The organism is Brucella cytisi (assembly GCF_038433355.1).
In the GTDB taxonomy this organism is placed as follows: Bacteria; Pseudomonadota; Alphaproteobacteria; order Rhizobiales; family Rhizobiaceae; genus Brucella; species Brucella cytisi.
Map to the genome: position 1 here is coordinate 1 of NZ_JBCAUP010000029.1, position 57,671 is coordinate 57,671.

Sequence of the window (57,671 nt, forward strand, 5' to 3'; positions counted from 1 at the left end):
ACAGTTGCTGGCCGACGCACGCAAATCAGCCGCAAAATGGCAAGAATTCCTCGAATGCTTTGTCGATGACGAAGAGATCGTCGCCCGCGTCAAGACATATTCTCCACGGTAACAATCGGGCCGTTACGCTGCTACGGCATCTCAAGCCGGACTTTCGCACGATCGCGGCCTTTCGACGGGTCAACCGTTCGGCCTTCAGGAAGGTGTTTCGCCAGTTCGTCATCCTGTGCCGCCAGCTCGACCTGTTCGGGCGGGAGTTGCTGGCAGTGGACGGCACGCGCATCAAGGCGGTCAATAACAAGGACCGCAACTTCACGCGTGGCGCGCTGTCGAAGTTCATCCGCGAAGCCGACGAGAAGTTGGCCGACTACATGAAGCGCCTTGACGATGGCGATGTCGAAGAGGAACACGTTGATGGCGAGAGCGGTCGCTCTGGGGGCAAACTTGCCGAGAAGATCGCGGCAATCAGGGACAAGCGCGCCCGGCACAAAGCCATGCTGGAGGAATTGGACCGCACCGGCGAAGACCAGATCTCGCTGACCGACCCTGATGCCCGCGCCATGGCCCGCATGACGAAGGTGGGAGTGGGCTACAACGTCCAGCTTGCCGTAGACACCAGACACAAGCTGATCGCCGAGCAGGAAGTGTGCAACTAGGTGCTCGACCTTGGCCTTCTGGCTCCTACGGTCGAAGCAGCCATGGACACGCTTGGCGTGGAACAGATCGAGGCGGTCGCCGATCGGGGCTACTTCAAGATCGAGGACATCGAAGCTTGCGAGGCTGCTGGCATCACTGCTTACGTGCCCAAGCCGCTCCGCGGTCCCGCCGTGGCCCAAGGCTTCTTCCCCAAAGAGGAATTCCGCTACGATCAGAACAAGGACATTTTCCTTTGCCCCGGAGATCAGGTGCTCTCGCCGCGTTATTACGGCAAGTCACGCGATAATGTGAAGATCGACTAAGTCAACCGCGTCGCCTGCAAGGCGTGCCATCTGCGCGAACGCTGCACCAAAAGCTTCCGCCGTGTCTCACGACTGGAGAACGAGGCCGTGCTCGACCGCATGGCATCGCGTCTTGCCGCCCGCCCTGACATTCTGGATCGGCGGCGCGAAAGCGTCGAGCATCCGTTCGGCACCATCAAACAATGGATGAACCAGGGCGCGTTCCTGATGCGGCGGCTGGAAAATGTCCGCGGCGAGTTCAGCCTGACTGCACTCGCCTACAACATCAAAAGGGCCATCACTCTGGTTGGAGTACAGGGCTTAATCGCCGCAGCAAGGGCATGACCAGTAAAATCGGCTCCAGGCGCGCAAAAACAGCCTGAAAGAGACCAGGAGAACCGATATGCCATACAAAACGCTGAAATGTCGAAATGTACGGGAAATCCACGTCGAATGACAGCAAACGTCCGAAAAGACTCAAACCCGTCGAGTTTTAGGACAGTCTCCCGGACTTCTACGACGACGCGGTAAGGTCGAAAACCGCCGGCTGCAACTTTCCAACTTTCATCAGGTATTGCAGCGTGTATGACAGTGATAGGGCATCATCAAGCGCGTCATGCCCTTGCAACGGTGGGTGCACGACACGATAATAGTCAGCAAGCTTGTTGCTCGGCGTCTTCGCCAAATCCTCTATCGGCATTCCCGACGCTAACAAAAGCTTTACGGCATTGTCAAAACGATGGGCGGGAATTGAAGGCTCGATGCCTGCGACGTAGCAACTGATCGCGACCATGTTCAGCTCATCCTTCCCCCATGACCAGCACCGGGCACCTTCGGAAAAGCTGTCGAACCCCGAAAGTGCTTCTTGCAAAGACACGCCCTCGATGTCGATGTTCTCTTCTGTAACGCCGGTCAGCTTCGTGAAGAATGGATCGAGCGCATAACTGCTGCCGAATCGATCGATCGGCCGGACATACGCTTTGTACGTGTCTAAGAGCGGAAATTCGCCTTCGAGACCAAGTCTCACGGCCCCGATCTGAGCTATAACCGGGTCGGGGTCATGAGCTGCGCACCAGAACCTGCGCTGTGAACCTTCGAGGCACAGAAATTCGCAGTCAAATACGATCGCAGTTTTCATAGTTATCCTCCGCTATCGCAAAAATCACAGAACCTGCGACGTGTTCAGCTATCGTACCAAGTTCGATTTGTAATGCTTCAATCGGCCCGGTGAGCGGCGGGAACGAGAGCGGAAACCCAACCGTGGACGAAATCAATGCGCCGAGGTTGTGCCGCAGTTTCGGACCAACACAGAACGAAGGATCGTTGAGAAAGGTCAGTAATGCTGCCCCAAAGGCAACATAGTGGCCAAAAAGGCCAAGTATCGTGTCATTCGACAAAAAGGTGTCGAATGACACGATACTTGGCCCTTGAGGAGATCAAGACGCCCGCGCGGTGTGCAAGCTTGACTAATTGTTCGAATAGAGGGAAAAAGAACTATCGACACCAAATCGATTTTTCTTAGCGACCCCGGAAGTTACAGCTTCCGGGGTCGTTTCCATTTGCGGTGCTGGTCACTTTCAACACCTTCTGCGTCAGTATCTATCGGGCCATAATTCTTGAGGAGTGGTGCCGAGTTTGTCCGCGATGGCATATTCGACACGCTCTGATCGACCGTGCCCCTGGCAAACCCTTGTGATTGCAACACTAGTAATGCCGAGTTCCTCGGCTATTTTGGTGAACGTTATACGTTTTGCACGCAGGCGACGTTTGATCGCATCGTGACGTTCAATGTCTACACGCATGCGCAACTCCTGAAGTTATTTCATCGCAGTGCCGTACTATATTACTTGGAACGGCATCAATACGCTCTAGACGTTTGAAATACACACAATAATATACGAGAAAGGGAGGAACCAGCAGCCTCTTTCAGTTTAACGGCCATTGTTGCGCGCCATGCAGGAGGCGCAAAATCTCGATGCGCTGCGCTCTCGTCCGGACCCGATAAACGATAATGAACGACGTCCTGTTGACGACCAGTTCGCGCGTGCCACGCTTGCGGCCAGCGCGCCCCATCTCCGGATATTCCATCAACATATCGGTCTGCCGTTCGATTTCGTCGAGCTGGTCGAGCGCCGCATGAGGATTTTCCTCTGCTATATAGGCGATTGCATCAGTACGATTGGCGCGGGCTCGCGCAAGCCAGACCAGCTTCACTCAGTTTCACCCTTGATGCGGGCCAACAGATCGGCGCGCTGGCGCGCCATGTCCTGTTTGACAACATCATGGGGAACCCATTCGGTATTCGGGTCATCAGCCTCGCGCAGTGCTTCCTCGACCTGCTCACGAAACCATTTGTCGTGGGCGGCCGCCTCATGGGCACGGCGCAGCGCTTCAGCACGATCCGGCCGTGAGTGCGTCTTGACCGTCTCCGGCGAATAGTCGGCCGCATCGACGTCAAAACGGGAGATTCCAACCTCCTTGAGATAAGAAACCAAGGTTTCCATACGCTTGAACAGTCGCACCTGGCGGCTGCGCTGTGCAGCGAGCGCCCGCTCGGCCATGCCGTATTTGATCATCACGGCCCACCCGCCGTCCTGACCAACGACATGCGCACCGCGCACGGCGCCAGCTTCCACGAGGCGGGAAAGCGTAGTGTGATCGATGGTTTCGGCGGCCATGAGTGCACGACTCCTTTTACGCAGTAATTAATAATTGAAATGATAGGCAATCATTAATTAATTGCAAGGGGCGGGACAATCACAAAGTCCAACGTCGTTCCATAACGCCTGTTCCCTGATTCACCGGGGGTTGATGTCATCCTCAGAGCGTTGAGATGGCCGATTTTAGGTGAAAGCAGCCGTCGACCCGACCAGTACGATTGTGATTGGAATCCTTGGGAAAGGTCAGCAATCCTGACCCAAAGGCAAGATAGTGGCCAAAAAGGCCAAATATCGTGTCATTCGACATCGTTGTCATATGACACGATATTTGGCCTTTGGGTTCAGTATAACCCATTGAGAATCCTAAGGTCAAATTCTGCCAGTTCCAGTTTGATTGCCTTTTTTGCCACGATATTTTACCCGTCATATTCTTAAGTGTCGCAAGTCTTGGGCAGACCGTCTGAAAACTCCCATCAGGTGGTTCCGATGCTGATGACGAAGCGGGAGATGATCGACGGTCGTGATTATCAAAGCCGCTGGGTTGGCCAGGGGCGCTACGAGAGGGCGTTCAGGCTGTTTGAATAGGCGCAACGAGTTGGAAGATCACGATGAAATGCTGATCCTGGCATACGAGGCGCTGCAAGAGCGCGCCGATTTTGATGTCCAGCTACCGGATTTCTCCGACTTCCAGGCCGAATGGACGGCAGTGCATATCGAGGGTCGTGGCCTGCACGTTCTGTCCTTCTGGCAGGGCCCGGCGGCTGAGGCGATGGTCCTGCTCACCGAAGGTCGGCCACCCGAGCGGCGGCTGGCCAGTATCGACCATCGTCCGCACGCGCGCCGCCCCATCCTCGAGGCGCGCGAAGGATCATTTCTCCATCCGGGCGTTCCCTTCCCACGGATGGGTCGCCGGGTCGCGGAGTTCGGAATCTTCGCCGGCTGGTGGCCGTGCGAACCGGGCGCGAGGCGCCTTCGCCTGACCAGGTGCGGCAAGGTCGGCGAGATCGAGGCGGCGTCCGGTGGATTCGTCCTTGTTGATTGGGATTCCCCGGCTCCTGTCGAGCATTTCGATGCCGTCGAGATCGAGGGAGTAGGATGGACCCCGACAATCCTACCGGAGCTTCTCTACACCAGCGAGCACCTGTTCGACAGCTACCGGCGGTTTCGGCTCGGCGGCATGGATTGGAGCGAACACAATCCCGACCTCTGGTCCTACGACCTCTTTTCGATCCACGGCGCCGAATGGTTCGATGCCGTGGTCGCGTTCCTGCGCCATGCCGATCCAGATCGGGATTTCGATCTGCTCACAGGCTTCGGCGCGCAAATCTACGCCAACGGCCATGCCTATTACGATCGGATGGAACGTGAACTGAAAGCCGGCACGATAAAGCGGGAAGTGCTGGGCATTGTGCTTTCGATGGAAAAGCCGGAATTCATGGAGCCCGACCTGCGCCTCCGGCATCAGCGCCTTGTGGCAAGGTGCTGACGCTGATTCAGCTTTCCGGCGGCGCGGCGTGGTGCCGCCTGTTGGCGCGCAAGCCTGACTTTTGCAGCCGAATTTTGCGACAGATTTTTCCCTGAAATTTCAGCGCCAGCGATTTTGTCGCAAAACTTAGGCAGACTGTCTGAAAACTCCCCTCCGGAGCTGCACTGAGGTTCTGGGGCTGTCTCCAAGGTTACGATGAGGGGAAATCAACCTCGTAGATATCTCGAGCCGCGATGATGTGCGCACTGAAGTGCACAGGTCGCACATCGGCCAACTCCCATGCAAGCCACCCTTCCTCAAAATAGGAAGCACAGGCGGCTTCCATATCCGCGAGCGTGAAAGGGCGCACAGCCTTTACCTTAACAATCGCTATTGGAACGCCATCCTCATCGTGGTCGCCGTCGCGATGAAGAAAACGGCCGTTCTCAACGATCAGCAAATCGTCGAAACGGGTCAATTCCGGTTTCCATCGGCGGACTTCAAGTGTTTTCTCTCCTGAAGCAATACGCCTTCCACTTGGGCGAACGACTGACAGAGCTTTGATGTTCTTTCTCCTTTTCGCGAAGCTTCCTCAGATCACCTGGGAATTCCTCTTGGGATTCCGGAGGTTAGGCGGCCGTGGTAGATTTGGCTATGGCACACCTTTCTGGAACAGACCGCTCGCAATTACTGCTTCTGCCGGAAGCGGTTGACGATTATGTGGGGTCGAACAACCCTGTTCGCTTTATCGAGGCTTTCGTTGACGGCCTGGATCTTGCCGCAGCCGGCTTTGTGCGGGCTATGGCGAAAGAGACGGGGCGGCCGGGTTTCGATCCCGCCGATCTGCTCAAGTTGTACGTTTACGGCTATCTGAACCGGGTGCGGTCGAGCCGGCGGCTGGAAGCCGAGACGGTATTGCCAAGTTGTTTGTGATTGGTTGCAGGGGCGCGCGGCGGTTGCTTTTTCAAGCAGTCATTTGTGCGGTGTAGTCGGACCACAGGCAGAAGGCATCTGCCCTGGCGTGTCGCCAGGAGCGGGCTGAGAGGTTGTACCGGCGGGGACGAAAGACGGTATTTATCTGATCGTGGGCTGACAAGAAGCGCTGTGCTTGGTGGGGCGATTTGAACCGCCCCATGATCTTCTCTCTCTTCCTGGTTTGGCGGTGTGCGTTTTCAATTCTGTTGTTCAGGCCCTTGTGGGCCCGATGATCAGCAGCCGGGGCGAGATTTTGTATCGGCTTGATATAGCTGCGCAGCTTGTCCGTTACGACGACACGCGGTTCACCGTATTGCCTGACAAGTCCGGAGAAAAAGCGCTTGGCAGCCTTGGTGTTGCGGCGAGCTTGAACCACAATGTCGAGCACGTCACCATCGGCGTCAATGGCCCGCCATAACCAGAATTTCTTTCCGCTGATCGTGATGACGGCCTCATCCATATGCCACTTATCGTTTGGCTTGGGCCGGTCCCTGCGAATGCAAGCAGCAAAATGTTGGCCAAAGCGCATGATCCAGAGACGAACCGATTCCCTGCTCACGATAACACCGCGTTCAGCAAGAAGGTCCTCCACATCGGCCGTGCTCAGTGCAAACCGATGATAGGCCCAGACGGCGTAGGCCACAACTTCACGCGGAAAACGAAACCCCTTCAAACGAGGGAAAGTGCTCGGTAAATTCATGTCGCCTCGATAGAGGAAACGCTGCGGTCAAACAACTTGGCAATACCGGTTCTGCGCATGCGCGCCGACGAACAGATTGTCTTCACCGCGGGCAATGCACCGCTTCGATGCGGGCGCGCCGTCTGGTTCCGCCGCGAGGACATGATGGCCTGTGTCGGCGAGAACAGGTTTCGTCCCTCCTACAGTCTGTCGGGAGTGAACCATTCAACGCGGCCCGAGAACCGCGAGTAACCGGATGATTTTGTATGTGGGTCGCGTCATCATAAAGAGCATGATGTGGGGAATATCACGATCGTTTCTTTTTCTTTCCCGAAGAAGGACCTGAGCCTGCTGTGATCGAGGGCATTGGGGTTACGCTGCCTGTCGTTGGCCAGACTGGATCGGCGTGAGCGGATGCGCATCGAAATTCATCGATCTTCCATTTGAGCAAATCCCGGACACATACTTCGTACATCGACTTCTTTTTCTTGTCTCCCCAGAGCCAAGGCTTCGCGTGCGCATCTGCTTTTCCTTCCCCATGCTTCTCACCGAATAACGGATGCAACGCAGAGGGAGATCCTGAAGGCCGTTGCCATCTGGTGTCCCAAGCCAGAAGCGCATCTGAGCGTGTCCTGGGATCGAGCAGGTAGTGATAATGCCAACCGACCCCGGGATGATTTTCGCGCTTCACGTAATCATTCCATCCGGGGATTTTCGTGAGAAAGGCCAGGACGAGTTCTGGGACCCGTTCAACGACGGGAAAGTTCCGAACGGGCTGGAGATACCCGCGATGGATCTTGCGCGCCGGGACACGCTGCTCCACCCGGCCAAGTGTCCAGGATCCTGCGAATTGGGTCGGATCGAATTTCCCGTCCGGCCGCCAGTTTTCTTCCGTCAGAGCTCGTTCGAGTTCATTGACAAGACGGGTGGCGTGCTCACGGACAGGACCAATCGTCGGCGCTTCCATCGGTAGATCCAGCCATTCACCTTCGTCCAGCACAGCTGCGTCTTCTCGCTGCTCGCGATTGTACGACGGCACCAGGTGCAGCATCTCGAAAGCAATTATCCTGGACCGCACCTGTTCCCCTCGCGAAAGTCTACGTTGCAACCGCGATTTCCATTTTTCGCTCGATTGACGCAATATCAAAATCTGTAAACTTTTATAGCGCAGTCCCGAAGCTGCGATAATTGCAAGCGAGCGCCATGAGCAACCCCTACACAGCTGCCGAAGAATTCGCCCGCGACTTTCGCGCCACTGAATATACCCTGAAACGATCCGGCTTCTTGCGGAAAAATCGTGAAGCTGCCGAAGCAGACTGGGATCTATTCGCCCAATCTCTCGGAAAACCCTTCTTCGACCACGTCATCGATAAGGAAATTGCCACGACACTCGTCCGAAACCCGCCACGTCGACTTTTATCGGACATGTCCTGGTCGCCAGAACAGCCGGCCCGACTAACCAACGTTGCGCAAGTCATCATCAACGGCGTATGCCGGGTCCGAAACAGCTACATCCACGGAGAGAAGTTTACCGGTGGCCCGGAAGGTCAATGGGATCGTGATCTCATTTTGATCAAGGAGGCGCATGCGGTTCTAATCGAGGCGATGCAATTTCCTGGAAGCCCGCTGCGAGACGAGGACAAATAGCCTGGCAGACCGAATAATTCGGCTCCAGCGGCGTGCGAGGTACTGGAGCAGGAGGGAGGCGGACCTTTTCACCACTGCGGGAAGATCGGACCGGTATGAGTGGTGACCTAGAGGCTTCGTTCGCGTTAGCGAATAGAGCTACACGCCGCAGGCGGACCGCCCATGGGTTTCAACGGAACTTCACGAAAATGAATCGGTCAGACGAAATCGATTCATATCTCTCGTTGGACGGAATCCGACGGGCGGGCGAGTATGCTGCCATGCTCACTCAACCCTACCAGCTCTACGTCGAGCGCACAGACAAAGCCCGCAACATGGCTCGTTACTATGCGATGGCGATCGAGCCTGGTCTATTCGGCGAGATCTGCCTGACGCGCCGTTGGGGCCGGATCGGAGTGCACGGCCAGATGAAGGTCCAGCATTTTGCCAGCGAGCGAGATGCAGTTGCGGCTTTCCTCGATCTTCTCCGACAAAATCGAAACCTAGGATACCGTGTCGCCCCTTCGGCAGTCCTTTACTGAGGGTCGGCGAACTCCGTCAGACACTGGCTGAGCAATGAGAAAACAAGAGCACTGGACGTTTCGCATATCGCCATGGTCACCCTTGGGCCAAGTGCATCGTTGGAGCCGCTTGTAAAGTGTCAGAAACTTACATATATTTCTGACAGGAGAAACGCCAATGCAACGACTGACATCTCAAATCCTCAGCTATGCCGAGCAGTTGCCGGAAGGCACAGCACTGTCCGCGAAAAGCCTCCTGCATCTCGGAAACCGGGCCGCAGTAGACCAGGCCTTGTCGCGCCTGAGTGAGCGTGGAGAACTGATCAGGACTGGGCGTGGGATCTACATGAAAGCCATCAAAACCCGGTTCGGGACCAGACCGCCGACTGTCGAGCAAGCGGTAGAGGCCGTCGCACATCAACGTGGCGAAGTCATTGTTTCGAATGGAGCGGCCGCCGCCAATGCCTTGGGGCTCACGACGCAGGTTCCGGTTCGCTCCATCTACCTGACCTCCGGGCGCAGCCGGACAATGAACGTCGGAAGCCAAAAGGTCGAGCTTAAGCATGTCCCTCGCTGGCAGTTGTCCCTCGCCAGCCGGCCGGCCGGCGTCGCTGTACGCGCGCTCGCCTGGCTGGGGCCGGAGCGAGCGGACGAGGCCCTCGTGAACATCAGGCGGAAACTGCCCCCCGAGGCGTTCAACGAGCTTGTTGCTGCAGCATCGCAGTTTCCGACCTGGCTCGCTCGAAGCGTCGGAAAGGCAGCGCATGGCTGATCAATTCCTGCAGCTCTCGGCCGAGGACAAGCGAGAGGTTCTCGCCATTGCGTCAGATCGATCGAAACGTCCGGTCCACTTGCTCGAAAAGGACGTCTGGGTGGTCTGGGCGCTTCGAACGCTATACGCCACGTCGCTCGGCGAGAGCCTTGTCTTCAAGGGCGGGACTTCGCTTTCGAAGGCCTACAGCGCCATTCGACGATTCTCCGAAGACGTCGACCTCACATACGACATCCGCGCGCTCGCCCCTGATCTTGTCGGGGACAACGAAGAAGCGCTCCCGAAATCCCGGAGCGAGGAGAAGCGCTGGTCGAGCGAGGTGCGCCGGCGACTACCGATCTGGGTAGCTGACACGGTTGCGCCTGTCATCGCCGGTGAACTCCAGAAGCAGTCCCTTTCCGCGGAGATCCGTATTGAGGCCGACAAGCTCTACATCGACTACCAGGCGGTCGGTTCAGGATCTGGCTATGTCGCGCCCAGCGTCATGCTGGAGTTTGGAGCCAGGGCGACGGGCGAGCCTGCCAGCGTTCGAGACATCGCATGTGATGCAGCCAGTCTCATTGATGGAGTCGACTTTCCGACGGCCAAACCGAGGGTAATGCACGCCGAGCGGACGTTCTGGGAGAAGGCAACTGCTATCCATGTCTTTTGCCTGCAGGAGCGGCTCCGGGGCGATCGCTTTTCGCGCCATTGGCACGACATCGTGCGCCTCGACGACATTGGCCTGGCGGACAGCGCGATAGCCGACCGCGGACTGGCAAGCGCCGTCGCAACGCATAAGTCGATTTTCTTCGCCGAGAAAGCCGCCGATCGATCGCCAATTGACTACGAGGCGGCCGTAAACGGCAACCTGATGCTGACGCCTGCCGGCGAGGGACGGAAAGCCCTCGAGGAAGACTACTCCAGCATGATAGCAGACGGTCTCCTCTTTGAGAACGCCGAGACGTTCGACGAGTTGCTTGAACGGTGTGCCGCCATTTGCGGAAAGGCAAACGCTGCAGCCTGACAGCCGTTTGGAGAACCTCGGATGGCGAAACACGACCTGTCGAGAGAAGAGCTCTTCGCACTGGTATGGGAGCGCCCGACCAGCGAAATAGCCAACGAGCTCGGCATATCCGACGTCGCAGTCGGAAAGCTTTGCGAGAAACTGCAGGTTCCCAAGCCCCCGCGGGGATATTGGGCGCGTGTGGAGGCCGGCCAGATGCCGCGGCGCCCGGCCCTGAAAGCATTTCGACAGGAATTGGAAGCGAAGCGGAAAAGCGCGTTACAAGCCCGCACCGCCGGACATTTCACTGAGCTTCAATCAAAATTCCTGAATGAGGCACTAGAGGAACTTCGCAGACGCGGCATCGAACATCAGGTCGATACCTCCCGCCTGAAACATATCTCGAACCTTGATCAGGATGTCGCCGCCCAGACGCTGCTTTTGATCCAGGGGCAAGCACAGAAGTGGGCTGAGAGCGGTCGGGTTGCCGTCAAATGGGGCACGTCGGTCAGGGCAAGCATCGGCAAGCTCGTCGAGCGACTGATGCCTCTTGCCCGTCCGCAATTGCTGGCTTTCGAGACAGAAGGCAAGCGCCATTCTTTTTCGGCTGCAGGTCCGATCGTATTCGTCAGGTGGACAGCAGAACTTCAGACCAGAATTGCAACGCTTGCGCGGATCGCACGGGATCAAAATCTTAGCCACCTCGTGCAACCGCTGTCGGCCGCGGACCATGCGTGGTCGAGCACGCATTTCTATCAGCCGGAATCAGATTTCATTCTGAATAGCTACCTATGCATTTCGTCAGACCCTGTCTGGATAGAATGGTTTCGGCGGTCGTGGCGCGAGGAAAACCCACCGGAACGACATGCGACAAGCAAGATCAAATTGCGTGACGTTATGCCGATCGACTTCCTGGATGGAGGGGAGGACAAGGTTTTGCCGCCTGGCATTTCCGAAGCGAAGGTGAAACCCTATCTGTCGCGTTTGCACGCGCTCGATGAGGCCGAGCGGATCTACGAGATGATCACCAACGCAGCTTATGCCCTAGACAGGTCGGTTCCAAACGAGATCTTGGCCATGGCCGATCGGATCTGGTTTGGAGCTGATCGCCCGTTTCAGGCCGCCCGTGAAGCATTTGCCCACATTGAAACGGATCTGGAGCGCTGGGAGCAACAAATCGAGGCCGAGCGATCACATCTGGCGCAAGCCGTTCTCGGCATCAGGCCTGGCGACATCGTCGCGTCACAGCAGAACGGGGCGCTCACGCGTATTTCAGCAGAGTCAATTTCACTCTACTCTACTGAAAAACGCGTCACGTTCGTGGTTTCTGGCAGGCGCTTCCGCAAAGATGGAACACTCGGCAAGATAAGCGAGACCATAAGTTTTACCCTGGAACGCGCTGTCGGAGATGGCAATTAGTCTCCTCAACAGAGGTCAGACATTCGCGCGGCTATTGCCATTCTCCCGGCTCTTGAACAACGAAACTGCGACCCCGTAGAGGATCTGAGGCTTTGGCGCGAAAATCTTCCACCTAAGCATCCCGCCGCAACCGAGTATCGCGCTGGACTGAGACGCACAGTACCAACCAAAGTTGATTGCGCCGTCACGGGCTGCGGCAGGGTCGAGTGGTCAGGGCATCTCACTGTCCGACGCATGCTACCCCCACAGAGCAATCAGGAAAGAGCCCCAACCGAGGCGCGGATCCCACCGTGTCCAACGAGGATGCCGCTTTCGATGCACCGGCTTTATATTTCGTCGTTCTGTTAACCGGGTGCGATATTCGGCCTTAGTGAAACAGGAGCATGCCTATGCAGTTGACGCGCAACGAGCTTTACAACCGGGTGTGTGAAGCACCATTGAGCCGGCTTGCTCCGGAGTTCGGCCTGACGGGGACAGCCTTGGCCGCGATTTGCAGGCAGCATGAGATACCCTACCCGGGATCAGGATACTGGACACGTAAATCACTCGGAATTGCTGCCGAGTTGCCCGCCCTGCCCGACGGTATCGATGCGATCATCGAAATTACTCCGGTTACGCCGAAACCCCGGGAAAAGAAGGCGCCTGCAACGGAGATGGATACACGCCTGAAGGCAAGTCCCGTTGCAAAGACCCGCCGCCTCGAACATCACCCGTTGCTTGTTGGTGCAGAAGAGCATCTGAGGAAATCGCGCACAGCAAAAGATGGGGAGTTTCTCCGCCCCTACAAGCGAATTCTGCCCGACGTAATTTCATCGGAAGCATCGCTTTCTCGCGCGCTATCGATCGCAAATCACCTTTACCTCGCACTCGACCGCATCGGCTATCGTGTGCATATCGCACCAGCTGGAGAAGACCACCACCGCATTCATATCAAGGAGCAGGAGATCGAGTGCAAGGACCGCAAATACGGCCGTTACCATTCAGGTAGCATCTGGGGACCTGACCGGCCGACGATTGTCTACATCGACACCGTCCCGGTTGGCCTCGCTGTGACCGAAATGACCGAACGGGTAACGATGCGATACCTGAACGGCGAATACTATCGGGAAGACAGCAAGCTCGTTCGGTCGATGAAAGCATGGCAACTGACACACTCATGGACAACCGAACAGGACATGCCCTCCGGGCGCTTCCGCATAGTGGCCTACTCTCCAAAGAGAGGCGTCGACTGGACCCTGAGTTGGCAGGACACTGAATCTGAACCGCTGACCGGCGGCATTGCGCAAATTGCCGAGACCTTAAGTGCATCCAGCAACAAACTGCGAGTGCTAATGAAAGCTGAGGACGAAGCCGAGGCGAAGCGAAAAAAAGAGCGGGAGGAGGAGTGGGAACGTTACGAGCGGCGCGAAGACGAACGCAAGATTGCCCAAGCGATCAAGGAGAGCCAGCAGCAACTCGCAGAAATCATCGAGAGCTGGGGCAAGGCAATGCTCGTTGAACGCTTTTTCAATGATGTCGAGGATCGATTGGTGGAGGCGGCTGAAGAGCAGCGACAATTTCTGGAAGAGCGGGTCAAACTTGCTCGCCGAATGATGGGTAGCATAGATCCTCTGCAGTTCCTCAAAAACTGGCGCGCACCCGGCGACAGGTACCAATCGAAATATGGCGAATTTCCTCGACCGCCTGCGGGCGGTCGCTCAGATGAACAATGAAGAATACCGGAGAAATCAGCACAGCGCCGCGGCAAGCGGGATTTCGGGAGTTCTCGACACGGGTCATGCGGGAACAGGTCAGCCGCAGGAGCTTCAGCATAGCGGTCGCAAGAGAAGCGGGACCGACTTACCCCGCATGGCACGTTCCGTATGCCGGGCTGTGTGAGTGTGCGACCGCACGCACTTGCTGACTTCCAAGTGAGTGGATCAGGTCTCCTGACGAGATCGCACCACAGAGATAAAGTCGGCAACATCCATCAGCCACGCCTGCTGTGTCAGCCGGTAGGTATTGTGCAACCGCTTCGGCACGACGAGCTGCAGCTTCTTGGCCTGCATCTCGTCAGTCTGGTTTTCTGATATCCCGGGCTCAAGGGTAAGAAGGTGTTTTTCCGGGATCCGGAGAGCCTCCGACAGAACCTGGCGCCAGCGATCTTTCAGCGTCGACTTGGCACCGAGCATCGTCAGCCTTGCTTCCGGATACAGCGGATCACGATACTCATTCTGCCCCGGGAACAGAAAATCGGGCTTGTTCCGGTTCTCTGTCTCCGCGCCCCGAACGTATCGAATCTGCTGGGCGGCAAAAACTGCCTCAAGATGATTTTCGAGAGCCTGTCCCGCCCGCGCCTTTCGTCGGTTCTGTACGCTCAACGAAAACGCCAGAAATCCTTCAACGTCTGCGTCGCCAAGCGCACCAAAACCGCTTCCAATACGTGCGGCGACGATACGCCGTTCCAGCCTTTTAAAAAGCTGTTCCTCGCGATCCATCCATGAGATCAGCGCGAGGTCCGGATTATCTGCAGCCGAAACCTCCGGCATCGATGTTCGCGCAAGCTCCGAAAACACGCGTGTTTTCGGGAAGTCGAGACCGAAGCGTTCGATGAGGCTATCGAGCCGATCGGCTTCAGGCTCCTCCGGCTCGATCCCCAGCTCATCGAGAATATAGCGCGCTGCAAAATCGAGTTCGGCATTATGTGCGCCATCGATCTCCTGGAATGTAAAGGCGAATTCGGGCTGCTCCTCCAGCGCAAATAACCAGATGAGCTGGTTCTGGATTGTAGCAGAGGGCGTTACAACGACAAGAATCGAGCCATCTTGCTGCAAAGCCAGAAACAGCATGTCGCCAGGCTGCATAAGCTCGGTGACGGCGTTTGAGGAATAGTAGAGATGATACTCCGGTGCGCGCGGCTTTCCTTTGCGGACATTAGACCAGCTCATGAAGCCTTCTTCCGCCAGGGCTTCCTGCTCGCCGGATATCCAGATGAAGCGTGTCGCGATACCTCTGCGATCATCGTCACCCAGAAGCCGGCGAAGTGGTCTCGTGCCCTGAAACTCGTGCTGATTCGATTTGTGCGTGATGGTTTCAACCAGCGTCAAACGCTTGGCGACGACTCCGGTGAAGAGATCGGACAAAAGCCCGCGGCGCATTCTACCCTCCCCTGATTTCTAGGCGCGGCTGGTCCGATCTCAGCCACTCAGCACATGACTGAATGACATCCTCGAGAGGCAGTCGCGTTTTGCCCTTCAGGGCACATTCCCACACGACCGCCTGACGCCAACCGGCCTCCGTCAGAGCTGCATCAGTCCGCTCATCGACGGCCCGGTTTCGCCCAATTTTTGCCTGCCAGAACTCCGGGCGGGATGAAGGCCATTTGAACAGATGACAATCGTGGCCATGCCAGAAGCAGCCATGCGCGAAGATGACCGCCTTGTAGCGGGGAAAGACAATATCCGGCTTTCCGGGAAGGGAGCGATCATGCAGCCGAAAGCGAAACCCCATCGCATGGAGCCCTTTGCGCAGCAGAAGTTCCGGCTTCGTGTTGGTACCACGGATACCCGACATCATCCGGCTGCGAACCTCAGCCGTGACGATGTCAGCCATGCGCGCTAACTGGCTCCCGATCGGGGCGCGTCACAGTCACAGGCGATGCCAATGAGCGACCAGCGCCTCTCAGCAATGCGGACTCGATAAATGGCTTCATCGCGTCCGCAAGGAACTCTACCACCGGAACGACGACGGCATTGCCAAATTGCCGGTAGGCCTGAGTATCTGAAACCGGTATTTTCCAGCGGCGATCGCCCCGGTCAAAGCCCATTAGACGAGCGCATTCCAATGGTGTCAGTCGCCGCGGCCGCTTGCCAGGTTGTGCGACGAGAATTTCCGAACCGTCCTTGTAGTAGCGAGCAGAAAGCGTTCGCGTCACATCATCAGGACCAAACAGGCTGTATCCGAACCCGTTGCCTTTCGAATTATGCTTTTCCTTATAGGCCTGCAGATACTCCCACAGGCGTGGGGTCAGGGTGTATTTCGGATCGACCTCGTCATGTGGATCCAGAATACTGCCAAGCTTCGGTCCATTTGTCGGAAGCTTGAGTGACTTCAGATCGAAGTCGGTCGGCTCACGGAAACCAACAATGAAAATACGTTCGCGGCGCTGCGGTACCCAGTGCTCGGAGCTGATCACTCGAGTTTGCACGTGATAGCCAAGTTCATTCGTCAGAACATTGATAATCGTCGCGAATGTCCGGCCCTTGTCATGACTTTCAAGGTTCTTGACGTTTTCGAGCACAAAAGCTGCAGGTCGATGATGCGCGATGATCTGGGCGGTATCAAAGAACAGCGTGCCCTGCGTATCGCATAGAAAACCATGGGGCCGACCAAGTGCATTCTTCTTCGAAACACCTGCGATCGAGAATGGCTGGCACGGAAAGCCGGCAAGCAGGATGTCATGCTCCGGAATCAGGTCGGGGTTTTCGGCATATTCGCGAACATCCCCCGCAAGGCGATGATTGTCGCGAAAGTTCAAACCATAGGTCTTTTGGGCATTCTCGTCCCACTCCGAGGTGAAGACGCAGTGTCCGCCAATGCCCTGGAAGCCGATGCGAAGTCCACCAATACCGGCAAACAGATCGATGAACCGGAATGAGATTGGCCCCTTGCCGGCGCATCTACGATCGGCAAGGTCTTTCAGCACCCTGAGCGCTAGATCAGTCGGGCGCCCCTCGCCGCTGACATATCGGGCGGCAGTACGATCGGAAACTGAGATCAAGGATGCGGCCTCAGCTGAGGTGAGACCGGCGCGCTGACACAAATGATTGAATTCGTTCTCGTCGGGGAGCGCTTGCTGCACGAATCACCTGCCATTTATCTGGGTCATTTTCTGCCAAACTGGCAAAAATATTCCCAGACAGCAAGCCATGTTCGCAAAATGTTCCGCCGCTTTTGGTCGTTGCGGTGAAGCGTACACAGTTAAATCAGTTGCGAACTTACGATCATGCCCGGCCCTTAGAGAACTCCCTCGGAGCTAGCATGTGAAGGCGATCCTCCTCATGCGGCCAGTAAACCGTAAAGGTTGCGTCAGGATATTCCGCGGACTGGCATCGCAACTCGACTATCTGTCCGCGAGCGATTAGCACCCCTCGTGCTGCCGCTTGGGCACGCAACAGTTCTTCGAGTGCCCGTGGCATCTCGATCATCGCGAGCTCGGCGAGCGGATAACGACGATCGATGAACGGATATTGCCCATCGGGCAATTCGGCTTCCATACCAGAACTCCTGCCAAAGGTTTCCAAGCCCCTCGCCTACCAGTCTCCTTCTTTGGGAGCAACACAAGTTGGAAAACAGGTTTACTGACCCAGCGTGCTTTTGATACCGCATGCTACTACCCCGTTCCCGATCTCTCGAAAGGACGTCGATCCGGGTCCGAAAACCAAGGAGCAGAAAGGTTTGGGGGTGAAGCACGCCAGTTTCTTTACGGGCGTTGTTTTTTTACTTCTGCAATGTAGAGATGTGTCGGGGGCATATATACGGGGGGAGTCGGTGCATAAACCAGTCGCGACAAGAAGTGATGGACGCTTCCGGTGAATGGCCATGTCCGCGAGCTGTCCTCCCCCGCCGCCAGTATTTCACCGCTGTTTCGCCTGGCGCTGATCAAAGGCGAGGAAGCATCGGTCCTGCTTCATCTTCGTCGACACGCACCTGTCAACGGAAGGGACGCTAACGGCAGAACGCCACTAATGATAGCCGCAACGAATGGGCGATCGGGTATCTGCGAACTGCTCGTTCTGGAGGGCGCTGATGTGTCCCTCAGGGACACTGAGGGGTGCACTGCCGTCGACCTGGCCACAAGATTCGGTCATCATGTTATCGCTGCCAGTCTCGAGGCTAGAATAGCCGTGTCGCCGTCTCCGGTCCCAGACGAAACTGCAGCCGCTGATCCGGGTGAGGAGAGCATCGAAGGCTGGGAGGCCGAAGCAGAGTTTCATGCTCCTGCTGACAATCGTGTCGCTGATCATGATGCGATTGCACTACAGGTTGCTATCGCATCACACCGTGTGACGCGGGAACGCGACGAGTGGGAAACCGCCGATATTTCTCTCCCCGCAAGTACGACGGAAAAAGCCACCGTCGCGATCCCGCAGTCCGTTTACGCAGTGATTGCCAATGGTCTGGCTGCGGGATGGCTTACTGATGAGGCGGTAAATACTGCATGGGCGCGGGCCAAGCCGCAGCATATCCGTCAACTGCGGCAGTTGCTCGCCGCGGCCAACGTCAGGATTTTCCCTGCCCGTCCCGGGGACCCGTTCCAGTGCATCAGCAACGCGGAACCGGCAAGTCGGGATCTCCATCTCTGCCAAGAGGTTTTCGACAGTTTCCGCGATGCGTGCACCAGCCAGCTGGACACAGCTGAGAAATACAGGATGGAGATTGCCGGGTTCGGACCATTCAGCCCCGATCGAGAGGTTAGAATTTTCGGTAAGGTTGCTGAAGCCCGAGCGCGCCTCGTAGAAGCGTTGACCGGGCTTCTGAAGATAACTCCCATGGCTTTGCAGAGTGAACTTCTGCAAACCGAAGAGGTTGTGGACGACTCCCAAGAGGCTGATGACGGCGGCGATTTCTCCGTGACCGAAGATGATCTGACAGTCGAATCGGGCGTCAGCGAACCCTCAGCAACGGAGCTCTTCTTCCGGGATTTTGTGAAGCTCTTCAATGAACTCGAGCAAAAGAGTTCGGACAGGCAAGACCTCGAAACTCTCAGACAGGCGCTCGATACCTACAGGAAGGCTCGAGACCGGGGTATGGAGGGAGGCCTGAAGCTCGTGCCCTGGCTGGCGTACCGATACCGCACAAGAGGATTACCAATAGAAGACCTGATTCAGGAGGGCAACATCGGGCTGATGCGGGCGGTTGAAAAGTTTGACAGCACCAAAGGCAGCAGGTTCGGTTCCTATGCGGTCTGGTGGATACGCCAGGCAATGTTGCGGGCCATCGAGGACCAGTCTCGCCTCATACGCGTCCCGGTTCATATCGGTGAGTTTGTCAGAAAGACTGAACGCATCCGGCAACGAACGAGGGCCGGGCTCGGTCGCGAGGCGAGCGTCGAAGAAATTGCGGGCGAACTGCAAGTTTCTCCTGGAAAGATCAAAAGCGTTCTCGCCATCCCGGGCCCCCCTTTCCCTGCTCTTTCGCGATTGCGGGTCGATGATAGAGTGCCGCTGCCTGACCGCCGACATGACCTGTCAAACCTGCGCTCCCTTACAAGCGAAATGCTTTTGATGCTGCCGGCGAGAACGGAGCGCGTACTTCGTCTCCGTTTCGGTATGGGGGGCGTTGAGGAGCACACGCTCGAAGAGGTCGGAGAGAAATTCGACGTGACAAGAGAACGCATCCGGCAGATCGAAGCGAAGGGCTTGCGAATTCTCCGGCACCCGAACAGGTCAAGGAAACTGGAGGCGTTCCTTTGAGTGGACTGATCAAAGGTGCGAGAAATGCGCCACCGCGTGCCAGTGCCATGATCGAGGCGCTGCGTGGGCTGGGCTACTCTGCAGCCACAGCGCTTGCTGACATCATTGATAACAGCATCGCCGCCAATGCCACGACGGTCGATCTCACGTTCGTCTGGAACGGTACATCGAGTGCTATTTCCATTCTCGACAACGGCGATGGAATGGATGACGTGCTTCTTGATCGGGCTATGCGTCTCGGTGAAAAGGGTCCCCTCGAAGAGCGCGGCAAGAGCGATCTCGGGCGGTTCGGCCTCGGTCTGAAAACTGCCTCTTTTTCGCAGGCACGACGCCTTACCGTAGCATCACGGAAAGGCAATGTTACCAGCGTCCTTAGATGGGACCTCGATGTCCTGCGCGACGACAGGAGCGGCTCCTGGTCACTGCTTGAGGGGCCAGCGCCCGGGTCAGAGGAGCTTTTGAAAAATCTGGAACCTCTCGACCATGGGACGCTCGTGCTTTGGGAGAAAATGGACCGGATTGTCCCGCGCGGTGCACGGTCGCAGGATTTTCTCGAGGTGATTGATGTGATCGAGAAACATCTGGCAATGGTTTTTCATCGGTACATTGCCTCACGGAAGCTGACGATCCGTATCAACGGCAAGCCAGTGCAGGCATGGGACCCTTTTCTCGAAAGCCGATCGGACACGTGGCGCTCCGGCCGCGACCGGTTCGCTGTCAATGGTTACGAAATAGCGGTCGAAGGGTTTGTTCTTCCGCACAAGGATCGTCTTCCTGAGAAAACCTGGGCCGAGGCGGCCGGACCCGATGGCTGGACATCGCAGCAGGGCTTTTACGTCTATCGGAACGAACGCCTGCTCGTAGCGGGGCATTGGCTCGGACTTGGTCGCGGCCGTTCATGGACGAAGGAAGAGCCTTTCCGTCTTGCAAGGATCAGGCTCGATATACCCAACAGCGCCGATGAGGACTGGACGATCGACATACGAAAATCGACAGCGCGGCCTCCATTGGAGGCCCGTCCCCGCCTGTCCCTGTTTGCCGAAGATGTCCGTCAGCGGGCACGAAAAGTGTTTGCGTTCCGCGGCAAACCGGATCGAAGCGCAAAAACCGGACCGGTCGCACCGGCGTGGCGTGCCGATCGTCTGTCCGGCGGTATCCGATACAGAATAGATGAACACCATACAGCGGTAGCCGCAGTGCTCGAGCAGGCGGGTCAACTGCGCGCCGACGTTCTGGCGATGCTCCGGATCATAGAAGAAACAGTCCCGGTCCAGCAAATCTGGCTGGATACGGCTGAGGCGAAGGACACACCCAAGACCGGCTTCGAGGGGACCCCGCCAGACGAGCTGAAATCCATCATGCAGACAGTATTCAACAGTCTCGTCAACCGAAAGGGCCTGTCGCAAGAACAGGCTCGCCGGCAGATGGCAGTGACAGAGCCGTTCGATGCATGGTCCTCATTTGTCGAAACACTCACATTTGAACCAAAGGAATAGTTTTTTGAGCAACGAAAAAGTTGTCAAGTTTGCCCAGGAACTCCTGATGGAAGAGGAGCGAAGTGGGATCAGCCCTGGATTGATCAGTACAAAGATCGATCAGGTGCTGATGTTCAAACCTGCCTGGAGGGAGGGACTGGATCGCGACGCTGCCATCAATGAACTGGTTCGCCGTTTCAGCATCTGGGTAGGCGCGGATTCGACAATCCAGAACGATGAAGGTCACAAAGCGTGGCTCAACGCGGGTCGGAAAGGCGACTGGCGTTACTGGCAGCGTTACCGCGAATATCTCGAGGGAAAAATGTCGGTTGTTGCTGTGGAGGGGCTCGACCGGTCGACGGATACCATACTTGGCATGCTCGAGGACCCTGCACGTGACGGGCCATGGGACCGGCGAGGGCTGGTGGTCGGCCATGTGCAATCGGGCAAGACTGGAAACTATACCGGGCTTGTCTGCAAGGCGGCCGACGCAGGCTACAAGATCATTATTGTACTCGCCGGCCTCCACAACAATCTCAGATCCCAGACGCAAATGCGCCTCGATGAAGGTTTTCTCGGTTATGAAACCCGACCGATCGCCGATGATATCCGGGAGATCGGCGTTGGCCTTATCGACCGGGATCCGTCCATCCGTCCCAACTACGTTACCAACCGGACCAATAATGGCGACTTCAGCACCGCGCGGGCCAATACCCTCGGGATCACGCCCGAACAGCGCCCCTGGTTGTTCGTCATCAAGAAAAACAAGACGGTTCTGGAGCGCCTGCTCGGCTGGATTCGGCATCATGTCGCAGACGGACAGGATGAGAACGGACGCAGGATTGTGCAACGGCTGCCACTGCTCCTGATCGATGACGAAGCCGATCACGCTTCGGTCGATACGGGAGAGCAGGTATTCGGGGAGGACGGAGCGCCCGACGAGGAGCACCAGCCGACTGCCATCAACAGTCTTACCCGCAAGATTCTGCATACTTTTACGCGCTCCGCGTATGTTGGATACACCGCGACGCCGTTTGCAAACATTTTTATTCACGAAAGAGGACAGACCAAAGAGGAAGGTCCCGATCTTTTCCCCTCGGCCTTCATCGTAAACCTGGCGGCACCCTCCAGTTATGTGGGCCCTGCGCAGATCTTCGGCTTGCAGTCGACGTCGGGGCGGACCGCAGGGCTGCCCCTGTTCCGGCCCGTTGCAGATCACACCGGCGAAGACGGCAAGGGCGGCTGGATGCCGCACACACACAAGAATGGCTACGTGCCCCTGACAGACCGCGAAAGTGGTCTGCCGCTGTCACTTGAACAGGCAATTGACTCGTTCCTAATTGCCTGTGCGGTACGTGATCTGAGGGGTCAGGGCGATGCCCATTCCTCGATGCTCGTCCATGTGACGCGATTTACCTCTGTCCAGAAACACGTTCACGAAAAGGTCGAAAACTACGTTTCCAAGCTGAAGCAGCGTCTTGTCCGTCGGATCGGCCACGAAACGGCTGTTGGTCGCCTTGAGCAATTCTGGCTCTCGGACTTCGTGCCGACAAGCGCCACAGCACAGTCAGAATTTCCGGTTTTCGCGGACGACGCCAGCCTGCCCGAATGGTCCGAGGTACTGGAGATGGTCACCCGGATCATCGCCGACGTCGACGTCAGAATGATCAACGGGACAGCGAAGGACGCGCTGGATTATGCCGATCAGCAGGGTCAAGGTCTGAAGGTAATCGCGGTCGGTGGAGACAAGTTGTCCCGAGGTCTCACTCTTGAAGGCCTTTGCACAAGTTACTTTCTGCGCACCTCCAAGATGTATGACACTCTCATGCAGATGGGCAGATGGTTCGGTTATCGGCCGGGCTACATCGATCTGTGCCGGCTGTACACGACCGATGAACTTGCCGACTGGTTCGGACACATCGCGGACGCGGCAGAAGAGTTGCGGGAGGAGTTCGATCTGATGGCAGCGGCAGGTTCGACACCCCGGGACTATGGGCTGAAGGTCCAATCCCATCCGGTGCTACTCGTGACATCCCGGCTCAAAATGCGATCAGCACGAAGCCTTATGCTATCGTTCAGCGGCCAGGTTTCTGAAACGATATCTCTTTTTTCAGAGAAGGGCGTCTTGCAACGAAATCTGGACGCAACAGCCAGCCTGGTGCGCCAGCTCGGTCCCGGCGAGGATGACCCGGTTCGACAGCGTGGCCACAGCACATCGCAATGGAAGGGTCGCCTGTGGAATGATGTTCCCGCAGCACAGGTCATTGATTTCCTCAACGCATACAAGACCCACCCGGACGCCTACAAGGTGAACAGCGTCTTGCTTGCCGAGTTCATCACCCGGATGAACGTGGACCGGGAGCTTACCAGCTGGACTGTGGCGGTGATCGGCGGCGGACGCGGGAAATCCTTCCCGCTGACGGAAGATCTCGAAATCCAGATGGCGAAGCGCACGGCAGAAGGGCCCGGTAACCGATACTCGATCGGGCGGTTGCTTTCACCGCGGGATGAGGCGATCGATCTGACCGGGGAAGAATGGACTGCTGCCCTTGATGCCACGAGGAAGGGCTGGAAGCCTGACCCTGCTCGGTCAAAATCCACGGAACCGCCTGATGAGCCATCCGGCCCATCAATCCGCAAAGTTCGGGGTGAAGGTGTGCCCGGACAGGCCGGTCATCCCGAGCGCGGACTGTTGCTGCTGTATGTCCTGGATCCGGCAGAGGCGGGGGCGCCCGTTGATCCCCTTCTCCCGCCTGTCGTCGCGTTCGGTATCAGCTTCCCCTCGAGCCACTCAGGCACGAAGGTCGAATACAAGGTCAACAACGTTGCATGGACACAGGAGTACGGCGGTGCTGACTGATACTGACGAACTGGAAACTGCATGGCGTGCACTGGCTGGCCAGAAAGCCGACAAGGGCTGGCTGACCGTGGCACTCGGTCATTCCAGTCCACGGTTCAGGGGTGGCATTGTTTTCCCGGAGGGCGGGGAAACCCTGCTGGTCGGCTTTAACGTTGGTTCAGAACTCCGGAAGGCCGATCTTCCTGAAGGAACCGGTTTCCGGGTCGAGATCTCAAAAGAGAGTTTTTCGGCCGGTTTCAGCACCTGGTTATGCCTGACGCGTCAGTCCGGGGCCGGCCGTGATCTGTTCGTTCAAATGGCAGCTGATATCGTTTCTGCACTCTCCCGCACGACGACACAGTCCGATTCCTGGCTGTTGAGCCTCATGCTGGCCCGGATCCGGGCATGGCAGGAATTTATGCGGAAACCACGCACCGACCTCCTGCGCCCCGAAGAGGAGCTTGGTCTGTTTGGCGAGTTGACTTTCATGCGGGAAGCAATCGCCGGTGGAGCGGCCGTTGCAGACGTGGTGCATGCATGGAACGGTCCCTCAAGAAGCCTCCAGGATTTTCAGACCGCTGTGATCGGCGTCGAGGTCAAGGCAACGCTGTCGGTGAAAAGCTTTTCTGCACATATCAGCTCACTGGAACAGCTGGACGGAATGAAAGAACGGGCCGTTCTTCTGGCCGCAATCCGTTTCAGCCTGCACGACGCGGGCCAGACCCTTCCCGAGCTAATTAGCGCGATGAGGCAACTTGCCGCCGACGGAGACGTACTCTCCACCCTTAACCGGACGCTTATGTTGTCCGGTTTCGTGGACGAGGCTTCGGAACTCTACAAACGGCGGTTTATCCCCCTCAACATTCGGCTCTTCGAAGTGAACGAAGCATTCCCCGCACTTGTTCGCAGCAGGACAAGCCCGGAGATCCGCGCTGCCGAGTATGAAATTGATCTTGATCTCGTGGCTTGCGTCCCTCTGACGCTTGGAGCCGCATTGCAGCAATACGGAGTTTTCAGCGAATGACACTTGAGGAATTTCTCGTCCAGACCCAGTCAGAGGTGCGGTCGATGGTATCGGACCGGATGGTCGCCGGAACCTATCTCAAGGATGAAGCGGCGTTTACGGACGTTGTTATGCAGCACATGGCAGAATGCGGGATGACGTTCGATCCTCGTGTCCTCCATATAGAGCGGACCGTTTCGGGTTCGAAGCTGAAGCTCAATGGATATGCGGTCTCCGACGACGCTGACCAGGTGGATTTGTTTGTTACGCTCTATGACGGGGTCGACACTGTACAGCCAATTGCGGACGCAGACGTCGTGCGCGCGGCAGAGCAGTGCCTCAAATTTCTCGGAAAGTCTGCCGACGGAAAGCTCGTGGCCGCGATCGACCCCTCCGATGACGCCTATGAGTTCAGCCTTACGATCAAGGATTGCTACGAAGATCTCGAGCAGATCAGGGTTTACATTTTGACGGACCGCCAGGCAAAAACGCGCGTCTTCAAGCCCCGGGATGTCGCAGGGAAATCAGTCCGCCTCGAGGTCATGGATATAGAACGTCTCCACCGTCACTGGTCCGAAGGCAAACCCCGTGACGAGCTTGTAGTCAGTTTCGAGGAAGTCTGTGGCTCTCCCCTACCCTGTGTCTATGTCCCGGGCGAAAACGAGGAATACGACTACGCGCTCACTGCAATTCCAGGGGCGACGCTGCGGCTGCTGTATGAGCGCTACGGAGCAAGGCTGCTCGAAGCCAACGTACGATCATTCCTCAGTCAGACCGGCAAGGTCAACAAGGGTATCCGGGATACGCTGCGTGATGCACCCGAACGTTTCATGGCCTACAATAACGGTATTGTATTGATTGCGGACGAGGCGAGCCTTGCGCGCGCGGCCGACGGTTCAATGGGCCTCGCGTGGCTTAAAGGCATGCAGATCGTGAACGGCGGCCAGACGACTGCGTCGATATATTTCACAAAGCGCAAACATCCTGACATTGATCTCACGCGCGTACGTGTGCCCGCAAAGGTTATTGTCCTGCATTCCCATAACCCTGACGCCGAGGAGCTGCTGATCAGCGATATCTCGCGCTATGCAAACAGCCAGAATGCGGTGAAAGTATCGGACCTGTCGGCAAACAAGCCGTTTCACGTCGAGCTGGAGAAGCTCGCGCTCTCGACCTATTGCCCGGATGGTACCAACAGGTGGTTCTACGAACGTGCGGCGGGAAGCTACAACGTAATGCTTGCCCGTGAGGGGACGACGCCGGCGAGGCTGCGGCAGATCAAGGAAGCTATCCCGCCCGGTCGAAAGATCACAAAGACCGACTTGGCGAAATACGTTCAGGCTTGGGGCCGCAAACCTCAGATCGTGTCTCTCGGCAACCAGAAGAACTTCGACCGCTTCATGTCGGATGACGACACCGTCACCTCAGTTGTTCCAGACGTCTCGAGATACAAGCACGCAATTGCGCAGACTATCCTTTTTCGAACGGCTCAGAAGATCGTGCGGGCCGGGGGATTCCAGGCGTACCAGGCAAATATCACCGCCTACACGGTCGCGTCATTGTCTGAGATTGCCGGCAGCAGGTTATCGCTGGATGCCATTTGGCAAAAGCAGGGTCTGTCATCGCAGCTTTCCGGGTACATCAGCAAGCTGGCTGTGCGGGTGAACGATATCCTGAGGGACGATGCGGGTGCCCGGCAGGTATCGGAATGGGCTAAGAAGGACGAATGCTGGGAGAGTCTGAAATCATCGTCGCTGCCGCCGCCTCCTGGAGACATCCCTGAAATGTCGCGTAGTCACGCATGACGGGCGGTGTTCTCTCAGCAGCCTTCAGTGGTGCTGTGTTCAAGCGATTGAGTGCAGTCGAGACGGACATCACTCGCTCCAACCAGCACGAGTTTAACGGTTCAAAGCCCCTGATCGGACTGTTCGGGAAAGAGCATCCGCAAAAGTTGCCAACAGACTTCATCAGGATGTCTGACGACGGCAGTGTTTTGGCCGAAACCGGGATGCTCACCTGGTACGATGCTCGGGCTCGGCATCCCACGCGATCCGAGTACAGGCTGTACTACTACGACAATTTGGTGACCGCGAAGGCGCGCGAAGGCGACTTTCTCCTTATCGGTAAGAGGCACGACGGTTCGACGCTCGTTTTAATGGCTCCCGGTTCCGGCTTGGCGGCAGCCCGAATTGCATGGTTGTTCGGGATCGAAGTTGAGCCAGGTGCCGCGTTTGCCGCTCTGGACCTCAGTGAAGATGAGCGTTCGGCCCTTGGTGATGGGTTCGGAATTTCGCCAGACAAAGGATCGTTGTGGGAAAGCGAGCTGGATCCGGTCTTGTCGGATGACGGAAAAAGCAGGCTGCCGGCTGTCCGGGCGGTACAGCAGCTTATCGGCGTAGAAAGAGACTGGAAGAGTGGTGGTGACTGGCTGACCGCATCGGGCGAAGAGGATGGTTCTCCATCGTCGCTGAATGACATTGCACATCTGCTCGCCGGTTCCGGCTTGGCCAAGTCGCCGAGTTGATAGCGAAGAGCTCGAAAATTGTCGGTTCCTCTAGCGTGCCTCATTTGCGTGGAGTCTCTCACCGTCAACCTGGCGTAGCGAAGACAGTCTTTGCTTCAGCATATCTTTGATATGCATATAGTTCTCGCCACCCTTCGCCATGTGGATGTGAACTGCCTTATGGCAGTTCGGGCATAGGAGGGCGAAATCTGCGGCTGTAACCCTGTATTCTGCCGTTTTGCTGGCGATCGGGATAATGTGGTGGGCTTCAATATAGGGAACTCCGTAGCGCAAGTTGAAATCGTCATCGCATATTTCGCATCGGGATGCGTTTTTGCTCTTAACCAAGCTCACAGCCAGTGTGCTTCTTTCGGTACGGATGTGTGTGACATACGTTTGACGCCCCTCCGGCAGTGACCAATCATCGACATCCTGCACATCTCCGATATTGGCCCACCGCTCCAGGGTGACGAATTTCTTTTCAATGGAGGCTACGGCAAACAGTCCTTCGAAGTACCAGTTTCTTCCGCGATCCGTGAAAAGCAGGATTGGATATCCTGCCTGGGGCTGCTCCAGCAGGACCCTGTTTGCTATCTCATCATAGGAGATGACATCCTTCCTCGCCTTGAACGAGTAGTTGTAAGTAGTCATTGTCTCGTCGAGCCAGCCATCGTGCACATATGAGCCAGGACGGGTTTTGATGATAACCGCACGGGTTTTCTCTCCCGACCTGATCCAGTTTATCCCCTGTTGTGGCGTGTTGCCGATAACGAAGTCCGTTCCATCGTAGTAGGGGGATTCAGCGACTTTCGAGAACTGGATTACATCAAAGAGGTTTCGCTTGCTGATCATCACGCCTTGCTTGATGTCAAATATTTCCTTCGCACTACTCAAAATCATTGGAACTTCTCGGCCTTTTTGCCGTCACGCAGACGTCTATGAAGATTCTCTTTCCGGAGGCAGTGTGCGTATGTTTACTTCCCATTTCATGAAAATCGAAAGCGCAGAGAGCGTAGCTGCTCCTCGGTGAAGAAATGCCAACTAGGGGCAAGACCAATATGCTCTTGAAGGGATTCAAACACTCCGCGCCAAATTAATCGACCATCGCCGCCGGTAAGTGCTTGTTTTTAGCTAACGACGGTCGTATTTCTGCTTTCCGGCGCTTGCTATAACTCGCTTACTCTCTACGTCAAATGTTTGTTGCAACTTATCCGCGAAACCCTCGCCGACGGGTATTTTTAAATCGAATAGTTCATTCTCGCGCTGCTCTTCACGCGCGAGATACGAGATGAACTGTTTGGTGCGTTCTAAACGAATTCTCACCCGTTCCGTCCGCTCTCTGCTCAGGAAAAGCTTATACTCTTCATTTGCGTATGACGTTATACTGTTACAAACCTGTTCATCGTAATAATTACAATCGGCAAATACAAGATCAAGATATGTGAAGGTGAATGCGAGCTCGTTAAGCATATACAAGCCATAGTTGGTCGTTCGTACTTGATCAACACTTTCATCAAAATAGTCTAGACGGTTATTCGCCTCGACAAACCCATGCTGCAGAAGAATATCCATGCATTGCGCGAAATCTTCAGCCATCCGGAACGTTTCAACGAAGTAGGACCGCAGTTCGGCAATTGTCACAAAGTCGGACGAGCCTCCTCCAATATTTTTTGCAAGCCGTCGCAAAATTCGTAAACTCGTAAAATGCGAGGCTAGCCTGCTGTCGCGAGCTTGGAAAATGTTCGGAATATCGCTGAGCTGTTCGTCGTAGAAATAGCGCGTCGGCACCATGACTGGCTTGATTACTTGGTGGATTTGGAAATTCCACCGGCCGGCGTCAAGCATTTCCTGCACGTTAGTATAACCGGAGAGCAGAAATGATCGGAATAAATCCAGCGTAAGCCTTATGTCACCGTGTCCGCATGCCGTAAGAAAACTGTTGAGTGGGGATTCGGTATCACGGATCCCACTCGCAACGATCTCTAGATATTTGCAGCAATCATTTATAAGATCGGCATCCGTAGCAGCTGTTATCTCCGAGCGCCGCTTTTCGTTCCGCAATAGGCCGATCGTGTATTCAAGGCGCTTAAGGAAAACTGTTGAAGGCTTAGGGGAGCTGAGATGGAAACCGGAGTTTTGGAAGGCATCCAAGACGCCATGTATTTTCGAGTTGTGAAAGCGCTCCTCGCGCATGGAGATCAGCGTGATGCATGACAGGCTCCGCGCAATCTCTTGGGCCGTCGTAAAGCAGAAATCTTGAATTGGGCCACTGTACTGGTCAGTATTATCGATAACAACGACCACGCCCTTACCGGCTGCAGCGCTATTTTCAGCTAAACGGGTTGCACAATATTCAAGATCGTTTTTCCAAGCCGAAACAAGGGAGTTCAACCTGTCATTATATATTTCACCGCCCCTCGGCAGGCCTGAAAGCTCCTGACGCGAAGCTGTTTCAAACCTGTCCGAAAAAAGATCTCGCAACAAGACTTCGCGGGGTGAGGACAGCGTCTGGTCAACATCGAGGTCGCGAACAAGACGACGCCAGATTTCCGAATGTATCCGTGACTTCTCTTCGGGAACCTCTAACATGTCGACAACGGCAGTAACTGCGTTGTCTCTCAACCACCTTGGCGGCGTGTGCCTAAGTAATCTTCTAATGAAGGTCGATTTTCCGGCTCCCTTCCCTCCAAAGAGAACGAGAACCTCACCACCACGCGCATTTTTCAAATTCTTTGTGATGCGACCGCCGATTGACCCGCCTTTTCCGGTGTCGCTTAACTGCTCCACTCCATATTGCTCGAAATATGGAGTCAGGGAGTCCTTAATAACCGATCTCATTCCTGAAAGGACCTGATTGTAATTTCGATCAGATACATAGCACCGATCCATGAGCTCTGTCTGATCATCTGAAATGACGCCAAAGAGCCGGTTGACGATCGGCCGTAACGTTGAGGCAAGACGGTTAGACGAAATCGGGTGCGAGTACGGCAGTATCCGATCTTTGGCGATATAAACTTGACGATCCTTCGGTGGTGCGCTCGACAACGTACTGACGAGAGACGCATGTTCCGTAATGGCGATGAAGGAGAAAGCATTCGTTGCCTTGGTGCTTTCCTCTAAGAAGAATCTAAGGTCTCGTATAACGAAGGCCTTAAGCTCATCCCAACGTTTCCCTTTTTCGAAACATTTGAATGCAATCCACTCGTTCCCGTTTGTGATTGCCGCATACTCACACCCGACATCCATGCAGTACTCACGCACCTGCTGCATAGTCGATCTAATATTGGCATCGCTTTGAAGCTGTTTGATACCGAGATAGCAAAACAACTCTCCGGCTTTATGAGGGATTGGTAGTTCGAAGGCTTTTCCGATACGCTTTGCTTCGACCAGAAACATGAACTCGCCATTGGGGCGCGTTAAAACGTAGTCAGCAAATCCAGGCGCAATAAACTCTTCGACCTTTGTTCTTGCCCTCGGCCAACCAAGTATATCGTGCAAAACGGTGTCGATGACCTTGTGCCGGGTTTCCGCCTCGTTGGCCTCTTCTGTTTTAAGAATAGCTGCTAGATCAAGCAAGTCGTGCATTTATCGGCCTATCAAACATCTGACGACCGAAGCTTGACACCAAAAGGATCGAGAGATCAACGAGGCCACAGAGTAATCCCGCGAATTATGATGTCGATTGCCACCTGCGCGCGTACATGACTGGTCCTACTTTGATAGCAAAACTCGTTTACAAACGCGCCTTCGAATTGTCTCTCTACGATTACCACTTGCTTTTGTTATCACTCGGAAAAATGATACGTTCAACCTAAGCGAGCCAAGGATTCGTTTTTGATTGAGCCATTACGAAAATATCGCAAAGACGGTCGTCTCTACGAACGGCGAGCGGAAACGACCGCCGCCCTTTGCCTGCTTGAAAGCTTGTCGTTAGAACAGCTGGTTCAGCGCGCTAAAGTTCGCGCAAAGACCGATCCCCTGTATGTCTCCTCGGAATGCCTCCTCCACCGTATTCGGAAATGTAAACAGCACAACTCCGATCGCCTCTTCGAGTCTCTCTTCCGCATTCTTATGGCGAGAGTGGAGAGCGCGGCGACGCTGCGCAGCGAAATCTATCGTCTTCCAAACGGAAAGATCGCAATCACAGCCTTCGGAACAAAGGTCCGAGATTATGTTGTCGATCGTTTCTTGGCTCGCCTTATTGCCGATCGCGATGGCTACGATGAGCGACTCGACTACTTCGAGGTTAATTTCTCCCACGCGATCGCCAGCTTGCGTGCAACAGCAAAAAAAAGAGCTGCAGACGAAGAAAATCGCTCACAGCGTCTCTCAACAAACGATGATGAAGAGGTATCCGCAGCGGTTGAAAAGGCTGCAGGAGCGTTTGATCCTTTTGAAGTATCAAAAATCGACGATGGAAATTACCGGTTCCGGCTTTTTGCAGCGATCAAGAAGTTAGCTGAGAAAGAGCGCCATGTCGTTGCGTTGCTTCTTAAAGAATATCCAATCGAGTCAAACGACCCCAGCAAGCCCTCAATTTGCAAAATTCTGGGGTGCGTTGAGAAAACGGTAAGGAATCGACGTGACCGCGCCTTTGAAAAACTTAAGACAGCTCTATCAGAGGAAGAGATAGATGCCTGACCAACGCAAAGACAACGCCGAGGAAACACTGGCCGCGTTTGCCGTAGAACCATCTCACGACAAAGCCACGCTTGATCTCTATCTGAAGCAGCACCCAGAGCTGGCGAATGAACTGATCGATTTATCGCTCGAGTTGGAAATGGCTGATCCAACGGAAGAAGACGTTTTCGACACCGACAGTGCGATCGTCAATACCGCGTGGGCAGCGTTTATTGCCGGTGGCGCTACCGACGCGCCGATCACAGCTGCGTCGTTTACTCGTGAAGTTGCCCACAGTTTGGGCATAAAATCGTCTGCGCTGATGGGTCTCCGCGACAAGAAAGTTGAAATCCAGTCGCTGCCAATCGCCTTTTCCACACGCCTATCCAGAGCGCTTGCCACGTCTGTCGAGCGATTGGTGGATTACCTCGCAGGCCCGCAAGCTATGCCGGTTGGCGCTAGCTTCAAATCTGACGCGAAGCCAGAGCAGAAATCGAAGATTTCAATAGAACAGTTGCTCGCTGAATGTGGCCATACTCCTGAGCAGATCGCCAAGATCCTGCGGGAGGATTGAGCATGGATGCCGTCGAGCTGGCGCGACAACGAGCCCAAGAACTCAATAGAGCGGCGGTTCAGGCAGGAGTTGATGCTTGGAGCCCCTACGCATTGAGCCAGCACGAAGCGGCCCGGAGGGGAATTGAGATTGATCGCGTCGCAAAAGGAAGTAGCGTTCTTAACGGAGCGCGTGCCCTCTATGATCCAAGCCTTCCGCTGATTATTCATGAGGAGACCGGGAGCGTCTTTGAGGACGCGTTTCTTGTGGCCCATGAACTTGGTCATGTGGAACTTGGCGACGCCACACTTCGCGACGAAGTCATTTCGATAGATCCGGCACGTGCTGCTGAGATGCCACCAATCGGCGCCGAGCGCGTTGAAGACTACAGCAGGCGCCAGCGTCGCGAGGTCCAAATGGATCTCTTCGCCCGAGAATTTCTCTTTCCCAGGACATTGGCTCGCGAAGCCCACATTTATGAAAAGGCAACTGCCGATGAGATTGCGGAACGGCTAGGCGCCTCCAAAGCTGTCGTGGCACAACAGATGCTAGATGCATTGTTGCTCCCCGAGCCGGTCATCGAAGCGGAAGAGCCGAGAGTCTCGCGCCCGCTCAACAAGCGGCAGAAGGAAGCAGCGGAACACTGGGGGCCAGCCTATCTCCTCGAGGCAGGCCCAGGAACAGGTAAAACGCAAACGCTGGTCGGTCGAATTCTTTGGCTCTTGGATAAAGGGATCGATCCTCGCGGAATCTTGGTCTTGACCTTCTCCAATAAGGCTGCTGGCGAACTGTTCGATCGCGTAGCGCAAGTAAACCCTACCGCCGCAGCCGCCATCTGGATCGGCACGTTCCACGCATTCGGGCTAGATATTATTAGGCGCCATCATGACCGCCTCGGCCTGCCTGACGATCCTAAGATGATCGACAAGGCCGACGCCATTGAATTGCTTGAGGACGAGGCACCTCGGTTAAATCTGGTCCAATTCCGCAATATTAGCGATCCGACAGAGAATCTGGATAAAATATTGGCCGCCATCTCTCGGGCGAAGGACGAATTGGCGAGTCCTGCAGACTTCGACGGGCTTGCACAGGCGATGAAGTTGGCTGCGTCAACGCCTGACGAGGAAAAGGAAGCGGAGCGGCAGATTGAAGTCGCGAACGTTTACCGGCGATATGAGGAGCTTAAGGCCGGATTGAAACGGCTAGACTTTGGTGACCTTGTAGCCCTTCCAATTCAGCTTTTTAACGAAAATGAGGACGTTCGAGCCGCGATTGCCTCAACTTACGAGCACGTCTTGGTCGATGAATATCAGGACGTGAACCGAAGCAGTGTCGCCCTTTTGAAGAAGCTCAAGCCGGGTGGAACCAATCTTTGGGTGGTCGGCGACATAAAGCAATCGATTTACCGCTTCCGTGGGGCGTCCTCCATCAACATGGCGAAATTCGCAACGGGAGATTTCCCTGGTGCGAGTATCGGCCGGCTTGAGGTCAACTATCGCTCGACACAGGAGATCGTGAGTGCCTTTTCAAATTTTGCGGTCAATATGAACGTTGCGCAAGGCCGCGATAGTTCACTCGAAGCACATCGAGGCTCCTCGGGTTGTCCCCCGGAGCACAGGCTGACCGTTTCAGCTCAAAATGAAACAGAAGCTGTAGCTGATGCCATCTCCGAAATGCAAAACCTCGGGATCTCTTACCGAGATCAAGCGGTTCTTTGCACCGGTAACGATCGCCTCGCAAAGATCGGTTCTGCATTGGAAACGTTGAATATCCCAGTGCTTTATCTCGGGAGTATCTTCGAGCGGGAGGAAGTCAAGGACCTCCTATCATTCCTATCGCTTCTGGTAGATCGCAAACCGATGGGTCTCGTGCGCCTTGCGACCATGGACGACTTCGCGATGTCGCTTGAGGACGTTGGTGTTATCTTGGACGCCGTTAGCAAAGGGAAGACACCGAGTCCTATCTGGACTTTTGGGGAACAAGATCTGCCGGACCTTTCCTTTGATGGCAGGAATGCGCTGGCGAAAGCGGCGCGTGCTCTTTCTGGCCTGCACGAGGCCTCGCAGCCATGGGAAGTGCTCGTCTCGCTTTTGCTTGATCGCACTCGAATAGCGGCCGCAATTGCTGAGACAGCGACAATCTCGTCCCGAGCACGCGGAATAGCGATCTGGCAACTTCTCAACTTTTGCCGCACACAGCCTAGTGGCAAAGGCTTGCCTATCAGACGGCTCCTCGATCGAGTGAGGCGCCTTGTTCGTCTTGCCGATGACCGAGATCTACGTCAGTTGCCAAATGCTGCGCAGGGACTCGACGCCGTGCGGCTAATGACCGTACATGGATCCAAGGGCCTTGAGTTTCGAGCGGTTCATTTTCCCGGAATCAGCACTGATAGTATTCCCCGATCACCAAACCATTTTCAGGGCATAGAATCGCCCGACGGTCTCGTTAAGGAGGTGCCGGGCAAGGCGGCGGCGGTTAGATCCGCTGCGCATCTCGATGAGCAGGAATGTCTATTCTATGTCGCCTTGTCTCGGGCAAGAGACCGGCTCTTTCTCTATTCGCCCACAAAGAAGGCAAATGGCCACAGCTGGTCAGTTTCACCGTTTGTAGCGCGACTGATACCTCCAATGGTTCAGCTACCAAAGAACCCAACAGTGCGGCTTCCGACGAAGAGCGAGGAAGTTATCGATCTGCGTTTCGACGGTACGCCGACGTTCAAAGATACTCAGCTGGCCATCTATGAGAAGTGTCCTCGTCGGTTCCTTTACACCTATGTGCTTCAGACGGGCGGCCGGCGAGTTGAGTCCACCTTTATGAAAATGCACGACGCGGTCCAAGACGTGGTTGATTGGATCACAACCTCTGACCCCGTAGCTGTTGTTATTTCCGAAGCCTCCGGTCGGTTGCAAGCCGCGATGACGGCTCACGGTCTCGATGAAAGCGGTTATGTCGATGATTATCTAGCGATCGCCCAAGGGTTGATCTCCAACCTGCTCGACAGCAGGCAAGGTCATTCACTCAAGGTCAACGATGGGCTTTCAATTTCTGCTGGCACGATCAAGGTCGCCGTCCGCGTGGATGAGCTGCTTCAGACGGGCGATGGCAGGATCGTCGCTCGAAGAATACGCACGGGGCATGGAACAAAGGCTTCACAGTCAGATTTGGCAGCCAGCTCCTTCTTTATGGCGGTCCGAGACGCATTTCCGAATGCCACGGTCGAATTGATGAATCTCGCTGACGCCGTACCGATCACGCTCGAATTCGACAAACTTGCCAGCCGTCGTCAGAAGATAGGCGAAGTTGTCGGCGGGGTTGCGAGCGGCCGCTTCCCTGCGAAGCCAAGTAATCGTACATGCCATCGATGCCCTGCCTTTTTCATCTGCGGCCCCGTACCTCCCGGCCCGCTTTCAAAAAAAATCTGACTAAAATTACCGGTCTGCCATTTCCGCTCCGATTAACACTCCAGAGACGCATCGCAATCAAGCGAGCGCTCCTGGAGAAAAAGAAATGTCTGAAATTAACAACTCGGTGGGCTCTGGCAACAAGCCCTTCCATATTCGCTTCACCACTGACGGTATTTCGTATCGCGATGGCTCGATTGGTGATCCGGTCCCTGTGGGGAGCCAGCTCCTTTCGGCAGCCGGCGTCCGTGACGTGGAGAACTACAGCCTCTTCGCCATCCTCCCCAACGGTGAGTTCGAGGATATCCGCCTCGACGAAACCTTCGATCTTCGCGCAAAGGGCGTTGAAACGTTCGCCTACTTTGAGAGCGACCGTTCCTTCAATTTCACGATTGAAAGCCGCCAGATGTCCTGGGGCAAGAATCTGATCAGCGGCAAGGCACTTCGCAACCTGGCCGGTGTCGACGCTCGCTACAGCATCTATCTCGAAGTGCGCGGCGGTCATGATCGCCTGATCGAGGATCACGATCTGGTCGATCTGGCGGGCAAGGGCATCGAGCGCTTCATCACCGTGATCAGTGAAACCACGGAGGGCCTGGAGGCCCTCCCCTCCGCTGACCGTCGCTTTCTGGAAGCGCATGGACTGGCTTATGAGATCATCAAGGATGGCGGTATCGGAGCGGTCGTGATCAAGGATTTTGCCCTTCCTCCGGGCAAGTTCGATCACGACAAGGTCGACGTGATGATCCAGCTTCCGGCGGGTTATCCCGATGCCAGCGTCGATATGTTCTACACGCTGCCCTGGATCAAGCTGAATGCGACAAACACGTACGCGGCGTGCGCGGATGTTCCGCAGCTTTTCGCCGGCGCCAGCTGGCAGCGCTGGTCCCGACATGCGGAATGGCGCGCAGGCATCGACGGCATCCGCACCATGGTGACCCGAGCCCAGATGGCTTTCGAGAAGGCAAAGTGAAATGACGATGCTGGACATTACTCTTCTCGAGCAACATATGCAGATCCTCACGGGCCTGCTTCCGGACGCTACGTCTCCGGAAGCAGCTGCCTACATCCTGTTTGGATCGTCGGATATCGCTGAGGATCCTTGGTCGGGCGACCCGCGTCACCGTCTCGTTTCACATCGGGTCATTGAGATTCCCGCAACAGACATGCTCAGCTCGTCCGGTGTGCATGTGACATGGAGCACCCGCAGCTTCATGCGGATGCTCGGCGACGCTGCGATCGCGGGCAAGATTCCCGCAATCTTTCACACCCATCCGGGCAGTCATGCATTTTTCTCCGATCAGGACGACGCCAATGAGCGAGAGCTTGCGCGGACGGCTCACCAGAAGGGCGCGAGAGGCCTTGTTAGTATCGTTCTCGGCGGAGACGGCTCAGTCTGCGGGCGAATCTGGCATAGCGCCGACGCTTACACCATGGCTGACGCTGTTCAGGTCGTCGGTGGACGATATCGGCGAGATCAACGTTATCTCGCTAAGAGCAGACTCCATCACCACCTGGACCGTCAGCGCCGGCTGTTTGGGCAGAGCTTCAACGACAATCTCTCATCGTTGCGCGTATGCGTCGTCGGGTGCGGCGGTACCGGTAGCCCGGTCTCGCTTCTGTTGGCTCGGCTTGGGGTTGGGCACATATTCCTCGTCGATAAGGACGTGATTGACGAGACAAACCTAAACCGCGTCCATGGAGCACGCCGCGACGATATCGGACGTCCGAAAGTCGAGGTCCTTAAGCGAGAGATCGAATTGATGGGCATCGGATGCCATGTTGAAATCGCGCAGGACTGGGTCAACGTTGCGCGGGTCCGAGATGCGCTCAAGGCATCCGACTTTGTCTTCGGATGCACCGACGACAACTCAGGACGAATTTTGATCAATCGCCTTGCCCATTTTTACGGTATCCCCGTCATCGACGTCGGCTTGCGCATGGTCGCAGCGGCTCAAGGGCATGGACATGATCTCAATGGACGGGTCACGACGGTAGTTCCGGGCCGCCCCTGTTTGATTTGCGGTGGTGTTGTGAACGCCATTCGCGCGCAGGAAGAAGAGCTCGAACGCAATCAGCCGGATGAATTCCAACGCCGTAAGGTCGAGGCCTACGTCGTTGGCGCCGGTGATCCCGCCCCCGCGGTCGTGACGTTTACGACCGAGATGGCATCTGTTGCCGTCGATGAAATGATTGCCGCGCTTACTGGATTTCACGGCGCTGATGGAATGATCCCAACCCGTGTCAGACGCTGGCATGTTCGCGATGATCGGTTTCTGGATATCAAGGCCCGAGAAGGTTGCCCGGTTTGCCAATCCGATGACTCGCGTGGTGCCGGCGATGTATCGCCCTTCCTCGATATGGCAGGGTGAGATCATGCGAAGAACGATAGCACTCACCCTCCGCTTCTTCGGGTTGCTCAAGTTTGACCGGCTTGCGGGGCTCTCGTCCAAATATCCGTCGACCGGCGAGTTGCCAGAAATGGATGTCGTCGTAGTTCGCGATGGCGACGTCGCAAAATGGGCGTGCCTGACGTGCCCCGGCGGTTGCGGTAAGATGATTGCACTTTCGCTTAACCCCACTCGACGGCCGAAATGGCAAGTAACATTGGATTTCTGGAACCGTCCGACGCTCAAACCATCGGTTCACCAGTTAAATGAATGTGGCTGCCACTTCTGGATCACAAAGGGCAAGATCGAATGGTGTCCCGGCGGGCGGCCCACCGCATAGAGAAGAGCGTTTCAAATGGATGAGCAAGTACCCCAAGTTGCGCATTTTCCTTTTCGCGAACAAGCGCGGAAGCACCTTAAATCAGCTGAGGAGCTGCTCTGCGGTGAAGGGCAGCAACTCGTTTACGCCTGCCTCGAGCTTCGTCTAGCAATCGAGGCTATCGTGTATGAAACGCTCCAAGCCTACGAGAAAAATCTGAGCCCCGACGTCGCGGAGGCACATCAACATTGGCAACCCAACAAAGTCCTGGAACTCCTTTCCGCACACGACCGACTCGTCGATACGTCGCTTCGGGTTCAGGTCCGCGAAGTTGGCGAGAATGGCGCCCACGTCGGTGGCCCCCCACTCTTCGATGGAATTGATCGACGCTTAACCGTCAACTGGGTGGAAAAGGCCCATCGATCTCTCGGAAGTTTCCTTCATCAGCGAACCGTTTCCCAGCTCAAGAAAGGGAAGTCGATAGACGAAACTAAACTGAGGACTGAGGCGAACCGCATTCACATCCGGCTCAAGGAGGTTCTGGGATCTGAAGTCTACGGTATCCAATTTGCCGGCGGACTTCCGATTTGTTGCGAAACCTGCGGTTCTGATTTGGCCGCTACGATGGCTTCCCTGCTTCTTGATGGGGTCGCCGATGTGAAGTGTGCAACCTATAACGTCAGTCGCTTGGTGGAAATGGACAAGACAACCGGTGAGCTTAGATACGTCCATAAGATCACGGTCACCGGCTGAATCGTCGGCTCGCGCTGTCGGTGAGGTGTAGTATGCTTCCGGCTACGGTCGGCAAGTCCCTCGAAATTAAGCAGTGAGATTTGTGGCGGCTGGAACGTGGTGGGGGTCAATTTGCAATAACGCCAGAATGGCCGATTTCGCTGGTAGAAAAGCGTCATCATAGCTGAAAGCGTGCCAGTCGATCTCCTGCCGCGCACCTAACCGATCCTGATGCATCTTGTCACGGACGGATTTAATTCCCCGAACCTTGGCTTCGAGATCAAGGTTTCCGTTCGGGTCGGCAACCGCGACAAGAGAAGCAATCCAGTGGTTCGGAGCGATACGCGGGGCATTGGCTCCGTTATTGCCGACATCCCTCAGGCGGAAGGCCGTTCCCAACCCTTCGCAGACGGAAAATGCGCCAACGCAGAACTCGAAGATCATCACGGTATAGTAGGGCTCAAATAGCACCGATGCGTTGCCTGCTCCTCGCGTCGCATGGGGCGTAATCAATCCAGCCTTCATCTCCATACCAACCAAAATGTGCTTTAGGTTGGAACGAAGCCGGCTGCGGACGTTAGCATCGAGAACGTTCGGTATGACCGTTACAAGCCATGCATCCCATTCAGTCGCAGTAGCGAGGGTATGAACGTAGCCGAATTGGCCAGTTTGATACGCGGAAAGATAGTACATTTAGCTCCGGCTCCATAGGACGTCTCTGGTCTACAGAGTGCCTTGTCGTACCAAGGAAAGGAAGCAAACTCATCGTCGTTTAACCTACATGACACCCCACGCCCGAAACCTCCCCCTCCCCGTCATCTCCCTGAGGCCGAGCTCCAAAACGATCCGCCGCGCCGCCTGCGGCGTGACCTCGAGCGTCTTGGCCACCATCCCGGCCGACACCAGCGGCTTTGCCATGACCAGCTCGACCAGCTCCGGCAATTTTGAGGATGTCCGCCGCCCCTCCAGCTTCCGCTCCATGAGCGTGCGGGCCAGCGCCAGTCGGTCATGTTCCTTCATGCCGACCTCGGCGGCCGCCAGAAGCGCGTGGGCGATGGCGAGCAGCCGCGTCTCGCGATCGCGATGCCGGCGCCTATCGACTGGGATGGTTTTGAGGCCGATGTTGATGGCGGCGAGATGGACACCCGATGTAATGCCGGCCTGACGCAGGATGGAGGCTGCAAACAGTCGGCCGAGCCAGGGGGCGTGCTGCAGCACGGAAATTTCGTTCCAGGCATCAAGAGCAATGATCGCCTGCAGCACCGCCGGCAAGTCTTGAGCCTGGCGCAGCACGCCACGCCATTCGTCGAGCCGGGCATCCTCGTCCCAGTCGAGATCATAGATCATCGGATCTCTTTCCGATGTCCGGCTGTCGCCGGCGCGGCCGGGCCGTGTCGCGTCCTCGATCGCGGCCGACGATCGGGCCAGCGTCGCATCGATGGCAGCAAGGTCGACGCCGGGCAGATCTTTGACGTCGTCACCATCCTCCCCCTCCCCATCCGCGTCGATCGCGACAGCCGCTCGAATAACCCCGGCCGTCGTCGCCTGGTCCGCGCCGCCCGACCCGATCTCCGAGGTTTTCCGTAGCGAGCGGATGCCGTCGGCAGAGAGCGCCCAATCCGGGGATTGGCCGGCGACCCGCCGGCGGGTGCGCAGCACGTCGCGGGCGATTGTCAGCTCATGGGTGGGTGTGCGAATATCGCGGGTGGCGTCGTGCAGGACGAGGTCTTCGAGGTGGACGAGCTCGCCGTCGATCCACAGCGAGGCGCAGGCATCGGCGAAATTTTGGCGCTCAAGAAAACCAGCGCCGACCGGCGAGCGGGCTATACTCTCATCAAGACGCGTTAGGGCGACACCGGCGTCGAAAGCCGGCCGCATCAGGGCTGTCATGCTGATTTTCGCGAGATGGTAAGCCATTGAAATCATGGTAAATGATTTGCTAAAGGAACTCTATCTCAAAATTATCATTCCTCACTCCTCATGATGCTCTAGGCCACGCCTAACCATCGATAAGTACAGGTTATCGAAGGTGATTGATTTCAGGGCGCAAATCAGTAAAAATCGGAGCACAGAGCAGCCGTTTAACAGGAGAAAAAGACGCGCAAGAACCTATTCAGAGCGATGCGCTTGCCGGTGACGCGCTCTACGCGCGAGTGCAACGAAACGGTCTCGGATCTCGGCAAACAGCGCCGGTGGTAGCGGACCGTAATAACCGGTATCGTCATCCACCGATCGCAGATCCGGTCCCGGCCAGACAAAGCGATTGCTTTCGCTGAGCACGATCCAGGAACGCTCATCGTCCAGTCCGAGGCGGCGTTTGGTGGCAGCGGGAATTTCAATTGCCTCGTCATCCCGTTGCGGTGGCGTATGGGTCACCGGCAACACCCTGACGACTGGCGATCCGTCTTCCAGTGTCGTCGTGATAGCTAATACGAGAACAGGACGATCCTTGTCGCCCTCTTCCCGTCCCTGCTCGAACTGCCAGTGCCACAAATAGGAGTATCTGAAAATCCAACCGACCTTGGGCTCACTCGGAATCATGCTATTTTTCGTTCAGTTCACGATCGAGATGCTCAAGGCCTGCTTCCATCGAGGCGGCTTCAACAGCTGCGAGATCACCTTCGGTCAGCGTAGCGGTCAATTCGACGCGACGCTCGCGCCGCATCAAACGCAGATAATCCTCATAAGCGAGCAGAACAGTGCGCGGACGACCGTTCTTGGTAATGATAACCGGATCGCGCACGGCAGCGTCCTGATAAGCGCCAAAATTCTTGGAAATGGCTGCGGCTGTTACTGTGGATGTCATGATCAACCTCCGTTTTCCGTAATATACGGACTTCCCGGGTTTCCCGCAAGTTTTTAAATCGAGAAGCATTGTGCAATGACCAGACCAGACCCCTTGCCTTCTAATGTCCATATCCGGGCGGAACAGCTCGATACAATCGCTGCTGTCTTGCCGATGAACCGACGTGACATGCTGGCGGGCATTTTGACAGACGACGATGTCGAGACACTGCGCCATCTGGTCAATGAAGGCATGGGCGAAAACACGCTGCGTGCGCTTGCCTCGGATCTGGCCTATCTCGAAGCCTGGTCGATGGCCGCAACCGGCATCCCCCTCCCCTTCCCCGCGCCGGAGGCCCTGTTGTTGAAATTCGTCGCCCATCATTTATGGCGACCGCGGCAACGCGAGATCGAGCCTGATCACGGCATGCCGGCCGGCGTGGCAGAGGAATTGCGCCGACAAGGCTTTCTGCGTGTACCCGGACCGCATGCTCCGGCAACCGTCCGCCGGCGTCTGGCCAACTGGTCGACGCTCACTCGCTGGCGCGGTCTGGAAGGATCGTTTTCATCGCCTTCCGTCAAATCGGCAATCCGGCTTGCGGTGCGTGCCCTCAACCGGCCGCGCAGCCGCAAGAGTGCCAATGCGATTACCGGCGATATTCTGGGCAAGCTGCTGGCAACCTGTTCCGGCGGGGATCTCACGGCCTTGCGGGATCGGGCTATCCTGATGGTAGCCTTTGCCTCAGGCGGACGAAGGCGCAGTGAAATCGCCAGCTTGCGTATAGAACAGCTTGTCAAACAGGCCCCTGTCACCGACGGGGACGGCGCGACCCTCCCTTCGCTCGGCATTCATCTCGGTCGCACCAAAACCAGTGGCGCCGATCAGGACGAGATCGTCTATCTCACCGGCCGCCCGGTTGAAGCCCTCACCCGCTGGCTGGAAGCGGCAAAAATCGACAAGGGCAGCGTGTTTCGCAAGATCGATCGCTGGGGTAATGTTTCGGCACGGGCGCTGGAACCCAGCGCCATCAACCGGATCGTTAAGCAGCGCGCGCAAATGGCGGGGTTGGAACCGGGGGAGTTTTCTGCGCACGGCCTGCGCTCCGGCTATCTCACCGAAGCGGCCAATCGTGGTATTCCGCTCCCCGAAGCGATGGAACAATCCCGTCATCGTTCGGTGCAACAGGCATCCGATTATTACAACAATGCCAAACGGCGCAGCGGACGGGCATCAAGGCTGCTTTAACACGAACCAGACAATCGAGCCAAAGATCATTCACTATATAGCGAAGCAGCTAAAAGTGTTTCAATCCTAGTCTGTTATGGATTTTCGCTAGGAGCTCCACATCGCTTCTGTTCAACCCTTTTTCTTTTGTCCCCTCATGCGCCCAGCTGTTTCTAAGCGTATTAAAAAGTGAAATCCACTTGATTTTGTCCGCCTTACTATTGAAACCATGTCCGACATCAATGGAAAAATGTTGCTCAAACGATTCTGCACCTTCTTGATTTTCAGGTTTCTTTGACCAGTATTTTTCGATAATGGACTTGTAGTCTTTAATGAAAAACTGATCAGTCCACGGAATTTCACGACGACCAAGTCCGTCTTTATAGTCTTTTTCCATCTGTTCTTTGGCACGCATCTCGCACTCCCGCTGGATGTTGCCTATCTCGATATCCCAATTTTCACCGAATAGCGCTTTCAGTTGCTCGATGATGAAATTCTTCATATGCCGCTCAATCTGGGTGCCTATCTCCCGACCTTGAGTCTGAAGCGCCTTGTCCTGCCGCTCTCGCCAGTCCTGTAATTCCGGCGGATTGTATTCACTGAACCTACTGTTGATGTAGCTCTGAAAATACCGAAGCCAAGTTGCCTCTGCACCACTGCCCAGCTTGCCGGTTAGAACTTCCGCATCTTCTGGCGACATTGCTTTCAACGACTCAAAAAACACCGTCAGGTATCCGGCAATAGCACCAATTCTCTGCGCAGTAGTTGAATTGATTGATAGCGAACCCCTGCCGACTTCAAATGCGTGCAGATCTCCCATTAGAGATATGAAGGCAAAACTGCCTCTATTTGAGAGAATATAAGTATCCAATGCTTCGCTGTCTGGTCCGAGGGCCCCTTCCGCCAGTTCATATCCAGCATTAATAAAGCTCACGGTACGGTTCCGCGCTTTTATCATTTCATCACTGTGCTCGACATTGGCTGAGTCGTATAATGACGCTGCGGTGGTAGCTTCCACGAACTTGTTGCCTTTGGCTTCAGGCAAAAGTTTGCATTTAATCAGCGCGTCAGCAAACGGCTTCGCTTGAAGTACAGCCTTGTCCTCACCCAGTGAAATTTTGCCGTAAAGCGGGCCGGAAGAATCGCCACTCAGAGCCCGAACCACCGACGATCTTAACGCTTTCAGCCGAGAATCCAGTCGAGGGGCATTCCAGTATAGGTCTTCCTCCAATGTGATTCTCAAGGTAGGGCTTACGGCCTTCTGGTTCTCATTAATCTGCATAAACAACTCAAGCTGATCGCTCGGATCAAGGTTCTTGAATGCTACTACGGGTATCGTATTGCTCGATTTGTATCTCGAGTTCGCGTAGCCGTAAATTCTGTGTTGACCATCAATGATATATGCGATCGCAAATGCATTAGGGATCTTCAATATGCCGGTTCGCGAGGCGGTGTCCTTCGAACGCGGTTGACCGTTGAATTCGAGTTTTGTTTCACGTTCGTTGAAATTCAAGATCGCTGAATTTGGAAAAAAGCCGCCGCCATCAATGAACTTGGTTATTCCTTTTAGTCGCGAAGATAACAATAACCTCTGGTAAGTTGGCATTTCGGATTCGTTAGCTCGTGTGCGATGGAGAACAAATCCAATCTTAAGCAGCAAGTGAGGCTCCAGCGAAAACATATAGTATGTTTTCCCCCCCATAGTGCCCTCAATGGCCGGCACCTCAATCTTGTCTTTATTGATGTTTTGCCCTTTCATCATCAATCCCATGAACTGATAATGCGCGGCATCACGATAAGACTTCAGTAAGCTATCAATGTATTGATATGTGTTGTCGTTATAATAAAAACCCCCTGCTTCGACGAGAGCCGTAACATCCGCTGAATCTCGGCTTAACCTCAAATTTCTAGTAGCAAATATGTACTTTAAGCGTCGACCGGAACCAAAAATTTGATCTACAGCTTTTCGATAACCATCCAAGCGGGACTTCAATGACTTGAATTCATTCTCAAAAGACGGAGGCTTCGCCGAGGTTTCGCTAGCTTGGCAATCAACCAGCAAGACACTGTCTTCATTCATCGCAACGATATCAATTCGTTTCTTCTCTGAAGGTGCAGAACCGAAGGGAAGACAAAAATCCTGGTCCACATTCAAGGCACGATAGCCTAACCGGTAGAGCTGACACCACACGTCATCTTTGAATTGGTCGTCGTATGCCTTCTGCTTTCGGAGCCGGGTTTTGGTCTTAAGCGGCTCTCCATATTCCTCCCACCCCTCACAGAGAAATCCCTCGACCAAATCGTGTTCGACGTTCCGCGAATGAAATTTCGAAGATTTGGCAGTAAAGACTTTGCCGAGCTGCGATTTATCACTGCTCATTTTTAAACGAAGCCCAGCGGCTTCAGCAGGTTCAATAAACGACAACATATCCCCCAAACAGTCAGCGACGTGCGCGTTAGAAAGTAAATAATGCTTCGGTAGTGGCCCGCCGCGAACCATTTGTCCCCGATATCACCGAAGGCCGCGAAACGACTGTCGGTGTTCCAAGCTCAGCATAAAGCTTGTGAATACTGGCGTGATCTGCGTTAGTTAGGACAACCCGAGCACCGCGCTGTATAGCACCACGGACAGACATCATTAATCGCTTCTGATCCTCCCACGTGAAGATCTTCTGATTGTATTTGACGAAGCCATTAAAATTGTGAGCAGTGGTGTAAGGTGGGTCAATAAAAAGCAAATCACCTTCAGTGGCCTCTCCCACAACGGTTTCAAAGTCACCCGCCCGAAGATCTGCTCCCACTAGTATTTTGCTAGCCTGTTCGAAATCATCATCTAGCAATGTAATCTGAGTTTTAGTCCCTATGGGGACATTGAATTGCCCTCTGAGATTCTCGCGATAAAGCCCGTTGAAACATGTTCGATTCAGATAAAGGAATTGGGCAGCACGTAAGTGCGTACTGGAATGTTGACGGCTCCGCTCCTCATAATAGAAATCTTTCGAATGTCTTTCTTGAAATTCGGCTAGACTCTCTTGCACCAAAGGCCATTCGTCACGAATAGACTGGTATGTAGCAATCAGTCGCTCATTCACATCGGAAATAATCGCATGTTTCGGAGCGAGATGAAAGAAAACGGCGCCGCCGCCTAAGAATGGTTCAATATAACGACCAGAGTATGCTGGTAGAGAAAAACTTGGATCATTGAGAAGCCATCTCTTCCCGCCGGCCCACTTGATAAACGGTTTCAAACTATGCCCCCACTGCGAGACTCTTGCTCTCGGTCTATTATTGCGAGCAGATTCTCCTTACGCAAGATCTCGATTGAAATTGTCCGTTATGAACCAGTCTGGGATTAGCCTATTTACACCATTACACTATCCCTGCCGTCGGCACGTCGACGAAAAACGCGACGCTCAGTGCTGATCTAACCGCACACAGCACCCATCAACTTTAAGGCTTGTCCGATACAAATACCCGCATAATCCTCGGCCCTAACGTTCGATCTGAACAGAGCGTGGCCTATTCTAGACTATTAGACATGAGCGCAACCTGTAAGCTATCGCCGAGCACAACATTCGATCGGAATTTACCAGCTAGCGCACAAGGCAGTATGGCGGCGATCACGCTGATGTTGGCCATGGCCAACTCCGGTTTTCTCCTGGTAAATAATTGAAAACCTTACAATTTGCCATGGTTTACGAATCGTGTAATTTTAGATACGGATTTTTCGCAAATTCTGCTTATAAAGCGCATCGACAGGAGTTATTCGATGCTACAAGACAAAAGCGCTTTTGCGCAACTTTCGTCAGATGCGCGTATTCAGCGGCATGCCAAGCAGCTTTCGAAGCAATTGCAATTGCTTCGCGAAAGATTGTTCCCGCCGACGGCGGAAAAGTTACTCAGGACTTTCACGTCCGGAGAAGCAGCGCAGCTCGTCGGCGTATCAGATGGCTTTCTTCGTACATTGTCAAATGAAGGTCGAGGGCCGATTCCGGACCAGTCCGCTTCTGGACGGAGATCGTACACGCTCGCGCAGGTAAATGAATTGCGTGAGTATATGGCGAAAGCCAAACCGAAGGATGCTTTAAACTATCTTCCCCGGCGACGATCGGGCGAGAAACTGCAAACGATCGCGGTTTCAAACTTCAAAGGCGGCAGCGCAAAGACCACAACAACAATTTATCTCGCCCAGTACCTGGCTTTGCAGGGATATCGCGTCCTGGCCATCGATCTCGATCCTCAGGCTTCCCTCTCGACTATGCTCGGCATCCAGCCAGAATTTGATCTCGGTGAAGGTGATACACTTTACGGCGCTATCCGTTATGACGATCAAAAGCGTCCCATGAAAGATATCATACGGAAGACGTACTTTACTGGCCTCGATCTGGTTCCGGGCAATCTTGAACTCATGGAGTTTGAACACGAAACGCCAACTGCGCTTTTAGAGCGAAAGACATCAAATGCAGATATTTTCTTCAAGCGCGTTGGCAATGCGCTCAGCGAAGTGGAGGCAGATTACGATATCGTCGTTATCGATTGCCCCCCACAGCTTGGATATCTGACACTCGGAGCCGTTTGTGCTGCGACCAGCATTCTGATCACGGTCCATCCTCAAATGGTGGACGTCGCTTCCATGTCGCAGTTTCTGTTAATGACTTCCGATCTGTTGTCGGTCGTACATAAGGCAGGCGGAGAGCTGCAGCATGACATGATCAAATACGTTATTACGCGCCATGAACCACATGATGGGCCCCAAGCACAAATTGCAGGTTTGTTGAGAAGCCTGTTTGGTGAAGAAGTTCTCGCAGCGACTGTTCTGAAGTCTACCGCAATTTCGGACGCAGGTCTCAGCAAGCAGACGCTATACGAGATCGAGAAAGGCCAGGTTCGGCGGCAAACATATGATCGCGCTATCGAATCGTTGAACGCGGTGAACGGGGAAATTCTGGCCGGAATCAACAACGCATGGAGGAGACCATGAGCCGCAAGAATATGCTCGCTGATATGATCGCCGCCACGGCGCAAGAGGCATCGCAGGATGATAGCATAGACGAGTTGGCCATGGCCAACTCAGACAACGCCCCACAAAACGAGAAACGTGTATTGGCCGGATCAGTCAGAACGATGGGGCTGGCCCTGGATCGCATTGAAAATGAGAGCAAGGCACTTCATGAAGCCTTGGCGTCCGGTGAAATTGTTATAGAACTCGAGCCTAACCTCATTGAAGGTTCGTTTATTCGAGATCGCTTGGACAGCGACCTAAATGAGAATGACGAACTGGTGCAGTCCATCCTGGCAAACGGACAGGAAGTTCCTATTCTGGTTCGCCGGCACCCAAATAAATCGGACCGCTTCCAGGTTGCGTATGGTCATCGAAGACTGGCCGCTCTTCGACTGCTCAATAGAAAGGTGCGAGCGGTTGTTCGAACACTAAGCGATGACCAGTTAGTGGTCGCACAAGGTGTCGAGAACACAGCTCGCAAAGATTTAAGTTATATCGAGAAGGCACTTTTTGCATTTGGTTTAGAGCAGAAAGGATTTTCGCGCAGCATCATTGGTCAAGCAGTTTCGCTGGATAAGGGAGAGCTTTCAAAGCTGATTTCTGTCGCCAAGCGCGTCCCTGACGATTTGATCAGGAGGATTGGGGCAGCTCCTGCCGCTGGCCGACGTCGTTGGCAAGACCTTGCTGATCTACTCGAAGATTCTCAAAAGCTCGAAACGGCTTATGGTCTGAGCTCTGATCTGCAGTTTCATAAGCTTAATACTGACGACAGGTTCACTACACTCCTCAGGACATTAGCAGTCCGCACGAAAAAGGAACCCATCCCGTCAAGATCGTGGAACTCTCAGGATAGAGAGGCGACTTTCAATGTCACCCATAAATCGAAGAGAGTTTCCATTGAACTATCAAATACGAACGGAGTTGTGTTCGGAGAATGGTTATCGAACCATCTGGATTCTCTCTATGAGGAGTTCCAGCGCTCTAAAAAACTGAACAACGGAGATTAACACCAAAAGAAAAAGGCCCCCAAACGTTGCCGTCGTGGAAGCCTCTCTCAAAGTTCTGACAAACTGAGAATCGCATTTCTACGAATCGCTGTCAAGAGTCACAGGCGTCATTTTGGCGGGTGGATTTCTTTTGCCTTTTGAAAGGTAAGAGGAAATGCAAGCTCTGGAGACTGCCACGTCCACACTTCGTGGACGAATGAAGATGTCTGCCCAAAATTCCAATCTGCACAAAACACATTCTATGGGCGTAAACAGGTGGGTGAATTACAAACAGCTCTGTGTAGCCAAATCAGCATTTGGTCTGAATGATCGATGTCTTGCCGTGCTCAGTTCGCTTTTGTCTTTTCTCCCGCAAGACGACATGAATGAGAAAAACGGTCTGGTCGTTTTTCCATCCAATCGCCAGCTTTCGCTCCGGGCTCACGGTATGCCGGAATCAACGCTTCGCCGCCATCTCGCTTCGCTGGTCGAAGCAAGGATCATCGCGCGTAAAGATAGCCCGACGCGCAAACGCTATGCTCATAAGGACAAGGAAGGCGGCGTTGCGCTTGCCTTTGGCTTCTCTTTTGCCCCTTTCCTCGCTCGCGCGTCTGAAATTGCTGAGATCGCAGAAAAGATTCTGGCTGATCAAAGAGCTCTAAAGCGAATTCGCGATGAGGTGTCCGTCGTTCGTCGGGATATTGCATCTGCTTTTTCAGAAAACTCCGATGCGTCCGGTCACCTCTGTGAAGTTCTCGACGCGCTCTTCATTCGCTTTCGTGAAGTGGTGGATACCATTCCACGCCGAGCCTCTCTCGGCGAACTGCAAGCCATCAAAGCCAATCTCGAAGCTATTGGCGATGAAATGTCTATCGCATTGAAAAGTATGGAAATTGCGCCAGAAGTAAGCGGCAGCGTCGCTCAATATGAGCGGCAGTATATTGAATCCCTGCCAGAATCCCTTTTTGAATCTCAAAACATCAAAATGAACGATTTGAAGCCGCTTTCTTCGGATGCGACAGTTTCTGAGAACGTTGAAAAAGAACGTCGTGTTGCAGTACCACCGCCCCTTTCTCTTGATCAGGTGCTTCGAACCTGTCCGGATATTCGTGAATATGGAGCCAACCGGATCAGCTCATGGCGTGAACTTCATGACGCATCACGATTAGTCTCCGGTTTCCTTGGTATCAGCAGCTCAGCCTACCAGGAAGCAGTAGCCTTTATGGGAGCACAATGTGCATCGACAGTCATTGCCTGGATTCTTCAGAAAGTGGCGAGCATCAATTCCCCTGGGGGCTATTTGCGATCCCTAACCCAAAAAGCGAGGGTAGAGCGCTTTTCGGTAAGTCAGCTTCTGTTTTCAGGGATGAGGACCAATGGACGTCTCGCTTCGACCTCCCCCTGATCTCCACACGTCAATAGAACGACGATCTGCGTTCATTCTGTGAAAACCACCATAACACCAGCCTTGACGATCTTCGCAAGTTCCTCTGCGTCCCAGTTGGTGAGGCGCACACAACCATGACTTGACGTCTTGCCGATGCGCGAAGGATCAGGGGTACCATGAATACCGTAAGTGGGTTTGGAAAGCGCAATCCACACTGTTCCGACCGGGCCATTTGGCCCGGGTGGAATTGTCAGGACTTTTTCGTTGGCGCCTTGTTTGAAATTTATTCTGGGGTTGTAGGTATAATTGGGATTGATCGCTATTCGTTTGACCTGGACCGTGCCTGATGGGGACGGGGTATCCGAAGAGCCAATTGTGGACGGATAGGCTACCTTCAGCTTACCATCTGCGCCATAGCCGCGAACCTGCTTGCGGCGTTTATCTGCTACGATGTGGGCAATCGAAACGCGTTTGACTTTTCCGAGATTGGGAACTCTGATGACCGAACCTGGTTGATTGAAGTTAACTCCAGGATTGATCTCTTTTAGAAAACTCTCATCGATTTGAAACCGCTCGCCAAGCATTTCCGTGACCGAGGTATAAGCCATTGCAGGCAATTGAGCCTTCAAAGCGTAATCCGCGGGAATTTCTGCCACAAATTGCCTGCCAACGTCCTCGTTGGTGATGACGTAGTCCTTGAAAGCTGGTCCGCCGGTATTTTCCAGTTCCCATTGAACCGCAGACGGATCAGCCGGATTGATAAATCGGCCCGTGATCTCGCCAAAAGCGGCAGATGCCTTGTCGACATTGCTTCCAGAACGTCCATCAATAGCGCCAGGCGATGCGCCTGCCCTGTCCAACATGATCTGATAGGCTGCAATTTGTTCTTTGGCACCTACCCCTTCTGGCATTTCTATCGCAGGCGCCATATCGTCGGTCGTCGGAACATAGGTTGTTGAAATTTCCTGGTGTGTCTGTTGAGAGTGATTGATGCTGCCGGTGGTCATCTGATCCAACCCGGTTTCGGTCGCTGCGTCTGATCCCACTGACACAACTGGTCGGATATCTTTTACCAGCAAAAGCAATCCGTGGCTGGGGCGCTGGTTGAATAAGAGCGACGAGAAATGCGGTTGGCGCAGGTCAAAAGACTGTCGTGCGACTTCATGGTCAAAAAACAGCGTTGCTGCTTTGCACGAACCGACAAGCACGCTGGAAAATACAACGAAACTCAATGTGAATTTAGATAAAGGAGCGAACTGGGACATATCGTAGGCCTGATTGGACCTGATAAGTATTCGCTGAATTATAGTTAAATATTCGTTTCAGCCATTTTATTACAATCAAAATATGGATGAACACAGGCTGTTACCCATCTTATTGGCATGTCAGCTATGCGAAACTGGCTCTTCTGTCCGCGTCGGCTCAAACCTATATGGTGTCTGCAAGACAAAGAGAAAGATTTTAGGAGAGAGAAATGAACCTGATCCGCTCGTACAGCAACTGGCGCCGTTACCGTAACACCGTCAACGAACTTAGCCGCCTGAATGCACGTGAACTGAACGATTTGGGCATCATGGCTTCGGAAATTCCTTCCATTGCCCGTCAGGCCGCACACCGCTAATGATTTCTGGATACCGCTGAGGCCGTTCCTCCTGGTTCCTCGGCGTTCAAAGACCAGACCTCCTCCTCCCATGATCTGGTCTTTCCCATAAACACCCGTCGCTCTTTCCGCGGCGGGTTTTCTTTTGGTATTGCTTGCAGCGCAAGTGCAGTCGGAAGCAATCATCTTGTTGCATGTGAACTGTTTGCTGCAGAAGTTGATGCCCGTCGCAGAGCAAGAGTATGTCTGCAAGAGAAATCGCGCTCAATCTCACCTGGATTTTTACGAAGCGCTTGAGGCGTTCAGACAGAAGAACTGATCTGATATGATCACTGGCTTCCGCAAGCACTTCAGACGCATCGTCTCAACTGCCGCTGGTATTTGGAGTCGGACAAGCGTTGGCGCGCGTGATGGGTCGCAAGCAATAGTTGCTCAACGTATTTGAACATCCGGAAAGCGACCTGATCCGGTGAGCCGGGCACGAGATAAGATGCAGCGGATTTCACCTGACGAGGATAGAATGAGATTTCGAGAATGCTTCCTGTACGGCGCCGTGGGTTTTTCTGCGATGGTGTCATCATCCAAAGCACAGGAGGTTGAATTCGATCACACAAATCTGGACTTGGCGAAGCTGATTGAATGCCGTGCGACGGTCCCTGAATACAGTCGCCCAGGTACATGGTTGAAAATGGAGCCGCAGGCACTGGAGAAGCTCGGCTGGCAACAGGCTGACAGCGGCAATCAGTTCATAGAACATTATCGCCTCGATAAGCCGGTGGCCGTTTTCGAGACGCAGCCCAGAGATATTGCCTTTGCAGGCTACGCTTTACTTGCTGTCCTCGATCATGATGCGGAGCACGATCTGTCCAGATTGCTCGGTGTCCCGACGCTCTTCGACCATTCGGGCGGGTTCGAACGGGTTATCACCGAGGGTACAGACGAATCCAATGCGTTGATCGCTGTAAAGACACGTGTCAGCGTTCAGGTTTCTACGGTCGAAAGTGATCCTGGACAGATTCTCGCCGGGTGCACTTACAGTTTCAGTCTTGATGTACAGGGCAGACTGTGCCGCTGCGTAATGCCATTGACCAAAGTTTGCATATAAATTTTGGTCAGAACCGTAAAACCAGATGCCCGACTCAACATCTAAAAGCTCGACCGAATCCAAGACCGGATCGCCAAGGCCGCACCGTCCGGGGTTTGGTCGCGGGCTGATTTTATCGACATCGGCACACCGAATGTCGTCGAAAAAGCGCTTCAGCCACTCGTGCGACACGGCGCCCCTATCGTGGTACAAGCCAGACATAAGGGGGCTGAAGTCGACGATACGATCCTGCTTGATGTCAGAGAAGGTGATTACGGGGTGCCAAGCCAGATCGAGGACGACGAGCTGCTCAACCTGGTCATGCCGAAGCCTGAAATGTTTGAGTATGTCGAGGAGCGCCGCCTTTTCTACATTGCGTTGACACGCGCAAGTCGTGGCGTGTTCCTGCTCACGAACAGCCGTAAACCATCCAGATCGGAAATCGCCGGGACAAATCTGCGTTTCGAGACCGTCGATGGCGGTCCCCTGCATCAATGTCCCACATGGGGCCGGGACAAGAGCAGTCAAAAATCGTACGTTAAGCCCGAACACACGATGAGACTGCGATCAGTTCCGGTTCGGGCCAAAACAACGCCCGGACGGCTACTTCCGCTGTCCGGATTGCCCCTGACCGATGTGTAGTGCCACGTTGAACCAAGTTCCCACGCTGATGTGGCGGCTTTCGCAGAAAGAAGAAAAGCCGCTGGACAAGTTCGGGCCAAACGGCCCCGACCCTGCTGCATAAAGCTGGTTACAACATCAACTCGATCGAGAATACCTTGCTCATGAACAGCGGGGCGTACGGCGGACATGATAGGTGAGTGGGACCTTAGAACGTGTTGACGTTTTAAGCGCCAGCGCCAGCCGCATTCATCTTGAAGCACTGCTGTCTCATCCCGGCAGCTGCTTTCTGTTTCAGTCCAGGCCATAGTCGGGCGGGTCCATCCAGACCAGGTCGCCACCCCGCCAGTACTGCATCATGATCGCGCGTGCGTTGAAGCAGTTGTCAAATCGCCAGTCCGCCATGCGCAGCGGCAGCGCCTCATAGATGGGAACCGGCACGTCTTCCAGCACCGTCCGGAGTTCGAGCGCATTGAATTGCACCGTATAGCCTGCGGGGCAGTCCTCTTTCCCGAAGCGATGGGGGCGGGCCAGTTCCAGAAGCAGCCAGTCTCCATTCAGTCCCAGGGCGTTGACGAACAGATCACCCAGCGGCTGGGTCTGCGCGAAGCGCACGCCTGTCATGGTGCGCAGATCCGACACATCCCCCTTCAGGCGCTCTTCGCCGCCCAACAGCTCTCGCTCCGCGTGGCTGCCTGCCGGGAGCACTATGTCTCCCCAGACAATGGCCTGCGGCAAGGTGAAATACCGTTGCTGCTGCAACTGCACCTCATGGCGCTCCCGCTGGTAATCAGCCCACACAAACTGCACCCACATCAGCGCCGTTGATATGGGCAGCACCGACAACAGCATAGCCCCTGTCCATTGCCATGCACGTAATGGCGAGCGCGCCGTGCCGCGGAGCTCATGCCAACGCCTCCACCCCCACCAAGACAGCAGCACGACCGCGATGAGGATCGCCAGCAAAATCAGTAGATTGCCAACGGCGGCAGCCCCTTCGGCTCCAGGAATCATGAAACACCTCTCCGAGGTGGGTTAACACCACCACGGTGCGTAACCCTCATGGCCAAACTGCCACCCATCGACTGATCGCTTGCGTTATTATTTTTTGCAGTGCAGTGCTGTCTGATACCTTGACCAGATGCAGTTCCAGGCGCTGAGTAAGTATTTTGGACGACTGCAACGGTTCGCTTGTCATTCATTTTTCCAACGTTTTTGGCAGTCTGATCCCGAATGCGCATGATCGTTTGCCGACCGGTGGCAAATTTCCGCGCAATAGCTGAAATACTTATTCCTGCTACCAGATCGGTGTGACACACGCAGCAACTTAATCGACAAAGCGCCGAATGACCGGGTCTACGTTGCCTGCACAGCTGCACGAAGCCTACAGTCGATCTCCCAGAGGTTGATCGTGTCGCCCGGAAACAATTGCTCTACGGGCGCCAGGTCGCACGATACCGAACGCGTTTCGCGTCTAAAGTTATGCGCCCGGATCCCGGTCCAGAAAAGCGCCAATGTCCTGTCGGCGGTAAAAATGGCAGGATGCTCCTTGGGAAACAACGCCAATAGGTGGATCAAGATCTCAAGCGAACGAACATCCGCAAGCGCGTTGTACGCCCCCGCTTAGTAAGTGGGGCAAATTCGGTGGCGGTTCGTCTAGCTGCCCGGCATTGAAGTGTGCATAAAGGCAGTATTCGGGAGAAGGTTCTGGCCTCGGGGATTCCCCAGCTAGGGCAAATCATGCTTCGATTCCGTCATGACCAAACGGCCCCTCTCCCGAGCATGCCGACACGCTTTCGCTGAAGGCGCTGCGCGGTTTGGTGACAGGCCTTGTCGATCGGGTCGAAGTTCTGTCCGCTGAGGTCAAGGAACTGCGTGAGAAGAACGAGATCCTGCGTGATGAGATCGCCCGCCTCAAAGATCTGCCGCCTCGACCACCGTTTCGCCCGTCCGGCATGGACAAGGCAACGGACGCCGTGTCCACAGACAGACCGCGGCCGAAGAAACCCCGCGGACCAAAGGTCGATGTGAAGCGGATCAGCCGGGAAAAGATATTGCGGATCAATCCGCCGGCGGGATCACGCTTCAAAGGATACCGGAGTTGCATCGTCCGCGAGCTCGTGCTGATGGCCGAGATCGTGCGATACCGCCGCGAGTGCTGGATCACACCGGAAGGAAGGAGAATTCTGGCACCGCTTCCCGCCGGGGTGGTCGGCGGGTATGGCGCCAACCTCAGGCGGCTTTGCATGATGCTGCATGCGCAGGGGCAGGTCACGACGCAGCGGCTAACAACGTTGCTCAATGATATCGGTGTCGACGTATCGAAGCGTCAGGTCGTGCGGCTTCTAACCAGAGGAATGGATGGGATGGCCTGGCTGCCGAGGATTCAGCAGTGCTGCATGCCGGCTTGGTGTCGTCCGACTACATCACCGTCGACGACACCGGAGCACGTCATTTCCATAATCCGTGTTACGCCACACAGATCGGCGGCCCGAACTTCACCGTTTTCCGTACCACGCTATCGAAGTCACGCCTCAACTTTCTGAGCTTGCTGCGCGGCAATTATCAGGACTACGTGCTGAACGACGCGGCCTTCGATTATCTGGATCAGCGATATGGCACCGACCCCGCCATCGTGGCCGGGCTGCGAACTCGAACACCGCAGCACTTCTGCAATGAGGTCCCGTTCCTTCACTATTTGGCTAACAAGGGTATCGACATCTTCGACACGGAGAAGACCCGCCCGCTCGCCGAAGCGGGCATCTGGGGTGCGATCCGCCATCATGGCCTGATCGGCAACGCGATCATCGTTTCCGACGATGCCGGCCAGTTCCGCGTCGGCACTCATGCGCTATGTTGGGTTCATTCCGAACGATTGCTGCAGAAATTGATGCCGGCGACGCCTGGACAGGTAAAACAGGTCGAGACCATCCGGGACCTGATCTGGCGTTTCTATAAAGCGTTGAAGGCCTATCGGCAAAAGCCGGATGCGCGGCTCGCTGCCGGTCTCGAAGCGAGATTCGACCGCATTTTTGCGATCCGCACCGGCTATGACGATCTCGACAAGCTCCTGTTGCGGTTGTCGCGCCGCAAGGCCGAGCTGTTGCGGGTGCTGGACCGCCCGGAAATCCCGCTCAACACCAACGCTTCGGAAAACGATCTGCGCAGCTTCGTCATCAAGCGGAAGATCTCTGGCGGCACAATGAGCCGTGACGGCCGCATTGCCCGCGATACGCTGCTTGGCCTGATGAAGACGTGCCAGAAGCTGGGTCTATCGTTCTGGCACTATCTGGGCGACCGGCTGGAGATCGGCAGTCCGGAGCCGACCCCGCCGCTCGCGACATTGATCGCGGCCCGGGCCTCAACACTCCCCTCCCCTTTCGAACCAGGAACGCTGACCGCTCGCAAAATCAGTGCAGCAGCGCGCATCGGGCCTGCCGAAATTGCCTACGCGTTCGACACTGCCACCGAATTTGCCCCGCTTACCCATTCTGACGCAAAATGCGGTGTCGATTATCATATTGGAAAATATATGCTTTTTTCATGATACTAAAGCGAATAAGGCCATAACTTTTGTCAGGCTGACGGTCAGAATTCGCTCTCTTGGTAAGGTATTTGGCGAGGAAGGGGAACTTTTGTCGACCGCGCAGGCG

The 57,671-nt window shown here is 55.0% G+C and carries 51 protein-coding genes and 5 pseudogenes; 34 read left to right on the forward strand and 22 right to left on the reverse strand.

The genetic code is table 11. The annotated features are described in order from the left end of the window. Window positions 1-65 precede the first annotated feature (65 nt). The 3 genes and pseudogenes from AAE521_RS22080 to AAE521_RS22090 form a co-directional block, all read left to right on the forward strand. Window positions 66-656: a hypothetical protein gene (locus tag AAE521_RS22080; protein ID WP_342062484.1), complete on the forward strand. Its 591-nt coding sequence runs from the start codon at window positions 66-68 to the stop codon at window positions 654-656. Next, the gene (locus tag AAE521_RS22085) at window positions 657-959 is read left to right on the forward strand and encodes a hypothetical protein (protein ID WP_342062485.1); all 303 of its coding nucleotides are present in this window, start codon (window positions 657-659) and stop codon (window positions 957-959) included. A gap of 18 nt (window positions 960-977) precedes the next feature. Next, window positions 978-1,283, forward strand: a pseudogene (locus tag AAE521_RS22090) (transposase); the annotation flags it as partial. Window positions 1,284-1,452: 169 nt separating this feature from the next. Here AAE521_RS22090 and AAE521_RS22095 read toward each other — a convergent pair. The 5 genes from AAE521_RS22095 to AAE521_RS22115 form a co-directional block, all read right to left on the reverse strand. Then, window positions 1,453-2,076, reverse strand: a complete 624-nt coding sequence (locus tag AAE521_RS22095) for a 3'-5' exonuclease (protein WP_342062486.1) — start codon at window positions 2,074-2,076, stop codon at window positions 1,453-1,455. Beyond that, the gene (locus AAE521_RS22100; protein ID WP_342062487.1) at window positions 2,054-2,353 is read right to left on the reverse strand and encodes a hypothetical protein; all 300 of its coding nucleotides are present in this window, start codon (window positions 2,351-2,353) and stop codon (window positions 2,054-2,056) included. Before AAE521_RS22100 ends, AAE521_RS22095 begins: the two co-directional genes overlap by 23 nt. Window positions 2,354-2,530: 177 nt before the next feature. Beyond that, a complete protein-coding gene (locus AAE521_RS22105) occupies window positions 2,531-2,740 on the reverse strand; it encodes a helix-turn-helix domain-containing protein (protein WP_342062488.1) in 210 nt (69 codons plus the stop codon). Between the two features lie 124 nt (window positions 2,741-2,864). After that, window positions 2,865-3,152 (reverse strand): type II toxin-antitoxin system RelE/ParE family toxin, encoded by a 288-nt coding sequence (locus AAE521_RS22110; protein WP_342062489.1) that lies wholly within the window; start codon window positions 3,150-3,152, stop codon window positions 2,865-2,867. Continuing rightward, window positions 3,149-3,616 carry a hypothetical protein gene (locus AAE521_RS22115; RefSeq protein WP_342062490.1) on the reverse strand — a complete coding sequence of 156 codons (468 nt, stop codon included), beginning with the start codon at window positions 3,614-3,616 and terminating at the stop codon, window positions 3,149-3,151. Before AAE521_RS22115 ends, AAE521_RS22110 begins: the two co-directional genes overlap by 4 nt. Before the next feature lie 577 nt (window positions 3,617-4,193). Between AAE521_RS22115 and AAE521_RS22120 the strand changes: the two genes are divergently transcribed. Then, the gene (locus tag AAE521_RS22120) at window positions 4,194-5,084 is read left to right on the forward strand and encodes a hypothetical protein (protein ID WP_143132712.1); all 891 of its coding nucleotides are present in this window, start codon (window positions 4,194-4,196) and stop codon (window positions 5,082-5,084) included. A 190-nt stretch (window positions 5,085-5,274) separates the two neighbouring features. Here the strand turns inward: AAE521_RS22120 and AAE521_RS22125 are convergent, their stop codons facing one another. Further along, the gene (locus AAE521_RS22125) at window positions 5,275-5,628 is read right to left on the reverse strand and encodes an ASCH domain-containing protein (protein ID WP_084094073.1); all 354 of its coding nucleotides are present in this window, start codon (window positions 5,626-5,628) and stop codon (window positions 5,275-5,277) included. Between the two features lie 89 nt (window positions 5,629-5,717). On the opposite strand from AAE521_RS22125, the pseudogene AAE521_RS22130 reads away from it, so the two are divergent. Beyond that, window positions 5,718-5,972, forward strand: a pseudogene (locus tag AAE521_RS22130) (transposase); the annotation flags it as partial. Window positions 5,973-6,027: 55 nt separating this feature from the next. Here AAE521_RS22130 and AAE521_RS22135 read toward each other — a convergent pair. After that, window positions 6,028-6,738 carry an IS6 family transposase gene (locus tag AAE521_RS22135; protein ID WP_342062491.1) on the reverse strand — a complete coding sequence of 237 codons (711 nt, stop codon included), beginning with the start codon at window positions 6,736-6,738 and terminating at the stop codon, window positions 6,028-6,030. A 48-nt stretch (window positions 6,739-6,786) separates the two neighbouring features. On the opposite strand from AAE521_RS22135, the pseudogene AAE521_RS22140 reads away from it, so the two are divergent. Continuing rightward, window positions 6,787-6,969 (forward strand): annotated as a pseudogene (locus AAE521_RS22140) (type IV secretory system conjugative DNA transfer family protein); the annotation flags it as partial. Between the two features lie 55 nt (window positions 6,970-7,024). On the opposite strand, the gene AAE521_RS22145 reads toward AAE521_RS22140, so the two are convergent. Continuing rightward, window positions 7,025-7,825: a hypothetical protein gene (locus tag AAE521_RS22145; protein WP_342062492.1), complete on the reverse strand. Its 801-nt coding sequence runs from the start codon at window positions 7,823-7,825 to the stop codon at window positions 7,025-7,027. Between the two features lie 95 nt (window positions 7,826-7,920). Here AAE521_RS22145 and AAE521_RS22150 point away from each other — a divergent pair, with 95 nt between their 5' ends. From AAE521_RS22150 to AAE521_RS22175, 6 genes are all read left to right on the forward strand, one after another. Beyond that, window positions 7,921-8,364 (forward strand): hypothetical protein, encoded by a 444-nt coding sequence (locus AAE521_RS22150; RefSeq protein ID WP_342062493.1) that lies wholly within the window; start codon window positions 7,921-7,923, stop codon window positions 8,362-8,364. Window positions 8,365-8,552: 188 nt separating this feature from the next. Further along, window positions 8,553-8,885: a WGR domain-containing protein gene (locus tag AAE521_RS22155; protein WP_342062494.1), complete on the forward strand. Its 333-nt coding sequence runs from the start codon at window positions 8,553-8,555 to the stop codon at window positions 8,883-8,885. A 157-nt stretch (window positions 8,886-9,042) separates the two neighbouring features. Next, window positions 9,043-9,636, forward strand: a complete 594-nt coding sequence (locus AAE521_RS22160; RefSeq protein WP_132657849.1) for a DUF6088 family protein — start codon at window positions 9,043-9,045, stop codon at window positions 9,634-9,636. Beyond that, window positions 9,629-10,642 (forward strand): nucleotidyl transferase AbiEii/AbiGii toxin family protein, encoded by a 1,014-nt coding sequence (locus tag AAE521_RS22165; RefSeq protein WP_342062495.1) that lies wholly within the window; start codon window positions 9,629-9,631, stop codon window positions 10,640-10,642. Before AAE521_RS22160 ends, AAE521_RS22165 begins: the two co-directional genes overlap by 8 nt. Window positions 10,643-10,663: 21 nt before the next feature. After that, entirely contained in the window at window positions 10,664-12,040 is a 1,377-nt protein-coding gene (locus tag AAE521_RS22170) for a hypothetical protein (RefSeq protein ID WP_342062496.1), read from the forward strand. Between the two features lie 389 nt (window positions 12,041-12,429). After that, window positions 12,430-13,752, forward strand: a complete 1,323-nt coding sequence (locus tag AAE521_RS22175; protein WP_342062497.1) for a hypothetical protein — start codon at window positions 12,430-12,432, stop codon at window positions 13,750-13,752. 207 nt (window positions 13,753-13,959) lie between these two features. On the opposite strand, the gene AAE521_RS22180 is transcribed toward AAE521_RS22175, so the two are convergent. From AAE521_RS22180 to AAE521_RS22195, 4 genes are all read right to left on the reverse strand, one after another. Then, a complete protein-coding gene (locus AAE521_RS22180; protein ID WP_342062498.1) occupies window positions 13,960-15,177 on the reverse strand; it encodes a type II restriction endonuclease in 1,218 nt (405 codons plus the stop codon). A gap of 1 nt (window position 15,178) precedes the next feature. Then, on the reverse strand, window positions 15,179-15,631 hold the full coding sequence (locus AAE521_RS22185) for a very short patch repair endonuclease (protein WP_342062499.1): 453 nt from the start codon (window positions 15,629-15,631) through the stop codon (window positions 15,179-15,181). Then, entirely contained in the window at window positions 15,624-16,880 is a 1,257-nt protein-coding gene (gene dcm, locus AAE521_RS22190; RefSeq protein ID WP_342062500.1) for a DNA (cytosine-5-)-methyltransferase, read from the reverse strand. Before dcm ends, AAE521_RS22185 begins: the two co-directional genes overlap by 8 nt. A 142-nt stretch (window positions 16,881-17,022) precedes the next feature. Next, window positions 17,023-17,295, reverse strand: coding sequence for a hypothetical protein (locus AAE521_RS22195; protein ID WP_342062501.1), 273 nt, complete (start codon window positions 17,293-17,295; stop codon window positions 17,023-17,025). A 315-nt stretch (window positions 17,296-17,610) separates the two neighbouring features. Between AAE521_RS22195 and AAE521_RS22200 the strand changes: the two genes are divergently transcribed. The 6 genes from AAE521_RS22200 to AAE521_RS22225 are packed head-to-tail and all read left to right on the forward strand — an operon-like array spanning window position 17,611 to window position 27,335. Then, window positions 17,611-19,494: a sigma-70 family RNA polymerase sigma factor gene (locus tag AAE521_RS22200; RefSeq protein ID WP_342062502.1), complete on the forward strand. Its 1,884-nt coding sequence runs from the start codon at window positions 17,611-17,613 to the stop codon at window positions 19,492-19,494. Then, complete coding sequence (locus tag AAE521_RS22205; protein ID WP_342062503.1) at window positions 19,491-20,990, forward strand: ATP-binding protein; 1,500 nt, start codon at window positions 19,491-19,493, stop codon at window positions 20,988-20,990. Before AAE521_RS22200 ends, AAE521_RS22205 begins: the two co-directional genes overlap by 4 nt. A gap of 4 nt (window positions 20,991-20,994) precedes the next feature. After that, a complete protein-coding gene (locus AAE521_RS22210) occupies window positions 20,995-23,829 on the forward strand; it encodes a Z1 domain-containing protein (RefSeq protein ID WP_342062504.1) in 2,835 nt (944 codons plus the stop codon). After that, window positions 23,819-24,832, forward strand: coding sequence for a PD-(D/E)XK motif protein (locus AAE521_RS22215; RefSeq protein WP_162748878.1), 1,014 nt, complete (start codon window positions 23,819-23,821; stop codon window positions 24,830-24,832). The genes AAE521_RS22210 and AAE521_RS22215 overlap by 11 nt, the downstream gene beginning before the upstream one ends. Further along, on the forward strand, window positions 24,829-26,616 hold the full coding sequence (locus AAE521_RS22220; protein WP_342062505.1) for an AIPR family protein: 1,788 nt from the start codon (window positions 24,829-24,831) through the stop codon (window positions 26,614-26,616). The genes AAE521_RS22215 and AAE521_RS22220 overlap by 4 nt, the downstream gene beginning before the upstream one ends. Further along, window positions 26,613-27,335, forward strand: a complete 723-nt coding sequence (locus AAE521_RS22225; protein WP_342062506.1) for a hypothetical protein — start codon at window positions 26,613-26,615, stop codon at window positions 27,333-27,335. Before AAE521_RS22220 ends, AAE521_RS22225 begins: the two co-directional genes overlap by 4 nt. Window positions 27,336-27,365: 30 nt before the next feature. Here AAE521_RS22225 and AAE521_RS22230 read toward each other — a convergent pair whose 3' ends face one another. Next, window positions 27,366-28,214, reverse strand: a complete 849-nt coding sequence (locus tag AAE521_RS22230; RefSeq protein ID WP_342062507.1) for an HNH endonuclease — start codon at window positions 28,212-28,214, stop codon at window positions 27,366-27,368. Between the two features lie 231 nt (window positions 28,215-28,445). After that, window positions 28,446-30,899 (reverse strand): hypothetical protein, encoded by a 2,454-nt coding sequence (locus AAE521_RS22235; protein ID WP_342062508.1) that lies wholly within the window; start codon window positions 30,897-30,899, stop codon window positions 28,446-28,448. Window positions 30,900-31,148: 249 nt separating this feature from the next. Here AAE521_RS22235 and AAE521_RS22240 point away from each other — a divergent pair, with 249 nt between their 5' ends. From AAE521_RS22240 to AAE521_RS22270, 7 genes are all read left to right on the forward strand, one after another. Continuing rightward, window positions 31,149-31,955 (forward strand): RNA polymerase sigma factor, encoded by an 807-nt coding sequence (locus AAE521_RS22240; RefSeq protein WP_342062509.1) that lies wholly within the window; start codon window positions 31,149-31,151, stop codon window positions 31,953-31,955. Continuing rightward, on the forward strand, window positions 31,948-32,508 hold the full coding sequence (locus tag AAE521_RS22245) for a hypothetical protein (protein WP_063947582.1): 561 nt from the start codon (window positions 31,948-31,950) through the stop codon (window positions 32,506-32,508). The genes AAE521_RS22240 and AAE521_RS22245 overlap by 8 nt, the downstream gene beginning before the upstream one ends. 2 nt (window positions 32,509-32,510) lie before the next feature. Then, on the forward strand, window positions 32,511-35,909 hold the full coding sequence (locus AAE521_RS22250) for a UvrD-helicase domain-containing protein (RefSeq protein ID WP_342062510.1): 3,399 nt from the start codon (window positions 32,511-32,513) through the stop codon (window positions 35,907-35,909). Window positions 35,910-35,994: 85 nt separating this feature from the next. Continuing rightward, a complete protein-coding gene (locus tag AAE521_RS22255; RefSeq protein ID WP_342062511.1) occupies window positions 35,995-36,861 on the forward strand; it encodes a multiubiquitin domain-containing protein in 867 nt (288 codons plus the stop codon). 1 nt (window position 36,862) lies between these two features. Next, window positions 36,863-38,260, forward strand: coding sequence for a ThiF family adenylyltransferase (locus tag AAE521_RS22260; protein WP_342062512.1), 1,398 nt, complete (start codon window positions 36,863-36,865; stop codon window positions 38,258-38,260). A 4-nt stretch (window positions 38,261-38,264) separates the two neighbouring features. Beyond that, complete coding sequence (locus tag AAE521_RS22265) at window positions 38,265-38,618, forward strand: ubiquitination-like system serine protease family protein (RefSeq protein WP_077224608.1); 354 nt, start codon at window positions 38,265-38,267, stop codon at window positions 38,616-38,618. A gap of 15 nt (window positions 38,619-38,633) precedes the next feature. Beyond that, a complete protein-coding gene (locus tag AAE521_RS22270; protein ID WP_342062513.1) occupies window positions 38,634-39,350 on the forward strand; it encodes a hypothetical protein in 717 nt (238 codons plus the stop codon). Between the two features lie 66 nt (window positions 39,351-39,416). Here AAE521_RS22270 and AAE521_RS22275 read toward each other — a convergent pair whose 3' ends face one another. The 4 genes from AAE521_RS22275 to AAE521_RS22290 form a co-directional block, all read right to left on the reverse strand. Continuing rightward, entirely contained in the window at window positions 39,417-40,022 is a 606-nt protein-coding gene (locus AAE521_RS22275) for a hypothetical protein (RefSeq protein WP_307159670.1), read from the reverse strand. A gap of 84 nt (window positions 40,023-40,106) precedes the next feature. Continuing rightward, window positions 40,107-41,255 (reverse strand): RHE_PE00001 family protein, encoded by a 1,149-nt coding sequence (locus AAE521_RS22280; protein WP_342062514.1) that lies wholly within the window; start codon window positions 41,253-41,255, stop codon window positions 40,107-40,109. 183 nt (window positions 41,256-41,438) lie between these two features. Next, entirely contained in the window at window positions 41,439-41,870 is a 432-nt protein-coding gene (locus AAE521_RS22285) for a plasmid maintenance toxin (PemK-like) (protein WP_342062515.1), read from the reverse strand. A gap of 1 nt (window position 41,871) precedes the next feature. Beyond that, a complete protein-coding gene (locus AAE521_RS22290) occupies window positions 41,872-42,135 on the reverse strand; it encodes a type II toxin-antitoxin system Phd/YefM family antitoxin (RefSeq protein WP_342062516.1) in 264 nt (87 codons plus the stop codon). A gap of 75 nt (window positions 42,136-42,210) precedes the next feature. Here AAE521_RS22290 and AAE521_RS22295 point away from each other — a divergent pair, with 75 nt between their 5' ends. Beyond that, entirely contained in the window at window positions 42,211-43,359 is a 1,149-nt protein-coding gene (locus tag AAE521_RS22295; RefSeq protein WP_342062517.1) for a site-specific integrase, read from the forward strand. A gap of 49 nt (window positions 43,360-43,408) precedes the next feature. Here the strand turns inward: AAE521_RS22295 and AAE521_RS22300 are convergent, their stop codons facing one another. Both AAE521_RS22300 and AAE521_RS22305 read right to left on the reverse strand, forming a co-directional pair. Beyond that, entirely contained in the window at window positions 43,409-45,766 is a 2,358-nt protein-coding gene (locus AAE521_RS22300) for a DGQHR domain-containing protein (RefSeq protein WP_342062518.1), read from the reverse strand. A 28-nt stretch (window positions 45,767-45,794) separates the two neighbouring features. Next, on the reverse strand, window positions 45,795-46,586 hold the full coding sequence (locus tag AAE521_RS22305; protein ID WP_342062519.1) for a DNA adenine methylase: 792 nt from the start codon (window positions 46,584-46,586) through the stop codon (window positions 45,795-45,797). A 521-nt stretch (window positions 46,587-47,107) separates the two neighbouring features. On the opposite strand from AAE521_RS22305, the gene repA reads away from it, so the two are divergent. The 3 genes from repA to repC all read left to right on the forward strand — a co-directional run bounded on the left by repA (window position 47,108) and on the right by repC (window position 50,731). Continuing rightward, on the forward strand, window positions 47,108-48,319 hold the full coding sequence (repA, locus tag AAE521_RS22310; RefSeq protein ID WP_342062520.1) for a plasmid partitioning protein RepA: 1,212 nt from the start codon (window positions 47,108-47,110) through the stop codon (window positions 48,317-48,319). Next, the gene (repB, locus tag AAE521_RS22315) at window positions 48,316-49,347 is read left to right on the forward strand and encodes a plasmid partitioning protein RepB (RefSeq protein WP_342062521.1); all 1,032 of its coding nucleotides are present in this window, start codon (window positions 48,316-48,318) and stop codon (window positions 49,345-49,347) included. Before repA ends, repB begins: the two co-directional genes overlap by 4 nt. Before the next feature lie 154 nt (window positions 49,348-49,501). Next, entirely contained in the window at window positions 49,502-50,731 is a 1,230-nt protein-coding gene (gene repC, locus AAE521_RS22320; RefSeq protein ID WP_342062522.1) for a plasmid replication protein RepC, read from the forward strand. A gap of 32 nt (window positions 50,732-50,763) precedes the next feature. Here the strand turns inward: repC and AAE521_RS22325 are convergent, their stop codons facing one another. Further along, window positions 50,764-51,978: a L,D-transpeptidase gene (locus AAE521_RS22325; protein ID WP_374865060.1), complete on the reverse strand. Its 1,215-nt coding sequence runs from the start codon at window positions 51,976-51,978 to the stop codon at window positions 50,764-50,766. A gap of 209 nt (window positions 51,979-52,187) precedes the next feature. Here AAE521_RS22325 and AAE521_RS22330 point away from each other — a divergent pair, with 209 nt between their 5' ends. The 4 genes and pseudogenes from AAE521_RS22330 (at window position 52,188) to AAE521_RS26830 (ending at window position 54,039) form a co-directional block, all read left to right on the forward strand. Beyond that, the gene (locus AAE521_RS22330; protein WP_071633982.1) at window positions 52,188-52,334 is read left to right on the forward strand and encodes a DUF1127 domain-containing protein; all 147 of its coding nucleotides are present in this window, start codon (window positions 52,188-52,190) and stop codon (window positions 52,332-52,334) included. A 499-nt stretch (window positions 52,335-52,833) separates the two neighbouring features. Then, window positions 52,834-53,418 carry a hypothetical protein gene (locus tag AAE521_RS22335; protein WP_342062523.1) on the forward strand — a complete coding sequence of 195 codons (585 nt, stop codon included), beginning with the start codon at window positions 52,834-52,836 and terminating at the stop codon, window positions 53,416-53,418. 25 nt (window positions 53,419-53,443) lie between these two features. Continuing rightward, window positions 53,444-53,625 (forward strand): annotated as a pseudogene (locus tag AAE521_RS26825) (DUF6088 family protein); the annotation flags it as partial. Beyond that, window positions 53,602-54,039, forward strand: coding sequence for a 3'-5' exonuclease (locus tag AAE521_RS26830; protein ID WP_342062524.1), 438 nt, complete (start codon window positions 53,602-53,604; stop codon window positions 54,037-54,039). The pseudogene AAE521_RS26825 and the gene AAE521_RS26830, both read left to right, overlap by 24 nt. A 273-nt stretch (window positions 54,040-54,312) precedes the next feature. Here the strand turns inward: AAE521_RS26830 and AAE521_RS22350 are convergent, their stop codons facing one another. Further along, complete coding sequence (locus AAE521_RS22350) at window positions 54,313-55,032, reverse strand: hypothetical protein (protein ID WP_342062525.1); 720 nt, start codon at window positions 55,030-55,032, stop codon at window positions 54,313-54,315. Window positions 55,033-55,817: 785 nt separating this feature from the next. On the opposite strand from AAE521_RS22350, the pseudogene AAE521_RS26785 reads away from it, so the two are divergent. Next, window positions 55,818-57,379: pseudogene (locus tag AAE521_RS26785) on the forward strand (IS66 family transposase); the annotation flags it as partial. Window positions 57,380-57,671: the final 292 nt, after the last annotated feature.

Coding starts and splice junctions, on each gene's coding strand:
- AAE521_RS22175 (WP_342062497.1), top strand. CDS start 12,430: ATGCAGTTGACGCGCAACGAGCTTTACAACCGGGTGTGTGAAGCACCA.
- repA (WP_342062520.1), top strand. CDS start 47,108: ATGCTACAAGACAAAAGCGCTTTTGCGCAACTTTCGTCAGATGCGCGT.
- AAE521_RS22135 (WP_342062491.1), bottom strand. CDS start 6,738: ATGAATTTACCGAGCACTTTCCCTCGTTTGAAGGGGTTTCGTTTTCCG.
- AAE521_RS22270 (WP_342062513.1), top strand. CDS start 38,634: ATGGATGAGCAAGTACCCCAAGTTGCGCATTTTCCTTTTCGCGAACAA.
- AAE521_RS22265 (WP_077224608.1), top strand. CDS start 38,265: ATGCGAAGAACGATAGCACTCACCCTCCGCTTCTTCGGGTTGCTCAAG.
- AAE521_RS22080 (WP_342062484.1), top strand. CDS start 66: ATGACGAAGAGATCGTCGCCCGCGTCAAGACATATTCTCCACGGTAAC.
- AAE521_RS22245 (WP_063947582.1), top strand. CDS start 31,948: ATGCCTGACCAACGCAAAGACAACGCCGAGGAAACACTGGCCGCGTTT.
- AAE521_RS22230 (WP_342062507.1), bottom strand. CDS start 28,214: ATGATTTTGAGTAGTGCGAAGGAAATATTTGACATCAAGCAAGGCGTG.
- AAE521_RS22220 (WP_342062505.1), top strand. CDS start 24,829: ATGACACTTGAGGAATTTCTCGTCCAGACCCAGTCAGAGGTGCGGTCG.
- AAE521_RS22170 (WP_342062496.1), top strand. CDS start 10,664: ATGGCGAAACACGACCTGTCGAGAGAAGAGCTCTTCGCACTGGTATGG.
- AAE521_RS22290 (WP_342062516.1), bottom strand. CDS start 42,135: ATGACATCCACAGTAACAGCCGCAGCCATTTCCAAGAATTTTGGCGCT.
- AAE521_RS22300 (WP_342062518.1), bottom strand. CDS start 45,766: ATGTTGTCGTTTATTGAACCTGCTGAAGCCGCTGGGCTTCGTTTAAAA.
- AAE521_RS22150 (WP_342062493.1), top strand. CDS start 7,921: ATGAGCAACCCCTACACAGCTGCCGAAGAATTCGCCCGCGACTTTCGC.
- AAE521_RS22350 (WP_342062525.1), bottom strand. CDS start 55,032: ATGATTCCTGGAGCCGAAGGGGCTGCCGCCGTTGGCAATCTACTGATT.
- AAE521_RS22180 (WP_342062498.1), bottom strand. CDS start 15,177: ATGCGCCGCGGGCTTTTGTCCGATCTCTTCACCGGAGTCGTCGCCAAG.
- AAE521_RS22275 (WP_307159670.1), bottom strand. CDS start 40,022: ATGTACTATCTTTCCGCGTATCAAACTGGCCAATTCGGCTACGTTCAT.
- AAE521_RS22295 (WP_342062517.1), top strand. CDS start 42,211: ATGACCAGACCAGACCCCTTGCCTTCTAATGTCCATATCCGGGCGGAA.
- AAE521_RS22235 (WP_342062508.1), bottom strand. CDS start 30,899: ATGCACGACTTGCTTGATCTAGCAGCTATTCTTAAAACAGAAGAGGCC.
- repB (WP_342062521.1), top strand. CDS start 48,316: ATGAGCCGCAAGAATATGCTCGCTGATATGATCGCCGCCACGGCGCAA.
- AAE521_RS22335 (WP_342062523.1), top strand. CDS start 52,834: ATGAGATTTCGAGAATGCTTCCTGTACGGCGCCGTGGGTTTTTCTGCG.
- AAE521_RS22280 (WP_342062514.1), bottom strand. CDS start 41,255: ATGATTTCAATGGCTTACCATCTCGCGAAAATCAGCATGACAGCCCTG.
- repC (WP_342062522.1), top strand. CDS start 49,502: ATGCAAGCTCTGGAGACTGCCACGTCCACACTTCGTGGACGAATGAAG.
- AAE521_RS22195 (WP_342062501.1), bottom strand. CDS start 17,295: ATGGAAGCCGAATTGCCCGATGGGCAATATCCGTTCATCGATCGTCGT.
- AAE521_RS22165 (WP_342062495.1), top strand. CDS start 9,629: ATGGCTGATCAATTCCTGCAGCTCTCGGCCGAGGACAAGCGAGAGGTT.
- AAE521_RS22115 (WP_342062490.1), bottom strand. CDS start 3,616: ATGGCCGCCGAAACCATCGATCACACTACGCTTTCCCGCCTCGTGGAA.
- AAE521_RS22105 (WP_342062488.1), bottom strand. CDS start 2,740: ATGCGTGTAGACATTGAACGTCACGATGCGATCAAACGTCGCCTGCGT.
- AAE521_RS22185 (WP_342062499.1), bottom strand. CDS start 15,631: ATGGCTGACATCGTCACGGCTGAGGTTCGCAGCCGGATGATGTCGGGT.
- AAE521_RS22285 (WP_342062515.1), bottom strand. CDS start 41,870: ATGATTCCGAGTGAGCCCAAGGTCGGTTGGATTTTCAGATACTCCTAT.
- AAE521_RS22225 (WP_342062506.1), top strand. CDS start 26,613: ATGACGGGCGGTGTTCTCTCAGCAGCCTTCAGTGGTGCTGTGTTCAAG.
- AAE521_RS22260 (WP_342062512.1), top strand. CDS start 36,863: ATGACGATGCTGGACATTACTCTTCTCGAGCAACATATGCAGATCCTC.
- AAE521_RS22095 (WP_342062486.1), bottom strand. CDS start 2,076: ATGAAAACTGCGATCGTATTTGACTGCGAATTTCTGTGCCTCGAAGGT.
- AAE521_RS22255 (WP_342062511.1), top strand. CDS start 35,995: ATGTCTGAAATTAACAACTCGGTGGGCTCTGGCAACAAGCCCTTCCAT.
- AAE521_RS22330 (WP_071633982.1), top strand. CDS start 52,188: ATGAACCTGATCCGCTCGTACAGCAACTGGCGCCGTTACCGTAACACC.
- AAE521_RS22155 (WP_342062494.1), top strand. CDS start 8,553: ATGAATCGGTCAGACGAAATCGATTCATATCTCTCGTTGGACGGAATC.
- AAE521_RS22250 (WP_342062510.1), top strand. CDS start 32,511: ATGGATGCCGTCGAGCTGGCGCGACAACGAGCCCAAGAACTCAATAGA.
- AAE521_RS22160 (WP_132657849.1), top strand. CDS start 9,043: ATGCAACGACTGACATCTCAAATCCTCAGCTATGCCGAGCAGTTGCCG.
- AAE521_RS22325 (WP_374865060.1), bottom strand. CDS start 51,978: ATGTCCCAGTTCGCTCCTTTATCTAAATTCACATTGAGTTTCGTTGTA.